Here is a 56,315-nt window from a genome sequence, read left to right on the forward strand (position 1 = left end):
ACAACCGCGGACCGGCGGAGCCGACGGTCTTGGGGGGGGGTGGTTGTGTGCACAGCGCCCCCCCACCGCCCGAAAATGGGGCTTTGACCAGGCGATTTGTAGTCACCCTGCACTCGTTTGGTACTCTTCTTCTCGGCCGGAACACGGCCTCGGAGTCACCCAGACACGAGGTCGAAGGTGCTGGTCATTGGGGTATGGTGTAATTGGCAACACAGCTGATTCTGGTTCAGCCATTCTAGGTTCGAGTCCTGGTACCCCAGCGGAGAAAGCTCCAGCTTCGACTCACGCCCATAAGGCAAGAGAAGAATCCTCCTCGCGACGGCGAGCAGGTTCGCCGGACGCTCATCCAGGCGATTTGGTCGCCGAGCCTCGGCCGGTTAAGCTTGCCGAGCCTGATCGAGAGATCAGAACGATCGAAAGATCACCCGGATACACCTCAGCCAGAGGTTGATCCAAGTCCTGGCCCCGTCGTCTAGCGGCCTAGGACGCCGCCCTCTCAAGGCGGTAGCGCGGGTTCGAATCCCGTCGGGGCTACGCAGAATGGAAGGCTCATGCTCACGAAGAGCGTGAGCCTTTTTCTGCTTCGCATTGTTTTCTGGGGGTGCAACCCCCAGACCCCGCCCGGAGGGCTTCGCCCCCGGACCCCCGCTGCCGGGCACCCGTCCCGGGGCGGGTTCTCACCGGCCCCGAACCCCGCCGGAGGGATTCGCGTCCGGATCCCCGCTGTCGGGCACCCGTTTCGGGGCGGATTCTCGCCGGCCCCAGACACTGCCGGAGGGCTTTGCCACCGGAGGGCTTCGTCCACGGACCCCTGGGGGGTGCTTCGCTTTTCGGGATGTAGTCCGCATACTCCGCCCGGGAGGCTTCGTCCCCGGACTCCCTTCGGGGCGTGCTCTCTTTGGGATGCGAACCGTACATCCCGCCCGAAGAGGCATCCCCGGACTTTCTCGCGGGTGCTTCGCGCTCTGGGTGCTTCGTGCCGGGGGAGTTGGGGGGAACGGCCATGTCCTCTGTGGAGGTCCTGCGTGAGGTGGCCGATCGAGCGACGTTGCCGGTGAGGATGCGTTGGTGGGAGAGTCGCCTGGAAGGTGGCTGCGGTGTGGGGGTTGTTGCCGGTCGGCCGCTGGAGACACGCTGAGGGCCTGCGGGGCTGGTGGCTGAAGCAGGTTCTCGGCTGTTCGCGGCGAGCGGGATCTCGAGGCTTCGCCGGCTGGGCTGCTGTTCGTTGTCGCGGCTGATCGCCGCGTTTCGTGCCTTGCGGCCGAGGTGAATCGCCTACCGGCCTGGCCGGGCTTCCCGCGCCAGGCCGGCGGCTCGGTGGCACTTATCCGCTCTTGCGGCGGAACTCGCGTTTGTGGCTGGCGTTGCCGTGCGGGCCGGTTGCCTTGGAGTGGCCGTCCAAATGATCGGCGGAGCGGGCGTGGTGCTCGTTCTTGCGTTCCAGTGCCTCCCGGAATTTGCGCTTCACTTCGTCGGCGCTGCTATGGGAACCACTCGATTCCGACATGGTGTGCTCCTTGTGGTCGGGCCGAGACCGCGCCCGGCGAGCGGGGGCGGTGCCCGGCCGAAACGTCTCGAACACCTCGACGCTAGCCCGCCGCGGCGGTCCTGTCAGGTGGATTAACCGGGGCCCGAACGCGTCAGGCGGAATTCAGTCGTCCAGCGCGTGCGCGGTGGTGCCGCCCAAAGGCATCTCGGGCAGACCGAGCTTGCGGTGATCCCAGCTCCTGATACGGTCGGCGACCACCCGCACCGCCACCCGCTTGTTGAGCATGGTCTCCACGAACGGGCGCATCTCCTCGCTGTAAGGGCCCGTATAACGCTCCCAGACGCTCACACCGACCGCGAAAAGCATCTCCGGATCATCGATGATCTCCGCGCGGCCCTCGATCGACACACCGCGCAACGTGTCGTAGGTCTGGCCGGCCTCCACCATGCACGTCACCCGCGGATCGCGGCGCATGTTCACCGCTTTCTGCGACTTGGCCTTGGTTTCGAACCACAACTCCGGCAGGCCGCCGTCCGCAGTATCGATCAGCGCGTACCACATCGCGGTCAGATGCGGTGCGCCGCTCGCACCAAGGGTGGCGAGCGTGGCGACGCGGCTGCGCGTCAAGAAATCGGTGATCTCGCTGTCGGACATGACGATCTGCGACCGTTGATTGACTCCCATGGGTCGACTGTAGTGAGGGCGGGTGCCCTCGGGTAGAGCAGCCGCTCCGGGCGGCCGGCGGCAGCGGTAGCGCAGCGGATTTCAGAGCCGCTTGTGCAGGGCGTCGGCGGCGGCCACCAGATCGGCCGCCCACCGGGCGCCGGGCCTGCGTCCCATGCGATCGATCGGGCCGGACACCGACACCGCGGCCACCACCGAACCACCGGGATCGCGCACCGGCGCCGACACGCTGGCCACCCCGCTGGCCCGCTCGGCGGCGCTCTGCGCCCAGCCACGCTTACGGACCTCGGCCAGCGCGCGTTCGCTGTAGACGGCGTCGGCGAGGATGGATCGCTGCAATTCCGGATCCGCCCACGCGACCAGAACCTTCGCCGCCGAACCCGCGGTGAGCGGCAGCCGCGCCCCGATGGGCACGGTGTCGCGCAGACCCGCAGGCGGCTCCAGCGCGGCGACGCACACGCGGGCGTTACCGTCACGGCAGTACAGCTGCACGCTCTCGCCGGTGATCTCGCGCAACCGCGGCAGAATGGCCGAGGCCGCGTCGTGCAGCGGATCGCTGGCGCCCGCCGCCAGCTCGGCCAGCGCCGGACCGGCGCGCCAGGAACCGCTGTTGTCCCTGCTCAGCAGCCGGTGCACCTCGAGGCCGACGGCCAGCCGGTGGGCGGTGGCGCGGGGCAGCCCGGTGCGTTCGCACAGTTCGTTGAGGCCGCACGGTTGCTCGGCCACCGCATACAACACGGCCACCGCTTTGTCCAGGACGCCGATACCGCTATGCTGTCTCATAGAACGATATTAGCGTCTCGCATGCTGAGATTCCTAGCCTCGGGTTCCAGGTACCGGGATTCCGGGCTCTCGGATCACTGAATGCGAATTCCCCTCATGTCGCGCATCCGGCGCCGCCAGCCCAGAGCGGCACACCGGATGCCAGCCCGAAAGGTGATCGATACATGGCACGCACGCTGGCCGAGAAGGTATGGGAACAGCACGTCGTCGCCCGTGGTGAAGGCGAAGGCGCCGCGCGTGAACCCGACCTGATCTACATCGACCTGCACCTGGTGCACGAAGTGACCAGCCCGCAGGCCTTCGACGGCCTGCGCGCCGCAGGCCGCCAGGTGCGCAGGCCCGATCTCACCATCGCGACCGAGGACCACAACGTCCCCACCATCGATATCGATAAACCGATCGCCGATCCGGTCTCGCGCACCCAGGTGGAAACGCTGCGGCGTAATTGCGCGGAATTCGGGGTACGCCTGCATCCGATGGGCGATCTCGATCAGGGCATCGTGCACGTGGTCGGTCCGCAGCTGGGATTGACCCAGCCGGGAATGACGGTGGTGTGCGGCGACAGCCATACCTCCACGCACGGCGCTTTCGGCGCGCTGGCCATGGGAATCGGCACCAGCGAGGTCGAACACGTGCTGGCCACCCAGACATTGTCGCTGCGCCCGTTCAAGACCATGGCGATCACCGTCGACGGCACGCTGGCGCCCGGCGTCACGAGCAAGGACCTGATCCTGGCCGTCATCGCGCAGATCGGCACCGGCGGTGGACAGGGCTATGTGCTGGAATATCGCGGCGAGGCCATCAGGAACATGTCGATGGAAGCGCGGATGACCATCTGCAACATGTCCATCGAGGCGGGCGCCCGGGCCGGCATGATCGCTCCGGACGAGACGACCTACGAATTCCTCAAAGGCCGCCCGCACGCGCCGCAGGGGGCCGACTGGGACGCCGCGGTGGCCGCCTGGGAGGCGCTGAAGACCGACGAGGACGCGGTTTTCGACGCCGAGGTGCACATCGATGCCGATCAGCTGACCCCGTTCGTCACCTGGGGCACCAATCCGGGGCAGGGCGCCCCGCTGGGCGACCGGGTCCCCGACCCCGCCCAGATCGCCGATGAATCGGCTCGTGAGTCCGCGGAGAAGGCACTGCGATACATGGATTTGGTGCCGGGTACCCCGCTGCGCGAGGTCGCGGTGGACACCGTATTCGTCGGATCGTGCACCAATGGCCGGATCGAGGATTTGCGGGCCGTCGCCGAGGTTTTGAAGGGCCGCAAGGTGGCCGACGGAGTCCGAATGATGGTCGTACCGGGTTCTATGCGGGTGCGAGCACAGGCGGAAAAAGAAGGACTCGGCGAGATTTTCACCGCCGCCGGCGCGGAATGGCGCCAGGCCGGTTGTTCGATGTGCCTGGGAATGAATCCCGATCAGCTCGCCCCCGGCCAGCGCTGCGCGTCCACCTCGAACCGGAACTTCGAGGGCAGGCAGGGTAAGGGCGGCCGGACCCACCTGGTGTCGCCGCTGGTCGCCGCCGCCACCGCGGTGCGCGGAACGCTGTCCTCGCCTGCGGATCTGGACTGACCCGCCAGTAAGTCGCCCCGTCGAAGCCGAATCAGACTCAGGAGAATCAGATGCAAGCCTTCACCGTGCACAAGGGGATCGGGGTTCCGCTGCGCCGATCCAATGTCGATACCGATCAGATCATCCCCGCGGTCTATCTGAAGCGGGTCAGCCGAACCGGATTCGAAGACGGTCTCTTCGCGGCCTGGCGAACGGATCCGGACTTCATTCTGAACACCGAACCCTTCAATCGGGGCAGTGTGCTGGTGGCCGGCCCGGATTTCGGTACCGGATCCTCCCGTGAGCACGCGGTATGGGCACTGTCGGACTACGGCTTTCGGGTGGTCATCTCGTCCCGTTTCGCCGACATCTTCCGGGGCAATGCGGGTAAGGGTGGTCTACTGGCCGCGCAGATGTCACAGAACGATGTCGAAATGCTCTGGAAGTTGCTCGAGGAACAGCCCGGACTGGAATTGGTTGTGGACCTCGAGGCGCGCACGGTGACGGCAGGAACCATCGTGTTGCCGTTCGATATTGATGACTACACCAGGTGGCGTCTGCTGGAAGGTTTGGACGACATCGGGCTGACCCTGCGGCGTAGCGAGCAGATCGCCGAGTTCGAAAAGGCAAGGCCAAGTTGGAAACCCACAACCCTTCCGGCGCATATTTCGCAGACGTAATCACCTGCGGCGGTTAGCTGGGCGCCGACCGGGGCGGTAGCTGTACGTGTGCTAAACCACATGAATTTTGGCGTGGCACATAGACTCTTGCCCAAAGTGGGTTTACCGTGGTACCTAGTCGGTCCGACGACGGGCCATTAGTCTGCGGAGGATTCAATGAACAAGGCGGAACTGATCGACGTTCTGACCGAAAAGTTGGGTACTGACAGGCGCACGGCCACCGCGGCAGTCGAGCATGTGGTCGACACCATCGTGCGCGCGGTGCACAAAGGTCAAAGCGTCACCATCACCGGATTCGGAGTATTCGAACAGCGCAAGCGCGCGGCCCGTGTCGCGCGGAACCCGCGCACCGGCGAAACCGTCAAGGTGAAGCCCACTTCGGTGCCCGCGTTCCGTCCCGGTGCCCAGTTCAAGGCCGTCATTGCCGGAAAGCAAAAGCTGGCGGCCACCGGGCCCGCGGTGAAACGCGGTGTGAATGCGCCGGTCGCGGCCAAGAAAACGGCCGCGAAGAAGACCGCTGCCAAGAAGACCGCGGCGAAGAAGGCGGCCACCAAGGCCCCCGCCAAGACCACGGCTCGCAAGGCAGCCACCAAGGCGCCGGCCAAGACCACCGCGCGCAAGACGACGGCCACCAAGACGGCCGCGAAGAAGGCGCCCGCCGCCAAGAAGACCACCACGGCGGCCAAGAAGGCGCCCGCCAAGAAGACGACGGTCGCGAAGAAGACCGCCGCCAAGAAGGCTCCCGCCGCCAAGAAGACGACGACGGCGGCCAAGAAGACCACCGCCAAGAAGACCGCGGCGAAGAAGGCTCCGGCCCGCCGCGCACGCTGATCCGACGTCAGGCGCGTAACTCAGCCCGTCGCGCGCGGACGCCAGTCCACCGGGTGGATACCTCCACCCGCGGTACCGAACGCGAAACGGCCCCGGGAGATCCCCGGGGCCGTTCGTCGTATTCGAGGCAGCCGCGCGGCTCACTCGGGGGCGTCGGGCCCCACGTCGATCGACAGCGACCGGTCCAGATGATCGGCGGCCACCAGCCGGCGGTCGACGAACGACAGGACCCACACGCTGCCCTTGCGGTTGCGGGCAGGCGGCAGCGTCACACCGTCGCGTTCGGCCCACCAGCTCATCAGATCCGGGATCACCGCGCCCTGGCTGCACAGCACGCGCACAGCGGTATCGGAGACCAGTTCGCGGGCCCGTTCGCGCGCCCGGTCCGGTGCGGCCGCATAACCGGATTCCGACAGCAGCGGTTCGATTCCGATCGCCACGTCCAATTCCCCGGCCAGTGGCTGCACCGTCTGCACACAGCGCAACGGATCGGCGGAATAGATCTCGCTCGCGCCGAAAGCGAGCAAATTCGGCACAAGGGCCAGCGATTGTTTGCGTCCGGCCCGTTCCAGCGGTCGTTGATCATCGGGGCCGTTGAACCGGTCGCGCCGCCCGGCTTTCGCGTGCCGGACCAGCAGCAGCGTGCTCGTCGCCGCGGGTAGCCGGGTGAATGCGCGCACGACCTGCCGATCCATCGGATACGACAGCTCATCCATCACCTGATCCAGCCGCAGCCAGACCAACTCGTCGACCTCGGCATTGGCTTCGAAGGCGCCATCGATCACCTGGGCGGCCCAGTAATAGACGCGTTTGAGCTTGCGATGGCCCGGCACCGGATAGGTGACGTGGCCGAGATAGCGGCCGAGGCGGCAGCGCAGCCCCGTCTCCTCGGCGACCTCGCGCGCCGCGGCGAGCACCGGGGTCTCGCCGGGATCGAGTTTGCCTTTCGGTAGCGACCAATCCTGATATTTCGGGCGGTGGATCACCGCGATCTCGACCGCACCTGACCCGTCGGGTGCGTGCCGCCAGACGACGGCACCGGCGGCGTGGATATTGGCCTGCATCCGGGAATCCCGGAACAACCCACCATTGGTGGCGAAACCGGTCGTCGCGCTCACTGCTGATCCGGCCGCCGCAATCGCATCAGATACGCCTGATGATCCCGGACCTGCGCGCCGTCGTCGGCACCGCTGCGTTCGGGCCAGGCCTGCCAGCTGCCATCGGGTTGCAGTACCCAGCACCTGGTCATCGGATCGAGCGCCGAATCGAATACCGAACCGAGCCGGTCGCGCAGTTTCGGATCCTTCACCTGGGCCATGACTTCCACCCGCCGGTCCAGATTGCGGTGCATCATGTCGGCGCTGCCGATCCAGTACTCGTCCTGGGCCTGGAAATGCATGATCCTGGAATGCTCGAGGAACCGGCCGAGAATCGAACGCACCTCGATGTTGTCGCTCATTCCCGGTACACCGGGGCGCAGCCCGCAGATTCCGCGCACCACGACCTGTACCGGTACCCCGGCCTGCGAGGCGCGATACAGCGCGTCGATGACCTGTTCGTCGACGATCGCATTGGCCTTCAGCCGGATTCGGCCCGGCTGCCCGTTCTGAGCGAGTTCGATCTCGCGCTGGATTCGCTCGATGATTCCGGCGCGCACACCGGTCGGGGCGACGAGAATATTGCGGTAATCGGACTTGCGCGAATAGCCGGTCAGCGAGTTGAACAGATCGGTCAGGTCGGCGCCGATTTCCGGTGCGGCGGTGAGTAATCCGACGTCCTCGTAGAGCCGCGCGGTCTTCGGGTTGTAGTTGCCGGTGCCGATATGGCAGTAGCGGCGGATGGTGGCGCCCTCGCGGCGCACCACCAGGCAGGTCTTGCAGTGGGTCTTGAGGCCGATGAGCCCGTAGACCACGTGCACGCCGGCCTGCTCCAGCGTCCGTGCCCATTTGATATTGGCCTGCTCGTCGAAGCGCGCCTTGATCTCCACCAGTGCGACGACCTGCTTGCCCGCCTCGGCGGCGTCGATGAGCGCGTTGACGATCGGCGAATCGCCGGAGGTGCGGTAAAGGGTCTGCTTGATCGCCAGCACCTGCGGGTCGGCAGCGGCCTGTTCGATGAACCGCTGCACGCTGGTGGAGAACGAATCGTAGGGGTGGTGCACCAGCACGTCCCCTTCGCGCAGCGCGGCGAACACATTGCGCGGGGTCTCCCGCTCACCGAACGCGGGTGGGGTCGCGGGCACATAGGGCGCGTCCTTGAGGCCGGGACGGTCCACCCCGTACACCTGCCACAGGCACGACAGATCCAGCAGACCAGGCACCTGGATGACGTCGCCGGGATCGACTTCCAACTCGCGCAGCAGCAGTTCGAGCATGTGCTCGGTCATATCGTCGGAGACCTCGAGCCGCACCGGCGAGCCGAACCGGCGCCGGGCCAGTTCCCGCTCCAGGGCTTGCAGCAGATCTTCGTCGCGGTCCTCGTCGACCTCGAAGTCGGCGTTGCGGGTGATGCGGAACGAATGATGTTCCACCACCCGCATGCCGGGGAACAGCTGATCCAGGTGCGCGGCGATGAGTGCCTCCATCGGCAGGAACGCTGCCACCGCACCGGAACCGGAATCGGTGCGGCGCACCCGCACGAACCGGTCCACATTGTCGGGCACCTTGACGCGGGCGAAATGCTCACCGCCGGTAGTAGCGTCCTGCACCGTCACCGCGAGGTTGAGGCTCAGGCCGCTGATATAGGGGAACGGGTGCGCCGGATCCACCGCGAGCGGGGTGAGGACGGGAAACACCTGATCCTGGAAATGCGCCGAGAGTCTGCGCCGCTCGGCCTCGTCGAGATCGGCCCAGTCGATGATCGCGATGCCCTCGGCGGTGAGCGCGGGCAGCACGTCATCGAGGAAGACGCGGGCGTGGCGATCGGCGATCTCCTGTGCCCTTGCCGCGATCAACTCCAGCTGTTCACTGGGGGAGCGGCCGTCGGCCGAACGCACCGAAAGCCCCGTCTCGGCACGGCGTTTGAGGCCGGCGACCCGGACCATATAGAACTCGTCCAGGTTGGAGGCGAAGATGGCCAGGAATTTGGCGCGCTCCAGCAACGGCAGCGACGCGTCCTCGGCGAGGGCCAGCACCCTGGCGTTGAAGTCCAGCCAGCTCAATTCCCGATTGAGGTAGCGATCGGCCGGCAACCGCTGGGCCGGGGAACCGGGCTGCAAGGGTGCCGCCGCCGGCGGTGGAGTGGGAAGCACCTGCTGCTGCTTGACGGTTTCGGTATCGCTCACGCCAACGATCATCCCTTACAAACCGGCCGGTGTGCAGCCTGACACCGTGATTGCCACGCGAATCACCCCCGCCGTGGCGACCGGCTAGCACACGTGCGGGACGGGGGCGTGAACACGGCCGCACCAGCCGATGTCGCGCAGCACCGAGCGGGTCTCGGCGCCGGCGCCGAGGGTGATCGCGCGGTCGAGATCGGCCGCGGTATCGACGTCGAGGCGCAGGCCCGGCCAGTCGCCGTCGAGCCGCACCGCACCCGCGGCGATGTGCCGTTGCGCCGACCCCGGACCGAAAGCCGGATCGAGTGCCACGGCGGCGCGGGCCAGCAGGGCCGCGGTACCGCTGCCCGCGTGATCGACCACGACCGAGCGGGCGGCGCGGGGCGCGCGGGCGAGCATGTCGGCTAGTTCGCCGGCGCGCAGCGCGGGCAGATCCGCCTGCAGGGCCAGCAGATCGACGGGGCCGTGCCTGCGGCGCAGCTCGTCGGCCGCCGCGCGCAGCGCCGAGTTGAGTCCGTCGGGATCGTCGGGACCGCCGGAGCCGGTCATGGGTTCGGGATGCACGCGCGCGCCGAGCCTGCCCGCGCGTTCGGCGACGGCCGGATCCGGGGTGACGACGGTGACCGAGGCGAGCTGCCCGACGGCCGTCGCGGCGCGCACGGTATCGGTGAACATCGCCAGCACCAGGTCCGCGCGCTCGCGCGGCGGCAGTCGATCGGCCAGGCGGGACTTGGCACGATCGAGACTCTTCACCGCGATCACGGCGTGCACGGTGTGCGAACGCATGGCCCCGATCTTTCCATGGCATATTGGGCTGATGACGAGGGCGGCAGTGCTTGGTGCGGGATCGTGGGGTACCGCATTCGCGAAGGTGTTGGCGGAAGCAGGATCGGACGTCACCATCTGGGCGCGCCGAGCGGAGGTGGCGGCGACGCTGAACGCCGAACATCGCAACCCGGACTACCTGCCCGGAATCCAGCTGCCGCCGGTGCGGGCCACCGACGATTACCATCTCGCCCTCGACGGCGCCGAACTGATCGTGCTCGCCGTGCCCTCGCAATCGCTGCGCGCCAATCTCGAGGTGTTCAAGCCCGCTATCGGCCCCGACACCACCCTGCTGAGCCTGGCCAAAGGCATCGAGACCGGAACGCTGCTGCGGATGAGCCAGGTGATCTCCGAAGTCACCGGCGCCGAGCCGAGCCGGGTCGCGGTGCTGTCCGGCCCGAATCTGGCCAGGGAGATCGCGGCCGGGCAGCCCGCGGCCACCGTGGTGGCGTGCAGCGACGCCGACCGTGCGGTCGCCGTCCAGCAGGCTTGCGCCACCGGATACTTCCGGCCCTACACCAACACCGACGTCATCGGCTGCGAAATCGGCGGGGCCTGCAAGAACGTCATCGCTCTCGCCTGCGGCATCGCCGCGGGCATGGGCCTCGGCGACAACTCCATCGCCAGCCTCATCACCAGGGGCCTCGCCGAAATCATCCGATTGGGCGTCGCGCTGGGAGCCGAACCGGTCACACTGGCCGGACTCGCCGGCGTCGGCGATCTGGTGGCAACCTGCACCTCGCCGCTGTCGCGCAATCGCTCCTTCGGTCATGTCCTCGGTGCGGGCGGATCCATGCAGGCCGCCCAGGAAGCCACTCATGGCCAGGTCGCGGAGGGTGTGAAGTCGTGCACATCGGTGCGGGCGCTGGCCGCCGCGCACGATGTGGAGATGCCGCTGACCAACGCCGTGCACCAGGTCTGTCATGAGGGAATGCCGGTGCCGGAGGCGGTCGGCAAATTGCTGGGTCGTCGGATCAAACCCGAGTAGTCCGGCGCGTGTACCCGGCCCCGCAACGGGTACGGTTCCGAGCATGACAAACCGGATCAGGGTGGCTGTGGTGTTCGGCGGGCGCAGTAACGAGCACGCCGTGTCCTGTGTGTCGGCCGGCGCCGTGCTGCGCAACCTGGACCCGGAGCGCTATGAGGCCGTCCCGATCGGTATCACCACCCAGGGCACCTGGATGCTCGGTGGCACAGATGTCGCCGCGCTCGGCTTCGGTGCGCAGAGTCTGCCCGCGGTCGACGACTCCGGCACCGAACTTTTGCTCGCCACCGATCCGAGCCGATCCGGCGATCTGATCCCGGTCGGCGATCCCGGTGCGGCTCTCGGCTCGGTGGATGTGGTCTTCCCCGTGCTGCACGGTCCGTTCGGTGAGGACGGCACGGTCCAGGGCATGCTCGAACTGGCGGGCCTTCCGTATGTCGGTCCCGGTGTGCTGGCCAGTGCGGCCGGTATGGATAAGGAATTCACCAAGAAACTGCTGGCGGCCGAAGGTCTGCCGATCGGCACGCAGGTGGTGCTGCGCTCCCGCGATGTGACGGTGAGCGAGGCCGATCGGGAACGGCTCGGATTGCCGGTGTTCGTCAAGCCCGCGCGCGGTGGATCATCCATCGGTATCACCAAGGTCACCGACTGGGCGGAGCTGGACGCGGCCATCGCGGCCGCGCGCGCCCACGACCCGAAGGTGATCGTGGAGGCGGGCATCGTCGGCCGCGAAGTCGAATGCGGTGTGCTGGAATTCCCGGACGGGCGCATCCAGGCCAGCGTGATCGCCGAGATCCGGATGCCCGAGGTGGACGCCGCGGCACCGGAGTTCTACGACTTCGAGACCAAATACCTCGACGACATCTGCGAATTCGATGTCCCGGCCAAGCTCGACGACGACATCAGCGACGAGATCCGGGCGCTGGCCGTGCGGGCTTTTCGCGCCCTGGACTGCCAGGGACTGGCGCGGGTCGACTTCTTCGTCACCGCCGACGGCCCGGTGATCAACGAGATCAACACCATGCCCGGCTTCACCGCGATCTCGATGTACCCGCGGATGTGGGAAGCCACCGGAATCGACTACCGCACCCTGGTATCCACGCTCATCGAGACGGCACTGGCGCGCGGTACCGGACTGCGCTGAGCGCGCGTACCCTCGATCCCATGCTGATGGCCATGACCATCCCTGGGCTCGCCCTGCTCATCATCGTGGTCGCCTTCGGGGACGTGATGTATCGCCGGATCACCGGTCGAACGGCGTTGCCCTGGATGCGCGGTGACGAGGACGGCCGCAGCGCGGGCGCGATCGGACTGGAACAGTTCGACGCGGTATTCGCCGCAGGCAGGCAACACCAATTCGAACAGCAGCAGATGGTGCTGATGTACCGGGAAGACGCGGGTGAGGGCGCACCCGGCGACGTCGGCGTCGATCTGCGTTCCGGAAAGGCGACGCTGCGCAAGGATTGAGCGGGCGGCTCAGTTCGGCAGCGGGCCCGGGTCCAGGGGCTGGGCGGGCAGATTCGCGGTGATGGTGTCGGACACTTCCTGCAACGGCGTCGGCCCGGAACCGCCGGGGATGGTCAGCGCGATATAGGTGGCGCGGTCCACGGCGAACCAGGTGCTGGCATCGGCATCCGGATCGGGGATCTCGAACCACTGCACCTCGTTCACCATCTGGATGGGGGAGGCGCGGTTGAACTCCATCGGCCGATCCAATCCGCACCGCAGCACGATCGGCTCGCCGCCGTCGGGGCGCTGCCAGGCGCGGGTCGCCGGAGGCGCGGGCTCGACCAGCGTCGACTTGGTGAACTCGCCCAAGTCGGCGGGCAACGCGGGCAGCAGCGTCGCACACGCCTCGCTGTCCGCGGCGGGCGCCGGCACCGGACCGAGCACCAGCGGTTCACGTTCGACGGGCATATTGCGGGCCATGATCGCCGCGACCAGCACCGCGATCACCAGGGCGACCGGGAGGGCGACGGCGGTCGCGATCAAGGCCGGCGGATAGCCGGAGCCGCGGGATTCGGTCGCCGGTTCGTCGGTGCCGGGCTCGGTGCCGTCCGAACCGGATTCGGCCGAGGTGGACTCGGCGGCCGGGGCGGACTCCTCGGCCGTCGCGGACTCGGTGGCGGGCGTGCTCGCGTCCCCCGCGGTCGCCTTATCGCCCGTGGCTTCGGCAGGCGTGGTCGATTCGCCGGCCTCTTCGGGTGATTCGGCCGAATCGTGGTCCGGCGTGCTCGCCATGCGCGCACCGATCCTTCCTGGTCTCACTGTCGATTGCGGACTGTGCGGTGGTCGTCCGGTCGTCGCGGCGCCGCCCCGGCGATACGGGCAGGCCGCGATACCGGGCGGTAACCCGATAGCCCGTGCACAGGGTACCGTCGGGGCGAATCCACCTCGGCGGCGCGCCCGCGTCGACCAGCGCGGATCCGCACACGGAAAGGGCCGACCATCAGCAGCAGCACGCAGCCGAGGACAGTGGCCGAACTCGGCGAGTTCGCCTTGATCGAGCGCATCAACACCGGACGCACCCAGGCGCCCGCGGTGCTGCTCGGCCCTGGCGACGATGCCGCGCTGCTGGCCGCACCGGGTGGCCGATTCGTGGTCACCACCGACATGCTGGTGCAAGATCGCCATTTCCGGCTGAACTGGTCGAGCCCCTACGACATCGGCCGCAAGGCCATCGCCCAGAACGCCGCCGATGTGGTCGCGATGGGCGCGGTGCCGACCGCGTTCGTCGTCGCGCTCGGCTGTCCGGGCGAGACACCGGTCGCGCTGATCGACGGCCTGGCCGATGGCCTGTGGGCCGAAGCCGCGGTCAGCGGCGGATCGATCGCGGGCGGAGACCTGGTGCGCGACTCGCATCTGGTGATATCGGTGACGGCGTTCGGTGATCCGATCGAGCCGCAACCGGTACTGCGCAGTGGCGCACAGGTCGGCGATGTCATCGCGGTGGCCGGGCGGCTCGGCTGGTCCGCGGCGGGACTCGCGGCTCTGAGTGCGGGCGTGGGGGAGCGCGCGGAGTTCGCCGAAGCCGTTGCGGCACATCGAGTTCCGCGCCCGCCGTATCGGGCTGTGCTGGACGCGATGACGAGCGGGCTGATCCCGCACGCGCTCACCGACGTCTCCGATGGCCTGCTCGCCGACCTCGGCCATATGGCCACCGCGTCGCGGGTCGCGATCGACCTCGACGGCAGTGCGCTCACCGACGTCCACCTCGAAGAATTGGCCGCCGCGCTGGATGCCGATGCGGCCCAATGGATTCTGGCCGGCGGAGAGGATCATGCCTTCGCCGCGGCCTGGCCCGCCGCGACCGAACTGCCCGCGGGCTGGACCAGAATCGGCGTGGTCGGCGCTGGTCAGGGCGTCACCGTCGACGGGGTGCGCCCAACCGGGCGGGGCGGCTGGGAATCGTTCGCCGGGGCGGACTCGGCACAGCGGCCCGGATCACGATAGGTTGTCCGGTCATGGGCGCGAAACCACTGTCGGAAGTCGTGGATCCGGGTTGGGCGAAGGCACTGGAACCGGTGTCGGATCAGATCTCCGCCATGGGCGATTTCCTGCGCGCGGAGAACGCCGCCGGACGCGGCTATCTGCCCGCGGGGGAGAACGTCCTGCGCGCTTTCCAGCGTCCGTTCGAGGCGGTGCGGGTGCTGATCGTCGGCCAGGACCCCTATCCCACCCCGGGGCATCCGATGGGACTGAGTTTCTCCGTCGCGCCGGACGTCTCGCCGATCCCGCGCAGCCTGGCCAACATCTTCGCCGAGTACAGCAAGGATCTGGGCCATCCGACACCCTCGTGCGGCGACCTGAGCCCGTGGTCGGATCAGGGGGTCCTGCTGCTGAACCGGGTGCTGACGGTGTCGCCGGGCCAGCCCGCCTCGCACCGGGGCAAGGGGTGGGAGATCGTCACCGAGCAGGCCATCCGTGCGCTCGTCGCGCGGGACGAGCCGCTGGTGGCGATCCTGTGGGGCCGCGATGCCCAGACCTTGAAGCCCGCACTGGCCGAGGCCGAGGTGCCCTATATCGAATCCGCGCACCCCTCGCCGTTGTCGGCGTCGCGCGGCTTCTTCGGTTCCCGCCCGTTCTCGCGGGTGAACGAGCTGCTCGACGAGTTGGGAGCCGAACCGGTGGATTGGCGTCTGCCCTGAACCGGGCGTCGATAGAAAACAAGTGAGGAGCTAGAGACATGCAGACCAGAACCGTCCGGAGCGTCGTACGCGGCACCACCGCCACCCTGGCCGTCGGTGCCGCGCTCGCCGCCGGTGCGGCCAGCGCGGGTGCGACGCCGCTGGCGCTGGAACCGGCCACCGAGACCAGCACCGCGCCGGTCTCCGAGCAGTACACCTCGTCCGGATCGTCCACCATTTCGGCGACGGTGCACGCCAAGTTCGCGTGCGTGATCTTCACCGGAACGTTGGGCTGCTGAAACCCGTTCCAATATTCCCGGGGGTTCGTTCCGGCGCCAGGTGGCGGCTGTGCGATCCTCAGATCGTGAGTAGTGCGAACAATCTCGTCGATCCCGTCCGGCTGCGCTTGCGCGGTTCGGGCGGGATCGAACTCGCTGCCGACCAGTACGGGCCCGCCGACGGCCCGCTCGTGGTGTTCCTGCACGGCGGCGGGCAGACCCGGCACTCGTGGAAGCAGACCGGCGCCAAGCTGGCCGCCACCGGAATGCGGGTGGTCACTCTCGACGCGCGCGGACACGGCGACAGTCAATGGTCGGCCGAGCGTGATTACCGGCGCGAGACGATGGTCGAGGATCTGATCGAGGTACTCGGCCAACTCGGCGGCCCGGCGGTGGTGGTCGGCGCCAGCATGGGCGGCATCACCGGCCTGCTGGCCACCGCGGTGCCCGGCGGAGACCAGATCAGCGCCCTCGTGCTGGTCGATATCGTCACCCGTCCGGAGCCGGAGGGTGTGCAGCGGGTGCTGGATTTCCTCGGCAAGCACCGCGACGGCTTCGACAGTCTCGACGAGGTGGCCGACGCCGTCGCCGAGTACATGCCGCACCGTCCACGTCCGGACAACACCGACGGCCTGCGCCGCAATCTGCGTGAGCGCGACGGACGCTGGTACTGGCATTGGGATCCGGACATGCTCGCCGATCGCGCCGAGGACCCGTCCGAGATCACCGGCCGGATGGAGGAAGTCGCGCGCACGCTGACCATTCCGGTGCTGCTGGTGCGCGGATTGCAGTCGGATGTGGTCAGCGCCGAAGGTGCCGCGGCCTTCCGGGAACTGGTGCCGCACGCGCGGATGGTCGAAATCGGCGGGGCTGCTCACACGGCCGCCGGCGACGACAATGACGCCTTCACCGACGCCGTCGCCGAGTTCATTCTGAGGCTGAACGATTGAATCTCAGCCCTGCGTCTCCCGGTCGGCCAATAGCCGGGTCTGTTCCCGATGGACGTCGAGCGCGGTGCGCAGGAAGTCGAGAATGACCGCGAGCGTTTCTTCGTCGTAGCGGCTCAGTGCGCGGGCGCCTGCCATGCCGACGGGCCGGAAGATCTCCGCGTCGACCGCATGGGCGGCGTCGGTCGCGGTGACCAGCACCCGCCTGCGGTTGTCCGGATCCTGTGCGCGGGTGGCGAATCCGGCGCGAACCAGCCGATCGATGACCGTCGTCGTTGCGGCCGGACTCAGTCGAAGCGCAGCGCTCAGCTCTCCTGCCGCGATGGGCCCGCGTTCGAGCACCAGGTCCAGGCAACGCATATCGGTGCGATTGAGTCCGAGACGTGCGGCAGCTGCCTCGTCGAAGGTGTCGAAGCTCTGCTGGAGCAACCGCAAATGATGTCCGATCGCGCCGATCTGTTCATCTTTCGACATTCGAAGCTTTCTGTTATCGTACGTTTCGAACATCGAAACGATAGCAGGGATGCACCGCCATGACCGACAGCCTCACCCGCACTGCCGACGACACCGCGATCCTGGCGTTGTTCGGCGACTTCAAGCAGGCCTGGACCGACAACGACGCCGCCGCGTTCGGCGCGCTGTTCACCGAGGACTCCGACTACGTCTCCTACGACGGCACCCGGGCCAGTGGCCGCGCCGAGCATCAGCGCAATCACGACAAGCTCTTCCGAGGTGTGCTGGCCGGATCGGCCCTGGTGGGCGAGGTGGAATCGATCCGCTACGTCACCGAGGACGTAGCGATCCTGCATGGCACCGGCTCGGTGCTGATGCCGTGGCGTTCCCGGTTGCCCAGGCGCAGGCTCTCCCGGCAGACGGTGGTGCTGGTGCGCACGCCTGTGGGCTGGCGGATCACCGCCATCCACAACGGGCGGGTGCGTCCGGTGACCGTGCCGGAACCGGACGCGTTCCCGTCGAGGATGGCCCAGCTGATGGGGCGCTGGGCCCGGCGGCTCGGAATCGGTCGACCTCAGGCGAGCCTGCGGTAGTCGGGTGCGCGTTTGCCGACGAAGGCGTCGACGCCCTCGCGTCCGGCCGGAGTGCCGGCGGCGGCGGCGATGGCGTCGCGCTCGTCGTCGAGCTGCTGGCTCAAGGTGGCCGTGGTGGAGCGGTTCAGCAGGGTCTTGATGCTCGCGTGGGTGCTGCGCGGGCCGTTGGCCAGCGAGACGGCAAGGGCCAGCGCTTCGTCGCGGACGGATTCGTCGGCGACCAAGCGGCTGAGGATGCCCAGCCGCACGGCTTGTTCGGCGTCCAGGATCGCGTCGGTGAGCAGGATCTCGCGAGCCCGGCCGTTGCCGACGATGCGGGGCAGCGTCCAGGACATGCCGCCGTCGGGGCTCAGGCCGACGCCCGGGTAGGCGGGCCGCAGTTTGGTCGACGGTCCGCCGAGGGCGATATCGGTGGCGCACACCAGGCTCATGCCTGCCCCGGCCGCCCAGCCCTGCACGCCCGCCACCACCGGGACGGTGGTCGCGTCCAGCGCGCGCACGAACTCGTGCAGCCGGTCGGCGAGATCGTAGAGGTGGGCCGAACGGTCCTCCGCGGCGGCGAAACCGCGGACGTTGCCGCCCGCGCAGAAGTTGGCGCCGGTGCCCGTCAGCAGGACGGCCCCCACCTGGGGATCGAGCTCGCGCAGGGCCGCGGTGCCCGCGGCGATACCGGTGAAATCCAATGAGGTGCCGTTGGCGGCGGTGGCGATGGTGATCTGCAGGACGCCGTCGACGGTGCTCACGTACTCGGCTTGTTCGGTGGTGGCCATGGCCACGACCCTATCGCGCCCTCCGGACGCACCATCCGCTGCTCGGTGACGGCGGCGAAATACTCGGTGCGGGTGGCGCCGTCGGGGGTGAATCCGTATTTGCGGTAGAAGGCGATGGCGCGCGGATTCTGTTCGAACACCCACAGCGAGCAGGGGATGTCCGGGTTCAGCGTGGACTGCACCAGGTCATCGGCGACGCCGGAGCCATACCACCGTGAGCGCACGTAGAGCGCGTTCAGTTCGAGTGGCGTCACCACCGGGCGGTACACGGACGGGCCGAGGGTGATGAAGCCGATCACGGTGTCGTCGGTGATGGCGATGGTGGTGCGGCCCGGATGCTCGTTCAGTCGGCGGATCCAGGCGTCGGTGCGCTGGCCGATGTCGAAGGCGTCCAGTACATGGTCGGGGACCAGGCCGCGGTAGGCCTCGCGCCAGCACACGATGTGGCATTCCGCCAGACCTCGGGCATGCTCGGCGGCCGCTGGCACGATGCGGTAGGGGCGCGGGGCGGGCATGGCCCTATTCTGTCCCGGATCCGGCCGAGTCCGGACATGACCGCGCCCCGGATCACCGAAAGGTGCCGGGGCGCGGGGCTGTACTTATAGGTGGTGCGTCGGGCGGATCAGCCGCGAACGACCTTGCCTGCCTTCAGGCAGGAGGTGCAGACGTTCATCCGGCGGGTGTTGCCCGGCGCGACCTGCGCACGCACGGTCTGGATGTTCGGGTTCCAGCGACGGTTGGTGCGCCGGTGCGAGTGCGAGACCGACTTCCCGAAGCCGGGGCCCTTGGCGCAGACGTCGCAGACGGCAGCCATAGTCGCGAACTCCTTCATGTCATAGGGGGACCGCTGCATCACAACACAGCATGTCCGGAAACAATGTCGTAGTGCCCTGCCGGAGGAACCGGCGAGCGCAAGCCGAAGCGGCCGCGCGAGGCAACCCTGCAAGATTAACCGCCCGCCCCGCGATCCACCAAACCGGCCGCCGTCACCGCGCCGATCGGGTGCTGTGCGCCACACCGGGGCGTGCTCGCCGGCAGCCGCGGCGATGTCGGCCGATCCGGCTAATCTGGCCAGCAGTGGTGTCGGGTCGAGGTGGCGAGAGGAGCAGCGCGGTGCCGGAATCGTGGGAGGCGAGCGGCGGGTACGCGGCCCTGCGGCCGCAGACGCTCAACGGCACGGCCCTGATGCGCTGGGGCCGGCTGTGCCTGGACGAGCTGACCAACCGGCGCGAGGAGATCAACGCCCTCAATGTCTTCCCGGTCGCCGATTCCGACACCGGAACCAACCTGCTGGCCACTATGCGCGCGGCCGTCTCGTGCGCCGAAGTGGCGGTGTTGTCCGCGCACGGCGGCGCCTTTCCCGGGGGGCGCGGGCACCTCCACGCGTGGAGCCGCGATCAGGAACCGGCGTCCGCCGCGCCCGCTGCCCAGCGTCGGTGGCGCGAGGTGGTCGACGCACAGCCACCCGCGCCGGTCGCGGAGAGTGCGCTCGAATCCGACGGCGGCGTGCCGGCCGCTCTGGTCGCGGCCGCGATGGCGCGCGGTGCGACGGCGGGCGCGCGAGGCAACTCCGGGATCATCCTGTCGCAGGTGCTGCGCGGGATAGCGGAGGCGACGCGCGGTGCACCGCTGGACGGCGACACCGCGCGCACCGCGCTGCACCGGGCCGCCGTGCTGGTGCGGGAGGCGCTGAGCGTCCCAGTGGAAGGCACCATTCTGACCGTGCTCGAGCGCGCGGCGGGAGCGGCCGCCGAATGTCGCGGTGACGAGCTGGCCGAGGTGGTGCGCGCGGCCGCCGATGGCGCCGCCGAGGCGCTCGGCGAGACCACCGCACAGCTGACCGTGCTGCAATCGGCCGGCGTGGTCGACGCGGGTGCGCGTGGGCTGGTGGTGCTACTCGACAGTCTGGTCGAGGTGGTCACGGGCGCGCGCCCCGAGCGGCCGGTGTATCGGCCCGCCGCGAGTTCACCCGGGCGGCGGGCGGAAGCGGTGCCGCCGCCGGCTCGCTACGAGGTGATGTACCGGCTGGACGACTCGGACCCGGACCGGATCTCCGCGCTGCGCTACCGGCTGACCGAGCTGGGAGATTCGGTGGTGGTGGTCGGCGACGGTGCGGACAGTTGGTCGGCCCATGTGCATTGCGTCGACGCCGGTGCCGCCATCGAGGCGGGGATCATGGCTGGAACGCTCAGCGGCGTGCGGGTCGAGTCGTTCGCGACCGCCGGCGAATGTGGTGACCGGTGTGCACCTGGATGCGCGGACCACGGGGAGCCCGCGATCGGTGCTTCTGTCGACGGCCGGGTGGTCGGCGCGGAGATCGACGTCCGGCGCCCCGAATCAGAGCTGGATGACGAGGCATCGAATACTGTTGCCGCACGCGATGATTCGCCGCGCCCGGGCGGCGCGTCCGGGTCCACCGGAGGTGCCGACCGCGCGATCGTGGCGGTGGCGGCGGGCCACGGCGCGATGACGCTGTTCCGTGACGCGGGCGCCGAAGTGGTCCCCGGTGAGCCGGCCGTCACCACCGCCGCGCTGCTCGCCGCGATCCGGCGGCTGTCGCACCGCGAGGTACTGGTGCTCCCCAACGGCGCGCTACCCGCCCAGGAATTGGTCGCGGTCGGTGTGGCCGCCCGCGACGACCACCGTGACGTGCTGCTGTTGCCGAGCGGCTCCATGGTGCAGGGACTGGCGGCGCTGGCTGTGCACGACGCCGGCCGAATCGCGGTCGACGACGCGTTCGCGATGTCCGAGGCCGCGGCCGCGACCCGGTGGGGTTCGCTACGGGCGGCCACGGAGCGCGCGCTCACCATGGTCGGCACCTGCGAACCCGGCGACGGACTCGGCCTGGTCGGCCACGATGTCATCGTCATCGACCGTGACGTGCGCGCCGCGGGGCAGACGCTGCTGGACCGGATGCTCGGGCTGGGCGGGGAACTGGTCACCCTGCTGGTCGGTGCGGCGGCGCCGGAGTGGCTGGCGCAGGAGCTCTCCGATCACATCGCCGAGGGCTTCCCGGGAGTGGAGATCATGGTGTATTCCGGGGGTCAGCATGCCGATCTGATCCAGATCGGAGTCGAATGACGATGCGCGGTGAGAAGCAGGCGACGGCGGCGGGAACGGGGTCATGGCAACACTGAGCGATCGGCTCGACCATCTACTCGGCGTGAAGGCGGCGGCATCGCTGGCCGACGCGTTCGATATGCACACCGTCGAGGATCTGCTGCGGCACTATCCGCTGCGCTACGCCACGCAGGGCCAGCCGCTCACCGAGGAAGAGCCCGAGGACGGCTCGCATATCACCGTCATCGGCCGGGTCACCAAGGCCGAGCTCAAGCCGATGCGTCAGCGCCGCGGGTCCTTGCTCAAGGTGGTGCTCGATACCGGCACCGGCAAGGGCGTCGACGTCACCTTCTTCAATGGTGACAAGGTGAAATACGTGGTCCGCGAAGGCGTGCGGGCGATGATGTCGGGCACGGTGAACTATTGGCGGCCCGGACAGTGGAATCTGAGCCATCCCGGTTATCTGATCCTGCCCGAGAGCGCCGACGACGAGACGCCCACCCTCACCACCGTGCGCGGCGGCGGCGATCTGCGCGGCATCGCCCAGAGCGCCAAAGACGCGGGCGGGGTGGACATGTCGTTCTTCGAGCGCGAATTCATCCCCGTCTACCCGGCCACCGCCAAGGTGCAGAGCTGGGAAATCCTGGCCTGTGTGCGGCAGGTGCTCGATCAGCTCGACCCGATCGACGACCCACTGCCGCAACGCATTCGCGACGAGCACCAGCTGATGGCCGTCTCGGACGCGTTGCGCCTGATCCACCTGCCCGAGCACAAACTCGATATCGAACAGGCGAAGCAGCGGCTGCGTTTCGACGAGGCGCTGGCCTTGCAGTTGGTGCTCGCCGAACGCAGGCACGAGGTGTCCGCGCGGACCGCCACACCGTGCCCGCCGCGCACAGACGGCATCGCGGCCGCGTTCGACGAGCGACTGCCGTTCGAGCTCACCGCGGGGCAGCGGCAGGTGATCGAGGAGATCGCCGCCGACCTCTCCCGCGAACAGCCGATGCATCGGCTGCTACAGGGTGAAGTCGGCTCGGGTAAGACCATCGTCGCCCTGCACGCGATGCTGCAGGTGATCGACGCAGGCCAGCAATGCGCGCTGCTCGCGCCCACCGAGGTGCTGGCCGCGCAACACTATCGATCGCTGCGCGGCATGCTCGGCGACCTCGGACAGGCCGGGGAACTCGGCGCCGCCGAGAATGCCACTCAGGTCACGTTGGTGACCGGGTCCATGTCCGCGAGTGCCAAACGCGCGGCACTGCTCGCGGCCGTCACCGGTGAGGCGGGCATCGTGATCGGCACGCACGCCCTGATCCAGGACGCCGTGGAGTTCTTCGATCTCGGCATGGTCGTGGTGGACGAACAGCACCGCTTCGGTGTGGAGCAGCGAGACGCGTTGCGCGCGAAGGCCAAGGCCGGTTCCACACCACATCTGCTGGTGATGACCGCGACGCCGATTCCACGCACCATCGCCATGACCACCCTCGGCGATCTGGAAACCTCCACCCTGACCGAACTGCCGCGCGGCCGCTCACCGATCACTTCGAAAGTGGTGCCGCGCCGGGTGCATCCGAACTGGGTCGACCGGGCCTGGGAGCGGATCACCGAGGAGGTGCGCGAGGGCAGGCAGGCGTATGTGGTGTGCTCGCGCATCGGCGACGACGAGGACGGCGGCGGCACATCGCGTAACGGCAAATCCAAGGCCGAGGGCAAAGAGGGGCCGACCACGCAGGCCGTGCTCGACGTTTTCGATCAGCTGCGCACCGGTCCGCTGTCCGAACTACGGGTCGGACTGCTGCACGGCCGCCTGCCCTCGGACGACAAAGACCAGGTGATGCGGGAGTTCAACGAAGGCAGCATCGACGTGCTGGTCTGCACCACCGTCGTCGAGGTCGGCGTGGACGTGCCCAACGCCACCGTGATGGTGATCGTCGATGCCGACCGGTTCGGCGTCAGCCAGCTACACCAATTGCGCGGGCGGATCGGCCGCGGTAAGCATCCGGGGCTGTGCCTGCTGATCACCGACGCCGCCCCGGGCGGTCCGGCGATGACCCGGCTGGAAGCGGTCGCGGCCACCACCGACGGCTTCGAGCTGGCGGTCCTGGATCTGCGCCAGCGCCGCGAAGGCGATGTGCTCGGCTCGGCGCAATCGGGCACGGCACGGTCACTGCGGTTGCTGTCGCTGCTCGACGACCTCGAAGTGATCACGGCGGCACAGCAACTCGCGCGCGAGCTGGTCGAGCAGGATCCCGGACTGACCCAGCACCCGGGTCTGGCGGCGATGATGCATGCCGCCGTCGATTCCGAACGTCTGGAGTACCTGGCCAAGTCCTGATCGGTTCAGATCCGCACCCGCGGGTACGGCAGATCCGCCGACACCTCCTCGGTGACCGCCAGCGGGCTGCCGATCTGCGGGAACGCCCGCTGCGGGCAGGCGGGCCGGTCGCAGACCTTGCACCCGGCGCCGATCGGCACCGCGTTGGCCGGATCGTCGAGCTGGATGCCCTTGGAATACACCAGCCGGTCGGCGTATTCGATATCGCAGCCGAGGCCGATGGCGAAATTCTTGGCCATCGTGCCGAACCCCTGCGGCGCCATCATCGCGGTGCGCGCGATCCAGAAGTAACGGCGGCCGTCGGGCATCTCCGAGACCTGCGTGAGGATGCGGCCGGGATGGGCGAAGGCCTCGTGCACCACCCACAGCGGGCAGCTACCGCCGACCCGTGAGAAGTGGAAGGCGGTGGCGGACTGGCGTTTCGAGATATTGCCCGCTCGATCGGTGCGCACGAAGAAGAACGGCACTCCACGCTGTCCCTGACGTTGCAGGGTGCTCAGCCGATGGCAGATGGTCTCGAAACCCACCTCGAACCGCAGTCCGAGCAGGTCGATGTCGTAGCGCAGTTCCTCCGCCGACCGCAGGAACCGCCCGTACGGCAGGACCAGCGCGCCGGCGAAGTAGTTGGCCAACCCGATCCTTGCCAGCGTGCGGGATTCACCCACCAGTGCGGGCGCCTCGCTCAGCACCGCGTCGAGTTCGTTGCCGTAGAGCAGGAAGGCCAAAGTGGTGGCGATCTGGAAGGCGCGCTGCCCCGGGCGCAACCGCCGGGCCAGGGTGAGGGTGCGACTGTCGGGATCGTAGCGGCGTTTCGGGACCGAGGAGTCGGCGCCGTCACCGCGCACCAGCACGGTCACTCCTGCCCGCTCTTCGGCCACCCTGGCCAACTGCCGATCCAGCGAGCCGATCGACAGCCCGCATTCGTCGAACAGCCGTTCCGCGGCCAGATCCAGGCGGCCGATGTGGTTGTGATGGTCGTAGAAGAAGTCGCGCACGTCCTCGTAGGGCGCGGGCACACCGGCCGCGCCCGCGGGCGCCGCGACCCGTGCCGAGAACAGATCGAGTTGATCGGTGGCCGTGCGTAACCGGCGGTGCATGGCCACCACCAGGCGCGCGATCTCGGGCTGGCGGGTGGCGAGTTCCTCGATCTCGGTCAGCGGCGCGCTCTCCCCACCCGCCGCGTCGACCAGGACCTCGTGCAGATCCGATACCAGCCTGGCATCGGAATCGGCGGCGAAGAACTGCACATCCAGGTCGAAGGTGGAGTTCAGCTTGAGCAGGACCGGGATGGTGAGCGGGCGTTGGTCGCGCTCGAGCTGGTTGAGGTAGCTGGGCGAGAGGTCCAGCGCCTTAGCGAGCGCGGCCTGGGTCATCCGCCGCTCCTCGCGCAGCCGTCGCAACCGGGCACCCGCGTACATCTTCCGCACGGCGAGCGATCGTACCCCGCGTTCTTCGCAAACATCGCAAAAATGCCGGTTGTTACCCACAAAAATCCACGCGTGCAAGGTGTTTTGCCACGGGTTCGTGCTGCGTAGCGTGCGAAGTAACGGTAGAGAGAACGTCAACAGTGCGGAGGACGCATGAAGACCCACATCGTACGTGCTCGCGGATCCGCGGAAGATTTCCCGCGGGCCGAGCATCTGGCCACCAAGATCGCCGAAGTCGCCACCGATCCGGTCGAGGTGACCGAGGCGGTGCGGGAGATGATCGTCAACCGGATCATCGACAACGCCGCGGTGGCGGCAGCCGCGCTGGTCCGCAGGCCGGTGGCGGCGGCCCGGGCGCAGGCAGGGGCCGCGGGCTATTCGCCACGGGCCGGTCGCGCGGGAGCCACGGTGTTCGGGCTGCCGGCCGATCGAGTGGTATCCCCGGAGTGGGCGGCCTGGGCCAACGGGGTCGCGGTACGCGAACTCGATTTCCACGACACCTTTCTGGCCGCCGAGTACTCCCATCCCGGCGACAACATCCCGCCGATCCTGGCCGCGGCACAGCACACCGGGCGCAGCGGCGCCGACCTGATCCGCGGGCTGGCCACCGGATACGAGATCCAGATGGATCTGGTGCGCGGTATCTGCCTGCACGAGCACAAGATCGACCACGTGGCCCACCTCGGGCCCTCGGTCGCGGCCGGACTCGGCACCCTGCTCGGCCTGGATGCGGAGACGATCTACCAGGCCATCGGCCAGGCACTGCACACCACCACCGCCACCCGGCAGTCCCGCAAGGGCGAGATCTCCAGCTGGAAGGCGTATGCGCCGGCCTTCGCCGGGAAGATGGGCGTCGAGGCGGTCGATCGGGCGATGCGCGGGGAGGGTGCGCCGTCGCCGATCTGGGAGGGCGCCGACGGCGTGATCGCCTGGCTGCTCGGCGGACCGGACGCCGAGTATCGGGTTCCGCTGCCCGGCCCTGGCGAGCCGAAACTCGCCATCCTGGACAGCTACACCAAGGAGCATTCGGCCGAGTACCAGAGTCAGGCACCGATCGACCTCGCCCGCCGGATGCGTTCGCGGATCGGCGATCTCGATCAGATCGCCTCGATCGTGCTGCACACCAGCCACCACACCCACGTCGTGATCGGCACCGGTTCGGGCGATCCGCAGAAGTTCGATCCGCACGCCAGCCGGGAAACCCTCGACCACTCGGTGCCCTATATCTTCGCGGTCGCCCTGCAGGACGGCAGCTGGCATCACGAGCTTTCCTATGCGCCGGAACGCGCGCGGCGGCCCGACACCATCGAGCTGTGGCGCAAGATCTCGACGGTCGAAGATGCCGAATGGACCAGGCGCTATCACTCGACTGATCCCGGTGAGAAGGCCTTCGGTGCGCGGGCGGTGGTCACCCTGAAGAGTGGCGAGACCATCACCGACGAGCTGGCCGTTGCCGACGCGCACCCGCTGGGAGCGCGGCCGTTCGCGCGCGAACAGTACATCGAGAAGTTCACCGCGCTGACCGACGGCGTGCTCGACGACGCCGAACAGCGCCGTTTCCTCGACGCCGCGCAGCGGACGCCCGAACTGGCCGCGGGTGAACTCGATCGGCTCACCTTCACCGTCTCCGAACAGGTGCTCGCCGGCGCACCGGCCATCCCCGAGGGCGTGTTCTGATGACCGGGCTCATCGCGGCGGCCAATAGCGCCGCCGACAAGCGGATCGCCCTGCGGGCCGGGCTGGCCGCCGATCGGATCCTGCGGCTGCCGGGTGCGTTCAACCCGCTGGTGGCCAAGCTGATCCAGGAATTGGGATTCGAAGGTGTCTACGTGTCGGGGGCGGTGGTGTCGGCCGAGTTGGGCCTGCCAGATATCGGGCTCACCACGCTGACGGAGGTCGCCGAGCGTGGACAGCAGATCGCGCGGGTCACGGAACTGCCGGTACTGATCGACGCCGACACCGGGTTCGGTGAGCCGATGAACGCCGCGCGCACCGTCACCCTGCTCGAAGACGCCGGCCTGGCCGCCTGCCATATCGAAGATCAGGTCAATCCGAAACGCTGCGGGCATCTCGACGGCAAGGCCGTGGTCGATCGCGACGAGATGGTGCGCAGGCTGCGGGCCGCGGTCACGGCCCGGCGGGACCCGAACTTCGTCATCTGCGCTCGCACCGACGCCAGGGCGATCGAGGGGCTCGACGCGGCCATCGAACGGGCCAAGGCATACGCCGACGCGGGCGCGGACCTGATTTTCACCGAGGCGCTGGCCGACGAGAGCGAGTTCGCGAAGTTCCGTGCGGCGGTGGATGTGCCGCTGCTGGCCAATATGACCGAGTTCGGTAAATCCGAGTTGATCTCGGCGGGCACGCTCGAGGCGATCGGCTTCGACGCCGTGATCTATCCGGTGTCCACGCTGCGGCTGGCCATGTTCGCCGTCGAATACGGGCTGCGTGAGATCGCTTCCACCGGAACGCAAGCCGGGTTGTTGGACGCCATGCAGCACCGGTCGCGGCTCTACGAACTGCTGGAGTATCAGCGCTACAACGACTTCGATTCCGGAATCTTCAATTTCACCGTGAGTGAGTGATCCATATGACCGAGATCAAGAAGGGCCTCGCCGGCGTGGTGGTGGATACCACCAGTATTTCGAAGGTGGTGCCCGAAACGAATTCGCTGACCTACCGCGGGTATGCCGTGCAGGATCTGGCGCGGCACTGTTGCTTCGAAGAGGTCGCGTATCTGCTGTGGTACGGCGAGCTGCCGAATGCCGGGCAGCTGGAACTGTTGTGCCAGCGTGAACGGGCGCAGCGGCGCGCCGACCGGTCGATTCTGTCGCTGGTGCAGAAGATGCCCGACAGCTGCCACCCGATGGATGTGGTGCGCACCGTCGTCAGCTATCTCGGGTCCGAGGACCCGGCCGGGGATCTGTCCGGATCGCCAGGCGACAAGGCGCTACTGGGGAAGGCACTGCGGCTGATGGCAGTGCTGCCCACCGTCATCGCCGCCGATATGCGCCGCAGGCGCGGCCTGGAACCGATTGCGCCGCATTCACATCTGGGATTCGCGGAGAACTTCCTGAACATGTGCTTCGGGAAGGTGCCCGATCGGCGGATCGTGCAAGCCTTCGAAACCTCGCTGATCCTCTACGCCGAGCACGGATTCAACGCCTCCACCTTCGCCGCGCGTGTGGTGACCTCCACCCGCTCCGATATCTACAGCGCGGTGACCGCCGCGATCGGCGCCCTGAAAGGCCCGCTGCACGGCGGCGCCAATGAAGCCGTCATGCGCGACATGCTCGCCATCGGTGAACCCGAACGCGCCCCGCACTGGTTGCGCACCAAATTGGCGAACAAAGAGAAGGTGATGGGCTTCGGCCACCGTGTCTACAAGAACGGCGATTCTCGCGTCCCCACCATGAAAGCGGCCCTCGACGACGTCACCGAAGTGACCGGCGGCCAGAAGTGGGTGCGCATGTACTCCGCACTGGAACACACCATGGCCGAGGCCACTGGCATCGAACCCAACCTCGATTTCCCCGCAGGCCCCGCCTATTACCTGATGGGCTTCGACATCGAGATGTTCACTCCCATCTTCGTCATGAGCCGCATCACCGGCTGGACCGCCCACATCATCGAACAGACCCAGTCGAACGCCTTGATCCGCCCGCTGTCGGCGTACGTCGGCGTCGAACAGCGGGAACTGGTCGTCGCCTGAGACGCGCTGCCGCCGGCGAACCGCGAACAGCTCATCGGAGCTGTTCGCGGTTTTCGCGCGTTGCGACAGACCTCGACGTGGGCCGAGTTCTGCCGTCGACGCCACGATTTCGGCGTGTCGTACGGTGCGTCGAAAATTGTTGACGCCGACGGGAACCGAATCCCCATCCGGTCCGTCCAACCTGGCGAAACGATCGAATCGACAGGTGAGGAGGGGCAGGCACATGGAGCGGAATCAGGGGTGCAGGGCGCTGTGGCGTGGGGTGGTGGCGCCGGATGCTCGGGACCGGCCGGTGTTGCGGGTCGGGCGTCGGTGTCAGGGATGTGTGATCAAGCGTGCTCGGCGTAAGGAAACGGGGGCTGCGGGGGAGACGGAGGGCTGAAGGGCGTGCGGCAGCAGGTGGCCGATGTGAGGCTGGGCCACGCCTTTCGGGGCGTGGCCCAGCTCGTTCACCCGGTCCGGCGGATCAGCGCACGGCGCGGGCGGCGGCGACCATATTGCGCAGCGACGCCTCGACCTCGGCGGTGCCGCGGGTTTTCAGGCCGCAGTCGGGATTGACCCAGAGGCGTTCGGCGGGCACGGCTTTCAGCGCGGCTCGCAGCGACGCGGTGATCTCCTCGACACTGGGTACGCGCGGGGAGTGGATGTCGTAGACGCCGGGGCCCACGCCGAGATCGAAACCGGCGGCATTCAGATCGTCGAGCACCTCCATGCGTGAACGCGCCGCCTCGATGGACGTCACGTCGGCGTCCAGACCCGCGATCGCATCGATCACCTCGCCGAATTCCGAATAGCACAGATGCGTGTGGATCTGCGTGGAGTCGGCGACGCCGGAGGTCGCCAACCGGAACGCCCGCACCGACCAGTCCAGGTAGGCAGGCTGTTCGGCGGCCCGCAGCGGCAGCAACTCCCGCAGTGCCGGCTCGTCCACCTGAATGATCCGGATGCCGGCGTGTTGCAGATCCACGGTCTCGTCCCGGATGGCCAACGCGACCTGCCTGGCCGAATCCGCCAGCGGCTGATCATCACGGACGAACGACCAGGCCAAGATGGTCACCGGCCCGGTCAGCATGCCCTTGACCGGCTTCTCGGTCAGCGATTGCGCGAAGGTGATCCAATCGACCGTCATCGGCGCGGGACGCACCACATCACCGAACAGGATCGGCGGACGGACGCAGCGGGTGCCGTAGGACTGCACCCAACCCAGCTCTGTCGCCGCGAATCCGTCGAGCTGCTCGGCGAAATACTGCACCATGTCATTGCGTTCCGGCTCGCCGTGCACCAGCACATCGAGCTCCAGCTTCTCCTGCAGGGCGATGACGTCGGCGATCTCGTCGCGCATCCGCTGCTCGTAAGCGGCGCGGTCGATCTCGCCCGAACGCACCGCGGCGCGGGCCGACCGGATCGCCGAAGTCTGCGGATACGAGCCGATGGTGGTGGTGGGCAGCAGCGGCAGCTCGAGCCGTTCGCGTTGCAGCTGCCTGCGCTGTTCGGCCGGCGCACGCCGCACCGCGTCGGGACCGAGGGCCGCCAGCCTGGCCCGCACCTGGCCGTTGCTGATCCGTGGATCGGCCGCACGGCTCGCCGAAGCCGCGCGCGCAGCGGACAATTCATCGGCGATCGTCGCGGTGCCCGCGCTCAGGCCGGTGGCCAGCACCCGCACCTCGCCGACCTTTTCCGCACCGAAGGCCAGCCACGAACGCAACGCGTCGTCGAGCCCGGTCTCGACCGCCAGCGAGTACGGCACATGCAGCAGCGAGCACGAGGTCGATACCGCCACCGACTTCGCGCAGCCGAGCAGTGTGCCGAGGGTGCTCAGTGCGGCATCGAGGTCGGTGCGCCACACATTGCGTCCGTCGACCACACCGGCCACCAGCAGCGTGTTCGCCAGTGCGGGCACCGCCGCCACCTCGCCCACTTCGGTGCCGGAGACCAGATCGACCGCGAGGCCTTCGACGTCGGTGCCCGCCAGTGCCGCGAGCGCGGGGCCCGGGGTGCCGAAGTAGGTGGCCACCAGCATCGCCGGGCGATCACCGGACGCGGTGAGCTCGGTGTAGACCCGCCGAACCACGGCCAGCTCGTCCTCGGTCAGATCGGTGACCAGCACCGGTTCATCGATCTGCACCCAGTGCGCGCCCGCCCCGGCCAGCAGGCTCAGCAGTTCGCGATACAGCGGCACCAGCTCGTCGATGCGCTCCAGTGCGGCCGCCCCGGCCGTCTTGGCCAGCTTCAAGAAGGTGACCGGTCCGATGATGACCGGCCGCGCGGGCACGCCGAGCTCGATCGCCTCGCGCAGCTGGTCGAGCACGGTCTCCGGATGCAGGGTGAACGCGGTCTGCGGTCCGAGCTCCGGAACAAGGTAGTGATAGTTCGTGTCGAACCACTTCGTCATCTCCAGTGGTTCGACCGCGTCGGTACCGCGCGCGGCGGCGAAATAGCGGTCCAGCGGGTCCTCGATACCGGCCACGCGCGGCGGTAGCGCGCCGAGCAGCACGGCGGTGTCGAGCATCTGGTCGTAATAGGAGAAGGTGCCGACCGGGATCGAATCCATTCCGGCATCGAGTAATTCGGTGTACTGGGCACGACGCAGCTCGCGAGCCACCTCGTGCAGTCGAGCAGCGTCGATGCGCCCGGCCCAATAGGACTCGGTGGCGCGCTTGAGTTCCCGGCGTGGCCCCACCCGAGGAAGCCCGAGAACCGTTGCGGTGAACGGGTTGTGCGTAAGAACAGTCACGGTGTTTCTCCAGTGCTGAGTTGCGGCGGGCGATCGCCGATTCGGGTACGCACGGCACCGATGAGCCCCGGACGACCCGGCAGACGGGTCGGGTATTGGCAACACAGGTGGCGAGCGCCCGGTCCACGAGGCGATGGCCGCCGGATACGGCGTATCCGGCACAACGGGCAGGTCTTCGGACTCGCGGGCACCGGCCGATTCGGCCGACCTACTGGCCGTCGCTTCCCAGGCGGTGTGCCCAGTGCTGATGACGGCGGTCGTTCCCACTCACCGCTGCGGGACAGTCCCGGATTTCCACCGGGTTCCCTCTCACCCGCCAGGGGCGGGCTTCGACGCCGGGGCGGACGTTCGGGGCTCCTTGTCGTCCGGCCGGCGAACCAGCTGCGGTGCCCACGATAGTCGGGGCAGCGCTCCGGTGGTGAGCCGCCCATCCCTGACTTAACCTAAACACCTGTCTTTCACAACGGCGAGGAGGAGGAGCCGTGCAGGCACCGAAACCACCGATGACCTCGGTCGTCATTCCCGCGCACATCGCCGGCGATACCGATCGCGGGCATCTCGACGAGCAGCTCGCGGCACTCGCCGAACAGGACTACGACGGCGAGTTCGAGGTCGTCGTCGCGGACAATCGCAGCGCACCCGGCCTCGAAGCTCATCTGGCCGGGCACCCGCTGCGGGAACGGCTGCACCTGCGCTGGGTCGCCGCGTCGGAGAGGGCCGGCGCGGCGTACGCCCGCAATGTCGGCGCCGAGCACGCCACCGGTGACGTGCTGCTGTTCTGCGATCACGACGACCGCGTGCAGCCGGACTGGATGCGTCGCATGCTCGCGTTCCTCGACGAAGGCTACGACCTGATCAGCTGTGCGGTCGAAGGCCGCTCGCTCAATGCCGACAACCGGCGGGGCATCGCCGAGGTGCCCGAACCGGATCGATTCCAGCCGCCCGGAGTGTTCGCCCCGGTGATCGTCGGCTGCGCGATGGCGTGCCGAGCGAACGTGTATCGCAAACTCGGCGGGATCGACGTCACCTATGCAGCCAATGAGGATCTCGCCTTCGGCTGGCATGCGCACCGGGAAGGTTTCCGTACCGGGTTCCTGCCCCAGGCCTTGGTCGCCTATCGCTATCGCCGTGGGTTCCGGCCGGGCTATCGCCAGGGACGTGCGCGCGGTATCGGCCTGGCCCGGCTGAATGCCGAATTCCCCGGTAACGGTCTGCCGGAGATCCATCTGCCGGAGGTGCTGATCCGCCTGCTCCGGCTCGCGTTCTCGCGTGGGCTGACCGGCGAAGAGCGTGGTCTGCTGATCGGCGTCGGGGTGGGCCAGCTACGTGGTGGCCTGCGGTACCGCACTCTGCACTGGTGGTGACCGGCCAGTAGGTAACTCACCAGTAGCTATGACCCGGCGTTCATCGCACGTTCCGCCGGGCGGTGCGGTGAGATATGACGGCCGGGTGAACGCAACTTCGCAACCATGCAAGGACCGGTTGTGAAGATTGCTGCGAAGGGGACTTCCCTGTCGGCCCACGGTGCGAGGGCGGGTACCTTAGGTCAATGTTCTCGAAAGTCTTGGTTGCCAACCGCGGCGAAATCGCCATCCGCGCCTTCCGTGCGGCCTATGAACTCGGCATCGGGACCGTGGCCGTCTTCCCGCATGAGGACCGCAACTCGGTGCACCGCCTGAAGGCGGACGAGGCCTATCAGATCGGCGAGGAAGGCCACCCGGTCCGGGCATACCTGTCCATCGACGCCATCATCGAGGCGGCCAAGACAGCCGGGGCCGACGCCATCTACCCCGGGTACGGCTTCCTGTCCGAGAACCCCGACCTCGCGGCCGCCTGCGCGCGGGAGGGCATCACCTTCATCGGCCCCTCCAGCGAGGTGCTCGAGCTCGCCGGTAACAAAGCGCGCGCGATCGCCGCGGCCAAGGCGGCCGGGCTTCCGGTACTGAAATCGAGCGAACCGTCGGCAAATGTCGAAGAGCTGCTCGCCGCGGCGGAATCGATGGAATTCCCGATCTTCGTCAAGGCCGTCGCCGGTGGCGGTGGTCGCGGTATGCGCCGGGTCGCCGCGCCCGCGCAATTGCGCGAATCCATCGAAGCCGCCTCCCGCGAAGCCGAATCGGCCTTCGGTGACCCGACCGTCTTCCTCGAACAGGCGGTGGTGAATCCGCGCCATATCGAGGTGCAGATCCTGGCCGACACGCAGGGCAATGTCATGCACCTGTTCGAACGCGACTGTTCGGTACAGCGGAGGCACCAGAAGGTGATCGAGCTCGCCCCCGCGCCGAACCTCGATCCCGAACTGCGCGAACGCATCTGCGCCGATGCGGTGGCCTTCGCCCGCGAGATCGGCTACAGCTGCGCTGGCACCGTGGAGTTCCTGCTCGACGAGCGTGGCAACCACGTCTTCATCGAGATGAACCCGCGCATCCAGGTCGAGCACACGGTGACCGAGGAGATCACCGATGTGGATCTGGTGCAGTCGCAGCTGCGCATCGCCGCCGGTGAATCGCTCGCCGATCTGGGTCTGAGCCAGGACACCGTCGCCATTCGCGGCGCGGCCATGCAGTGCCGGATCACCACCGAGGATCCGGCCAACGGCTTCCGCCCCGACACCGGCCGCATCACCGCCTACCGCACCCCGGGCGGCGCGGGCATCCGGCTGGACGGCGGCGCCAACCTCGGCGCCGAGATCGGCGCCTACTTCGACTCCATGCTGGTCAAGCTGACCTGTCGGGGCCGCGATTTCTCCACCGCGGTCGCGCGGTCCCGGCGTGCGCTGGCCGAGTTCCGCATCCGCGGCGTCACGACCAACATTCCGTTCCTGCTGGCCGTGCTCGACGACCCGGATTTCCGGGCGGGCAAGGTCACCACGTCGTTCATCGACGAACGGCCGCAGCTGCTCGACCTGCGCCGGTCCGCCGACCGCGGCACCAAGATCCTCGAATACCTGGCCGACGTCACCGTCAACAAGCCGCACGGTGAACGCCCGACCGCGGTGTACCCGCACGACAAGCTGCCCGCCATCGACCTGTCGGTGCCGCCGCCGGACGGCTCGCGCCAACGACTGCTGACGCTGGGCCCCGAAGGTTTCGCGCGGGCACTGCGCGAACAGGACGCGGTCGCTGTCACCGACACCACCTTCCGCGATGCGCACCAGTCCCTGCTCGCCACCCGGGTACGCACCGGCGGACTGCTCGCTGTCGCCGGCCACGTCGCCCGGCTGACCCCGGAGCTGCTGTCCATCGAAGCCTGGGGCGGCGCCACCTACGACGTCGCGCTGCGGTTCCTCTACGAGGACCCGTGGGAGCGACTGGCCGCCCTGCGCGAGGCGATTCCCAACATCTGCTTGCAGATGCTGCTGCGCGGCCGCAACACCGTCGGCTACACGCCGTACCCGGAGAAGGTGACCAGGGCCTTCGTCTCCGAGGCGACCGCCACCGGTATCGATATCTTCCGCATCTTCGACGCCCTGAACAACGTCGACCAGATGCGTCCGGCCATCGACGCGGTGCGCGAAACCGGCACGGCGATCGCCGAAGTCGCGATGAGCTACACCGGCGATCTGTCCAACCCGGACGAGAACATCTACACCCTCGACTACTACCTCAAGCTGGCCGAACAGATCGTCGACGCGGGCGCCCACGTCCTCGCGATCAAGGACATGGCAGGCCTGCTGCGTGCCCCCGCGGCCGCGACCCTGGTCTCGGCGCTGCGCAGCAATTTCGATCTGCCGGTGCACGTGCACACCCACGACACTCCCGGCGGTCAGCTGGCCACCTATCTGGCGGCCTGGCAGGCCGGCGCCGACGCCGTCGACGGCGCCAGTGCCGCGATGGCGGGCACCACCAGCCAGCCCGCGCTGTCCGCGATCGTGGCGGCGGCGGCCAACAGCTCGCACGACACCGGCCTGAGCCTGCAGAACGTCTGTGATCTGGAGCCGTACTGGGAGGCGCTGCGCAAGGTGTACGCGCCGTTCGAATCCGGTCTGCCCGCGCCGACCGGCCGCGTCTACACCCACGAGATCCCGGGTGGCCAGCTGTCGAATCTGCGTCAGCAGGCGATCGCGCTCGGCCTCGGTGATCGTTTCGAAGAGGTCGAGGCGAAATACGCTGCCGCCGACCGGCTGCTCGGCCGGCTGGTGAAGGTGACGCCGTCGTCGAAGGTCGTCGGTGATCTGGCGCTGGCGCTGGTCGGTACCGGCGTCGACATCGAGGACTTCGCCGCCGACCCCGGCCGCTACGACATCCCGGATTCGGTAATCGGGTTCCTGCGCGGCGAGCTCGGCACGCCCGCCGGCGGCTGGCCCGAACCGTTCCGCACCAAGGCGCTGGCCGGGCGCGGCACCGCCAAGCCGGAAACACCGCTCACCCCCGAGGACGAGGCCGGGCTGGCGGGTACCTCCGAGCAGCGGCGCGCCACGCTCAACCGGCTGCTGTTCCCAGGGCCCACCGCTGAATTCCTCGCCCACCGCGACAAATACGGCGACACCACCGGCCTGTCCGCCAACCAGTTCTTCTACGGCCTGCGGCGCGGCGAAGAACACCGCGTGCAGCTGGAGAAGGGCGTCACCCTGCTCATCGGCCTGGAGGCGATCTCCGAGCCCGACGAACGCGGCATGCGCACGGTGATGTGCATCCTCAACGGCCAGCTGCGGCCGGTGTCGGTGCGCGACCGCTCGGTGGCCAGCGAGATCCCGGCCGCGGAGAAGGCCGACAAGAACAACGCGGGCCACATCGCCGCGCCGTTCGCCGGTGTGGTGACCCTCGCCGTCTCCGAGGGCGACACGGTGGCGGCCGGCGACACCATCGGCACCATCGAAGCCATGAAGATGGAAGCCGCCATCACCGCGCCGCGCGCGGGCCTGGTCGGCCGCGTCGCCATCGGCAAGGTGCAGCAGGTCGAGGGTGGTGACCTGCTGGTCGAGCTGGCCGTGCGCGAATCCGAATGACCCGCATCGTCGCCGGGACCGCGGGCGGGCGCCGTCTGCGCGTCCCGCCCGCGGGCACCCGGCCCACCTCGGATCGGGTGCGCGAGGCGTTGTTCAGCGCGATCGATGCCCGGCTGGATCTGGAGGGTGCCCGGGTGCTGGACCTGTACGCCGGGTCCGGTGCGCTCGGGCTGGAAGCGCTCTCGCGCGGCGCGGCGCGGGCGATGCTGATCGAATCCGATCGCAAGGCCGCCGCTGTGGTGCGCGGCAATATCGCCGATCTCGGACTGCCCGGCGCCGAGCTGCGTGTCGGGTCCGTGGCGAGCGTGCTGGCGCAGCCGGCGCCGGTCGAGTTCGACCTGGTGTTCTCCGATCCGCCCTACGATCTCGACACCGCCACCGTGGTCGCCGATCTCACCGCGCTCGCCGGCAACGGCTGGCTCGCCCCCGATGCGCTGGTGGTGGTCGAACGGTCCAGCCGTTCACCCGAGATCGACTGGCCCGCCGGATATTCGGCGCGGAAGCCGCGCCGCTACGGCGAGACCAGGATCGAGCTCGCCGAGTTCGATGGCGCCCCCGCCGAACCCGGCCCCCGGCCTGCTAGCGTCTGACTCATGGCAGGAGCGCTGTGCCCGGGCTCGTTCGACCCGGTGACCAATGGACATATCGACGTGTTCAATCGGGTGGCGGCCCAGTTCGACGAGGTCGTCGTCACGGTGATGATCAACAAGAACAAGAAGGGCATGTTCAGCGTCGACGAGCGCATCGACATGCTGCGGGAGGCGACCGCGCATCTGCCCAACGTGCGGGTGGAATCCTGGGCCGGTCTGCTGGTGGATTTCGCCCGCGAACAGGGCATCACCGCGATCGTCAAGGGGCTGCGCGACGCAGGCGACTTCGGCTACGAACTGCAGATGGCGCAGATGAACAAGAAGCTGTCCGGTGTCGACACCTTCTTCATCGCCACCAACCCGGCGCTCAGCTACCTGTCCAGCTCACTGGTCAAGGAAGTGGCGACCTACGGCGGCGACGTCAGCGACATGCTGCCGCCCGCGGTGCACAAGCGGCTGCTGGATCGAATCGCCGAGCGCGCGAACTGACCGTACTCACGACGTCGCCCCGGACACCACCTCGGTGGGCCGGGGCGACGTCGTCTGGCAGGTGAACTCAGAAGACCAATCCGCGCAGCGCCAGGAAACGCAACCCGCCGACGGCGGCGGTGATGCCGAGGACTGCGGCGGCCTGGAAGGTGCTGTCGAGGCCGGGCGCCCAGAAATCGAGTGCGGCCAGACCTGCGGTGGAGATGCCGAGGCCGGCCAGCGCGAGCCCGCCGCCTTCCCACTGGGCGGTGAACCAGCCGACACGACCGGCGGCGTGGAAGGTGAGCTGGCGATGCAGCTCGTTGGCGATGATCGTGCTGACGACGGAACCGACCACATTGGCCACCAGCGGCCCGATGCCGAGCATGCCGAAGAACAGCAGCACATAGGCGATATTGCTGCAGCCGCCGACCAGGGCGAACCGGATCAGCTGAGGGAATGCCCGATCGCCGCGCAGATACCCGAGCACGCGACCGAGCCGCCGGCTCGACGCTTCCCGCATATCCGGGTACGGCCCGGCCAGCGGCGTGAGAACGCGCGCGGTGGGCAGTGCCGGTCGCGGTAGTTCCAGGACGGTCATGGTCATTCCGATCGAACGTGAGCCAACAGGTAAGACAACTGCGAGGGTCTTCGCATTCCTTCCCGTCGGCGTGAACGCCAGGCTTCGTGTGTCGTGTGTTCAGTGTGTACTGAACACACGAAACCTGTCAACGTCGATGTCGAGGTGTCCTGCTCGTCGGCCTGCTTCACTGCACGGTCGCAGGGTGTGCCTGTGGTCCGCTTATGAAGATCTTGTGGCTTCCGAACGAATTTAGCACGAAGCGGAGGCCCTTACTCCACTTGATTTCTGTGGTCTGCGAGACACTGGCACGACACACCGGAAAGGGACTCGGCACAGGCCGTGGCGAAGGGCACACTGGGCGGCGACGGAAGTTCGCCGTCGATCCGGAGAGCGGGGTAAGTGAGCATGTATCGCGTATTCGAAGCACTCGACGAGTTGGTCGCCATCGTCGAAGAGGCGCGCGGGATCCCTCCGACGCGCAATTGCATCGTGCCGCGCGGTGATGTGCTTGAGCTGCTCGACGACGTCAGAGACGCCCTGCCGGGCGAACTCGACGACGCCCAGGACGTCCTCGACCATCGCGACAAGATCGTCACCGATGCCCGCAACGCCGCCGAAACGGCGGTGACCGGCGCCAACGAACAGGCCGCCGAAACCATCGAGAACGCACGAGCCGAGGCCGACCGCATCCTCGCCGACGCCAAGGCGCACGCCGACCGCATGGTCGCCGAGGCCACCGCGCACGCCGACCATCTGGTGGACACCGCCGAAGCCGAGGCCGCTCGCGTGGTCGCCGACGGCAATGCCGAATACGAGGCCCTCACCGGACGGGCGCGCGCGGAGTCCGAGCGGATGATCGAGGCGGGCAAGGCCGCCTACGAGCGCTCGGTCGCCGACGGTCAGGCCGAGCGGGACCGGCTGGTCGCGCAGACCGAGGTGGTGCGGGCCGCGCACGCGGAATCGGCGCGGCTCATCGACGCCGCGCAGGCCGATTCGGACCGGATGCGCGAGGAGTGCGATCACTACGTCGACTCCAAGCTCGCCGAATTCGAGGAGACGCTCAACGGCACGCTGCGCATCGTGGGCCGCGGCCGTCAGCAGCTGCGTACCGGGATGGGCATGCCCGACTACGCCTCCGACTACCGCCGCTAGGGGCGGAAACCGTCGATCGGGGCGCGGGCCCGGCCGACCGGCTCGACTTGGGTTCGGCGCGCGCTGTCGCGTATTGTGGAGTGGTTGCCCATTCCCCCGTGATGATGAAGGTGAGTTCGTGATGCCCGCCGGTTCCGGTTCCGCCTCGCGTTCGCGTACCGGTTCGCACCCGGTGCCCGACGCGGGTTTCGTGCTGGACGTCCGCAACCTCGGCCGGGGCGCCGGGTCGATGCGTGAGCTGCATCGCACGGTCACCACCACCGATCGCCTCGGACTCGACCTGATCGCCGTCCCCGCCGGCAGCGACGTGGAGCTCGACCTGCGTTTGCAGTCGGTCTCCGAGGGTGTGCTGATCACGGGAACGGTGTCGGCGCCGCTCACCGGCGAATGCTCGCGGTGCCTCGAATCGTTCGACGACGAGATCGAGCTGTCGCTGACCGAGCTGTTCGCCTATCCCGACAGCGCCACCGAGCAGACCACCTCCGAGGACGAGGTGTACCGGATGGCCGACGATCTCATCGACCTCGAACCCGTCATCGTCGACGCCCTGGGCGTCGAGCTTCCGCTGCAACCGTTGTGCACGCCCGACTGCGCCGGACTGTGCCCGGAATGCGGCGTGCGGATGGCGATTGCGGGTTCTGATCATGGGCATGAGATACTTGACCCTCGCTGGGCCGGGCTGGCGAAGTTCGCCGCCGATTCACCCAGCACCGGCAGCCCCGATGAGGGTGCCGCCACCCCAGACCGTTCCGCCGAACAGGCAAACACTGCCGACCGGGCAGAGACACAGACAGAGGAGAAGTAGTCGTGGCCGTTCCCAAGCGCCGGATGTCCCGTTCCAACACCAGGTCGCGGCGCAGCCAGTGGAAGGCTGTCGCGCCCACCCTCGTCACCTGCCCGAACCGGGCCTGCGGTGAGAAGACCCTGCCGCACATCGCCTGCCCGTCCTGCGGCACCTACAAGGGCCGCCAGGTCACCTCTGCGGTCTGAGCACCAGATCAGCCGTGACCGCCGGTAAGGACGAACTCGGCCCCTCCGGTGACCACGCGAGCCTGCTCGCCGCACTCGGTGTGGAGATACGGCCGGAGCTGCTGACGCTCGCGCTCACCCACCGCTCGTACGCGTACGAGAACGGTGGACTCCCGACCAACGAGCGCCTGGAATTCTTGGGCGACTCGGTGCTCGGGCTGAGCATCACCGAACGGCTCTACCACGAGCACCCGGACAAATCCGAGGGCGAGCTCGCCAAGCTGCGCGCCAGCGTGGTGAATATGCACGCGCTCGCCGAGGTCGCCCGCGGTCTCGGCGAGGGCGGGCTCGGCGCGCACCTGCTGCTCGGCAAGGGTGAGGAACTCACCGGTGGCCGGGACAAGCCGAGCATCCTCGCCGACGGCATGGAGTCGCTGCTGGGTGCCGTGCATCTCGAGCACGGCATCGAGGTCGCCCGCGGTGTGGTGCTGCGGCTGTTCGCCGATCTGCTCGAGCGTGGCCCCCGCATGGGTGCCGGACTCGACTGGAAGACGAGTCTGCAGGAGCTCACCGCCGAACGCGGCCTCGGTGTGCCCAGCTACGAGATCACCTCGACCGGGCCCGACCACGACAAGGAATTCACCGCGACCACGGTGATCGGCGGGCAGGCCTACGGTCAGGGCATCGGCCGATCCAAGAAGGAAGCCGAGCAGAAGGCCGCGGGGGCCGCCTACCAGGCGCTCACCGCGGAATCCTGACGTGCCCGAACTTCCCGAAGTCGAGGTCGTGCGGCGTGGGCTGGCCGGTCATGTGGTCGGCCACGTCATCGACGCGGTGGCCGTCAGCCATCCGCGCTCGGTCCGCCGTCACCTCGAAGGCGCCGCCGATCTCGCCGTTCGGCTGTCCGGGCTGCGCGTCACCGCCGCCGAACGCCGCGGCAAGTACCTGTGGCTCACCTTCGACGACCCCGATCTCGCCCTGGTGGTGCATCTGGGGATGAGTGGTCAGATGCTCATCCGCCCGGCCGACGCGCCGGTGGAAAAGCACGCCCACATTCGCGCCACCCTCGACAACGGCTCGGAACTGCGCTTCGTCGACCAGCGCACCTTCGGCGGTTGGGCCTTGGCCGATCTGGTCGAGGTGGACGGCACCCGCGTCCCCGAACCTGTCGCCCATATCGCCCGTGACCCGCTGGACCCGCGATTCGACGCCGAGGCGGTGGTGTCCGCGATCCGGACCAAGCGCACCGAGATCAAGCGGGTCCTGCTCGACCAGACAGTGATCTCCGGCGTCGGCAACATCTACGCCGACGAGGCGCTGTGGCGAGCCAAAATCCACGGTTGCCGCCTTGCCTCCGGGCTCACCAGACCGGTGCTGCGCACCCTGCTCACCGAGGCCGCGGCCGTCATGCGGGATGCTCTCGCGGCCGGCGGTACCTCGTTCGACGCGCTGTATGTCGACGTCAACGGCGATTCCGGCTATTTCGAGCGCTCCCTGGCCGTCTACGGCCGCGCCGACCTGCCGTGCCCGCGCTGCGGGGCGGCGATCGTGCGGGAGAAGTTCATGAACCGCTCCTCGTATTCGTGTCCGCGATGCCAGCGGAAGCCTCGCCCCGGCACCCGTTAGCGAGCTACCGTTTCTGCATACGGCTCTACTGTGACACCGGCCGTGCAGGAAGGACACATGCGCAAGCTCACCTACTACGTCGCATCCACCATCGACGGGTTCATCGCCACCGAGGAAGGGTCGGTCGACTTCTTCCCGGTGGGCGGCGACCACGGCCCGGCGATCACGGCGCAGTACCCGGAAACGCTGCCGACCAAAGTGCGCGAGGCGCTCGGGATCGATAAGCGCAACGCCAACTTCGATACGGTGCTGATGGGCCGTAAGACCCACGATTTCGGGGTCCGTACCGGTACTTCCAGCCCGTACGCGCATCTGCGTCAGTTCGTGGTTTCCACGACCATGACCGAAAGCCCTGACCCGGCGGTCGAGCTGATCTCCGCCGACCCGCTGGCCACGGTGCGCGAGCTCAAACGCGACAAGGGGCTCGGCATCTGGCTGTGCGGCGGCGGCGAACTGGCCCAGGTGCTGCTGCCGGAGATCGACCAGATCTTCCTCAAGCTGTATCCGATCGTGCTCGGCCGGGGCCGTTCGCTGTTCGGCGACGGACCCAAGCTGCCCGAGCCGACCCGGTTCCGGGTCATCACCAGCCAGGTCTTCGAGGACGGCGTGGCCTTCGTGAAATACGCCAGGATCCGATAGGCCGAGGTGGGCGGCGATCCGACCGGAACACCGGACCCGGCCGAGGTGCCGGGGCCGGTGGCCGCGTTGCGCGAGATCGGCTTCTGGCTCGAGCGCGAGCGCGCGAAACGCATCGGGTGCAGGCCTATCGGCGGGCCGCCGATATCGTCGCCGGGCTCAGCGAGGACGAACGCGCCGCCAGGCAGGCCGCGGGCAGCTGGCAGGAGCTGGCGGGCATCGGACCGAAGACGGCGGCCGTCATCGAGCAGGCGTACTCCGGTGTGGTGCCGCGGTACCTGACCGAGCTGCGGGCCGCCGCCGAACCGATCGGCATCGAGGGCAGGCCGCTGCGCCGGCTGCTGCGCGGTGACCTGCACACCCACTCCGACTGGTCCGACGGCGGCAGCCCGATCGCGGAGATGATGCGCACCGCCGCCGCGCTCGGCCACGAATACTGTGCGCTGACCGATCATTCGCCGCGACTGACCGTGGCCAACGGACTCTCGGCGCAACGACTGCGGCGTCAGCTCGACGTGATCGCCGAACTCAATGCCGAACTCGCGCCGTTTCGCATCCTCACCGGCATCGAGGTCGACATCCTCGACGACGGCAGCCTCGATCAGGACCCCGCCCTGCTCGATGAGCTGGATATCGTTGTGGCCAGCGTGCATTCGCGGCTGCGCGACGACCGCGAGACCATGACCAAACGCATGGTCTACGCCGTCGCCAATCCACTGGTCGATGTGCTCGGCCACTGCACCGGCCGGCTGGTGCTCGGCGGGCGCGGCACCCGGCCGGAATCGGATTTCGACGCCGAACTGGTCTTCGAGGCGTGCCGGCGATTCGGCACCGCGGTCGAGATCAACAGCAGGCCGGAACGGCAGGATCCGCCGAGCCGGTTGATGCGGCTCGCGGTCGAGATCGGTTGTGAATTCGCCATCGACACCGATGCGCACGCGCCCGGCCAATTGGATTGGCAAGGCTACGGTTGTGCCCGTGCCGTCGCCAACGAGGTGCCACCCGAACGTGTCATCAATACCCGGCCGGTGGACGAATTGCTGGCCTGGACGCGGCAAACCGGGGCCTGATCGCGCGCGGAGTTTGATTAACTGTTGGCGAACATTTCGGCCGACGCTGGTGAATTGCGCCGGGCGCGGCCGAAAATGATTGCCATGCATTCTCGTTGGGGAGGGACAGTTCAGTGGGCGGTTTTCCGCTAGAGATCGTGCTCGCGCTCATCGGTATCGCGGTGCCGGTCGGGGCCTTCCTCTGGGAGTTCGTCTTCGTCGGGCGCAAACAGCTCGGCTATCGAGTGCAGATGGATACGCCGGTCACCGGTGAGATCGAATCGGTGTTTCCCGGTGTACTGCCCCAGTTGCGCCCGCAGGCCGACGGGGCGAGTCCCGATCTGAAAGACCTGTCGGTGGTCCTGATGCGGATCGAGAACAGCGGTGCCACCTCGCTCGACAGTGCCGACTACGGCGTTCCCGACAACGGTCGCGCCGGGCTGCACCTGCGGTTCCCGCAGCGGCGGGTGATCGGTATGGCCGTCACCGAACTCAGCGATCCCGCGCTCGGCGATCTGCTCGAACCGGATTCGGGTATCGCGGTGCGGGAGACTTCCGACAATGTCGGGATCATCGACCTGCCCCGGGTGCCGCTGAACCGGGCCGATCACTACAAGATCCTGGCCATCCTGCAGCGGTCGGCAGGCACGGGGGAGTATCCGCCGCCGCGGTTGCAGGGCATGATCAAGGGCGGCCGGGTCACCGAAACCCGCAGCCAGACCGGCATTCCGTTGTTCATGATCGCGCTCATCGCGTTTCTGGTGGTGGTGATCGTCGCGCAATTCATCGTCGCGGCGGTCGAACGGGGGAAGGCGCCGCTCGGATGCGCCGACGGAAAGCTGACGGTGGTCGGGTCGACCGCGTTCGAACAGGTGATTCGCCAGGCGGCCGACGTCTATAAACACAGCTGCCGTGGCGCCACCTTCGAATTCGCCTTCGAGGGCAGCGAACCGGGCATGAACCGGCTGGAATCGGAGGGCAACGACAATCCGGGGCTGCTCGCGATCGCGGACGGCCCGATGGGGCTGGATTATCCGGAGCTGGTGGAGCGGCCGCTGGCCCTCTCGCTGTTCAGCGTGATCGTGCACCCCGGAACGAAGGTCCGGCATCTGACCGTCGAGCAGATCCGCGATCTGTACGCCGGGCGGGTGCGGAACTGGAGCGAGCTGGGTGGGGCGGATCTGCCGGTGCGGCTGATCAACCGGCATCCGGGCTCGGGGACGCGGCGAACCTTCGAGACCCGGCTGCTCGACGGCGAGCAGCCGCCCGCCCGCGATGCCACCTGCCGGGAGATCCGCCGCGAGCCCGGCCCCGGCCGCTGCGATGTGGCCGTCACCAAGGACATGCTCGCCGCGGTGGCGGAGACGCCCGGCGCCGTCGGCTACGCCGAGCACGCCGACGCCGCCGAATCCACGCAGGTCGCGACGGTGACCATCAACGGCCAGCAGGCCACCCGGGAGGCGGCCGCCAACCGCGTCTACCCGTTCTGGGGTATCGAGTACGCCTACAGCTACGGCGATTTCGCGCCCGGCTCGCTGGGTGCGAGCTTCCTGCGGTTCCTCACCGAAGCCGGCGGGGAAGACGTGATCCGGGCCGCCGGGAACATGCCGTGCCGGGATCTGGCCTACCCGTCGATGTGCCGCCCGTTCCCGTGAGTTCGATGGCCGGACCTGTCGGTGGGGACGGCCATAATCGTCGACCATGCGGGAGTTGTCGTTACGTGAGTTGAACCGGACGTTGCTGGTGCGGCAGCGGCTGGCCGAACGCGTCGACGACGCGCCGCTCGAGGTGATCCGGCATCTGGTGGCGGTGCAGGGGCAGGAACCGAACTGGCCCTATGTAGGGCTGTGGGCGCGGGTCGACGGATTCCGGCACGCCGATCTCGAAGGGCTGCTGCGGGGCCAGGAAGTGGTGCGTTCCACCATGATCCGGCGCACCATGCACCTGGCCACCACCGAGGACTACCGCTGGCTGCGCCCCACGATGCAGCCGTGGGTCGAGTCGTTGCTGAAAGCGGCCTACTACCGCGACGAGATCGAAGGGATCGACCTCACCGCCCTGGCCGCGCACGGCAGACGCCTGCTCACCGGGCGCATGCTCGCGCGCGGTGAACTCGGCGCGCTGCTCGCCGAACACTTCCCCGACCGGCACACCCGCCGCCTCGCCGACACCGTCGAGGTGCTGGTTCCGCTGGCACACAGCGCGGAGACGGGGGCGTGGGGCCGCTGGCGCAATCGCTACGTCACCGTCGGTCTTGCCGACGAATGGATCGGCGCACCGCTCGCCGAGGCCGACCTCGACACCCTCGTGCTGCGCTACCTTGCCGCCTTCGGTCCTGCGACGGTCGCCGATATCCAGGCGTGGTCCGGCACCACCCGGCTCGCCGCGGTGATCGCCCGCCTGCGTCCGCGGTTGCGGGTCTTGCGGGACGAGGAGGGCCGCGAGCTCTTCGACGTCCCGGATGCCCCCATTGCCGCCGGCGACCTCCCCGCCCCGGTCCGCTTCCTGCCCGCGTTCGACAACGCGCTGCTCGGACACAAGGACCGGCGGCGCGTGATCGCCGAAGCGGACCGCCGCCGCACCGCCAAGGAAGCATCCGCCGGGATCCCGGCCTACCTGGTCGACGGTTTCGTGCACGGACGATGGCTGCTGGACGGTGCCACGATCCGGATCGTGCCGTGGCATCCGTTCACCGCCGCCACCGAGCAGTCAGTGCTCGATGAAGCCGCCGCGCTGATCGCGTTCATCCTGCCGGGAGGAACCGGCGAGATCGTCATCGACCGGTCGGAGCTGAACGGCTCGTGAGTGCGGCGAGCGAGCACCGCCCGCCCGGACGACCCGGACGGGCGGGCGGCGGAACCGCTCGGGGGTGGACGGCCCCCGAGCGTCTGCCGGTCAGCTCGGGAACGGGTAGGTGCGGTCCAGGTCGAGATTGAGTTCCACGACGTCGACCCGTGGTTCGCCGAGGAAGCCGAGGGTCCGGCTGTCGGTGTTGGCGTCGACCAGGGCGCGTACCTGGGCCTCGGTGATATGCCTGGCGCCGGCGATCCGGGCGATCTGGATCTCGGCGTAGGCGGGGGAGATGTGCGGGTCGAGGCCGCTGCCGCTCGCGGTGACCGCGTCGGCGGGGACGGCGGGGGTATCGGGTGCGTCACCGCGGATGGGGACGATGCGGCCGATGGCGTAGTCGGCGCCCGGTTCGGCACATTCGACCGGGACACCCAGGTAACTGCTGACGAACGGCTCGGCAGGGCACAGTTCGTTGACGCTGACCACCCGGACCGGCGCGCTCACCTCGCCGGTGCCATCCCGCGGCCCGATCACCGACAGCACCGCGCCCACCCCGTCTTTCGTGCAGAACGGGCGGGAACCGTCGACCCCCTCACGGTCGGCGATCTCCTTGCTGCGGGCGCATACGGTGGTGAGCAGGCTGGTGCGGTCGGCGGTGTCCACGACGTCCTCGGGGCCGAGGTTGCTCGCGGAGCTGGACATGGGGTCGTAGCCGTCGCCCGCGGCGGACGGGCGGGACTGGAAGTACTGCGGCAGCGCGTTGCCGTCGGCGTCGGTGAACGATTGGCCGATCAGGCTGGAGCCGACCAGTTTTCCGTCCGCGTACAGCAGCGAACCGTCGGCCTTGCCGTTCAATCCGGGCAGCTGGCCTGCCGCGAACACGGCGAGCGGATAGGCGATCCCGGTGATGGCGGTCAGTACGAGCAGCGCCCGCACCGCGGCCAGATGCTGGCGGATCCAGGTGGCTTTCCGCATCGAGAACACAGACATATCAGGACATCCCGGGGAAGAGGTGGACCACGAGGTCGATGAGTTTGATGCCGGCGAACGGCGCGATGATGCCGCCGAGGCCATAGACCAGCAGGTTGCGGCTCAACAGTGCGGAAGCATTGCTCGGCCGGTACTTCACCCCGCGCAACGCCAGTGGAATCAACGCGACGATCACCAGGGCGTTGAAGATGACCGCCGACAGGATCGCCGACTGCGGACTCGCCAGCCGCATGATGTTGAGCGCGTCCAAGCCGGGGAACAGCGAGACGAACAGCGCCGGAATGATCGCGAAGTACTTGGCGATGTCGTTGGAGATGGAGAAGGTCGTCAGCGCGCCGCGGGTGATGAGCAGCTGCTTGCCGATCTCCACGATCTCGATCAGTTTGGTCGGATCCGAATCCAGATCGACCATATTGCCGGCTTCCTTGGCGGCCGAGGTGCCGGTGTTCATCGCCAGTCCCACATCGGCTTGGGCCAGCGCAGGGGCGTCGTTGGTGCCGTCACCGGTCATGGCCACCAGCCTGCCGCCGTCCTGCTCCTTCTTGATCAGCGCGAGTTTGTCCTCCGGGGTGGCCTCGGCGAGGAAATCGTCCACGCCTGCCTCGTCGGCGATGACCTTGGCGGTGAGCGGATTGTCGCCGGTGATCATCACCGTGCGGATGCCCATCCGGCGCATCTCGTCGAAACGTTCCCGCATGCCATGCTTGACCACGTCCTTGAGATGGATCACGCCGAGCAGGCGGGCCTGGCCGCCGGCGAGCTCGCCCACCACCAGCGGTGTGCCACCGGAGGCGGAAATGCCGTCGACGATCGCGCCGACCTCGTCGGGAACCGAACCACCATGGCCCCGAACCCATTCGGTCACCGCCGACGCCGCACCCTTGCGCAGGCTGCGCCCGTCGGCGAGATCCACGCCCGACATGCGGGTCTGCGCGGTGAACTCCACCCAGCTCGCCCCGGTCAGCTCACCGGGCGTGCGTTCGCGTTTACCGTAGGCCTGCTTGGTGAACACGACGATCGAGCGGCCCTCCGGCGTCTCGTCGGCGAGGCTGGACAGCTGCGCGGCATCGGCGAGCGCGTCGGCGGAGACGCCTGGCATCGCGACGAAATCCGCGGCCTGCCGATTACCGAGAGTGATGGTGCCGGTCTTGTCCAGCAGCAGTGTGTTCACATCGCCTGCCGCCTCCACCGCGCGTCCGGACATGGCCAGCACATTGCGCTGTACCAGCCGGTCCATGCCCGCGATCCCGATGGCCGACAGCAGTGCACCGATGGTGGTGGGAATCAGGCAGACCAGCAGCGACACCAGCACGATCCCGGTGATCCCGTGCGCGTCCAGCGCCGCGCTGTCGGGAACGCCCGGATTGTTCGACTTGGCGAAGATCGCCATCGGCTGCAAGGTCGCCACCGCGAACACGAAGATGATCGTCAACGCGGCGAGCAGGATGTTCAGCGCGATCTCGTTCGGCGTCTTCTGCCTGCTCGCGCCCTCGACCAGCGCGATCATCTTGTCGATGAAGCTCGCGCCCGGTTCCTGGGTGATCTCGACGACAATGCGATCCGACAGCACCGTGGTGCCGCCGGTGACCGCCGAACGGTCGCCGCCGGATTCCCGGATGACGGGCGCGGATTCGCCGGTGATGGCCGATTCGTCCACCGAGGCGATGCCTTCGACGACGTCGCCGTCGCCGGGAATCACCTCACCCGCCTCGACCACCACGTAATCGCCGCGGCGCAGCTGCGGTGCGGCGACCCGCTCCTCGGTGACCCGGGCACCGGGCGTCCAGCCCGGCAACCGGCGGGCGACGGTATCGGTTTTGGCCTTGCGCAGCGTATCGGCCTGCGCCTTGCCGCGCCCTTCGGCGACGGCTTCGGCGAGATTGGCGAACAGCACGGTCAGCCACAACCACGCCACGATGGCCCAGCCGAAGAAACTCGGGTCCGCGAGCGCGAGCACGGTCGACCAGACCGCGCCCACCTCGACGATCAGCATGACCGGATTGCGCCACATCGTCCGTGGATCGAGTTTGCGCAGTGCTTCGGGCAGCGAGGACAGCAGCAGCCCCGGGTCGAGCACACCGCGCGGCACCGCGCGTTTCGCGGTCGGGGCCGGAGCGGGGCCGGGGGTTTCGGTGACAGAGGTGGTCATCAGTGGATTCCTTCGGCGAGCGGCCCGAGCGCGAGGGCGGGCAGGAAGGTGAGCGCGACCAGGATCAGCGTCACCCCGGCGACCATTCCGACGAATTGCGGACGGTGGGTCGGCAGCGTGCCGATCGAGGCGGGGGTGCTGCCCTGGCGGGCCAGTGCACCGGCGAGCGCGAGCACGAGAATGATCGGCAGGAACCGGCCGAACAGCATGGCGAGACCGAGTGCGGTGTTGTACCACTCGGTGTTGCCGGTGAGGCCGGCGAAGGCCGAGCCGTTGTTGTTGGCGGCGGAGGTGAACGCGTAGAGCACTTCCGAGAATCCGTGCGGCCCCGCGTTGAGCATGCTCGCGCGTTGTCCCGGCATCGCCATCGCGAGCGCCGTGCCCACCAGCACGATCAGCGGGCTCACCAGGAAATACGCTGCGGCCAGCTTGATTTCGCGCGGCGTGATCTTCTTGCCGAGGTATTCCGGTGTGCGCCCGACCATCAGCCCGGCCACGAACACCGTGATCACCGCAAGGATGAGCATGCCGTACAGGCCTGCGCCCACTCCGCCCGGCGCGACCTCGCCGAGCTGCATGTTGAACATGGTCATCAGGCCGCCGAGGCTGGTGTAGGAATCGTGGAAGGAGTTCACCGCACCGGTCGAGGTCAACGTGGTCGACGCCGCGAAGGTGGCCGAATTCGCTACGCCGAAGCGCTGTTCCACACCCTCCATCGACGCCCCGATCGCCGTCGGAACGGTGCCGTGGTGCTGGAGCTGGAACAGATTGGTCAGCGTCACGCTCGCGAGCGCGATCGTGCCCATCACCGCCACGATCGCATAACCCTGCTTGCGGCTGCCGACCATGCGCCCGAAGGTGCGCGGCAGCGAGAAGCTGATCACCAGGATCAGGAAGATCTCCAGCCAGTTGGTCCAGGTGGCCGGATTCTCGAACGGATGCGAGGAATTGGCGTTGTAGAAGCCGCCGCCGTTGGTGCCGAGTTCCTTGATGACCTCCTGGCCGGCCACCGGACCGCCGGGAATGGTCTGCTCGCCGCCCGCGATCGTCTGCGCGAGCTGATCGTGCACGTGGAAATTCTGGATCGCGCCGCCGGCGATCAGCACGATCGCCGAGACGAACGCGATCGGCAGCAGGATGCGCAGCGTGCCGCGCACCAGATCGACCCAGAAATTGCCCAGATCACCGGTGTGCCTGCGGGCGAATCCGCGCACCAGCGCCACCGCTACCGCCATACCGACGGCCGCGGAGACGAAGTTCTGCACCGCAAGACCCGCCACCTGCACCAGATGGCCCTGCGTCGATTCACCGGAGTAGTTCTGCCAGTTGGTATTGGTGACGAAGCTGACCGCGGTGTTCCAGGCCAGCGCCGGGGTCATCTCGGTGCCCGGATCGTTCAGATGCCATGGCAGCACGCCCTGGACCAGCTGGAATCCGAACAGCAGCAGCACACCGACCGCGGAGAACGCGAGCACGCTGCGCGCGTACACCGGCCAGGTCTGCTCGACCTCCGGCTGCACCCCGATCAGGCGATACACTCCGCGCTCGAAGCGCGAATGCCTGGTGCCGTTGTAGACGCGATACATGTAATCGCCGAGCGGCACGTGCACCAGCGCCAGCGCGACGATCAGGGACACGACGAACACGATCCCCGCGGTAGTGGTATTCACTAGAACCTCTCCGGGAACAGCAGCGCGGCCACCATGAACCCGGCCACCGCGACAGCGAGCACCAGGCCGACGAGATTGGCGATCACAGCCGCTCCACCCCTCGCTGGATCAGGCCGAGAATCGCGAAGAGCGCGATCGTCAGCACGGCGTACACCACCACAGACATCAGTTGCAGACCTCCTTCGCGCTTCGTTGGTGAAGCGCGCCGGAGATCGAGTCAAGCGCCCAGCAGGGTCCTCGAGGCCTTTCCTTACGACTTCTTGGCGCCGATAGGCTGGGCTTTTGCGCTCTGTTGACACCACCTCATCCGGTCACCCGGAAGGAAGCTGTCAAAGACGACGGCCAGGCCGTAAGGAGACCGTAAAGACGCGGCTCGCGCCCGAAACGCGCGGTAGAAGTGGGACACCGGCCAGTCGGAATCCCGCACGCGACCGGTGCACAGGTTGTGGAAGGAGTCCTCGTGTCGGCTGTGACCGTTGCGGTCGTTTTCGGCTTCCTCTGTTGTGCGCTGATCCTTCGCATGATCAGCCTGCGACAGGAAGGCCGCCACCTGCGGGTGCTGCGTGTGCGCCCCGCCCGAGCAGCGCGGGCGCCACGCGCGATGATGGACGAGTGAAGCGCGGGCATCTGCGGATCTACCTGGGCGCCGCGCCGGGAGTCGGCAAGACCTACGCCATGCTCGGCGAAGCGCACCGGCGGCTGGAACGCGGCCGCGATGTGGTGGCCGCCGTCGTCGAAACCCATGGCCGCGCCAAGACCGCCGCGTTGCTGGACGGCATCGAGCGGATTCCGCCGAAGATCATCGAATACCGTGGCACCGCATTCCAGGAACTCGACGTCGCGGCGGTGCTGCGCCGCGCGCCCGCGGTGGTGCTGGTCGACGAGCTCGCCCACACCAACGCACCGGGCAGCACGAACGAGAAACGCTGGCAGGACATCGAGGAACTGCTCGATGCCGGCATCGACGTGATCTCCACGGTCAATGTGCAGCATTTGGAAAGCCTCAATGACGTCGTCGAGCAGATCACCGGCATCCAGCAGCGCGAAACCGTGCCGGACGCGGTGGTGCGCGGCGCCGAACAGGTCGAACTGGTCGATATCACCCCGGAGGCGCTGCGCCGCAGGATGTCGCACGGCAACGTCTACGCCGCCGAGAAGGTCGACGCCGCGCTGCGCAACTACTTCCGGCCGGGCAACCTCACCGCGCTGCGGGAACTGGCACTGCTGTGGCTGGCCGATCAGGTCGACGCCGCGCTGGCCAAATACCGGGCCGATCACCGGATCACCGAACTGTGGGAGGCCCGCGAGCGGGTGGTGGTCGCGGTGACCGGCGGTCCGGAATCGGAGACCATCGTGCGGCGGGCCGGCCGGATCGCAACCAAGTCCAGCGCCGATCTGGTCGTGGTGCATGTGGTGCGCGGTGACGGCCTGGCCGGGGTATCGACCGCGCGGCTGGCCAGGTTGCGCGAACTCGCGGCCAGCCTCGACGCGTCGCTGCACACCGTGACCGGCGAGGACGTGCCCGCGGCGCTGCTGGAATTCGCCCGCGAGGTCAATGCCACCCAGCTCGTGCTCGGCACCTCACGTCGTTCCCGCTGGGCGCGCATCTTCGACGAGGGCATCGGCTCCGCGGTGGTGCAGCAGTCCGGCAAGATCGACGTCCACATGGTGACCCATGAGGAAGCCAACCGGGGCTTGCGCAGGTCCAGGGCCATGCTGCGGCGCCCGGTCTGGGCCTGGCTGGCAGCGCTGGTCGTGCCGGTGCTGGTGTGTGCGATCGGTGCCTGGTTCCTCGACGGCGCGCTCGAATTGGGTGGGCTCAGCGCGATGTTCTTCGTCGCGGTGGTGCTGGTGTCGCTGCTGGGCGGTGTGTTGCCCGCCGCGATGTCGGCGTTGCTGTCGGGTGTGCTGCTGAACTGGTTTTTCGCTGAACCGCGCTACAGCCTCACCGTCAACGAACCCGACAGTATTTTCACCATCGCGGTACTGCTCATCGTCGCGGTGGCGATGGCCGCGCTGGTGGACCGGGCGGCCGCACGAAGCAGGCAGGCACGCAAGGCTTCCCGGCAGGCCGAGCTGCTGACCGTCTTCGCCGGTGCGGTGCTGCACGGCGCGGATCTGCCGAAGCTGCTGGAACAGGTCAGGGAGACCTACGGCATGCGGGCGGTGGCGCTGGTCGCGGGGGAGCAGGTGCTGGCCGCCGTAGGCGCCGAGCCACCCGCCCACCCGGATCAGGCCGACACCACCATCGAAGCCGGCGATACGGTGCACCGGTTGTTGCTGGCCGGGCACCCACTGGCCGCCGGGGACCGCCCGGTGCTGACCGCGGTGGCCAATCAGGCCGTCGGACTGGTACGGCAGGCGCGGCTGGCCGAGGAAGCGGGCGCGGCGGCGGCACTGCTGGAAGCCGACCGGCTGCGGCGAGCGCTGTTGTCGGCGGTCAGCCACGACCTGCGCACCCCGCTGGCGGGAGCGAAGGCGGCGGTGTCGAGCCTGCGCTCCGATGACGTCGAGTTCTCGCCCGAGGACACCGCGGAACTGCTGGAGACCGTGGAGGAATCGGTGGACCAGCTCACCGCGCTGGTCGGCAACCTGCTGGATTCCTCGCGGCTGGCGGTCGGGGTGGTCTCGCCGCAGCTGCGGCAGGTGTATCTGGACGAGGTGGTGCATCGCGCGCTCGTCGGCGTCGGCATGGGTGCGCGCGGGCTGCGACGGGCGGCGATGGACCGGGTCGAGGTCGAGGTGGACGCCCTGTCGGTGCGCGCCGACGGCGGCCTGCTCGAACGGGTCCTGGCCAACCTCATCGACAACGCACTGCGCCACTCCACCCCTGGTACACCGATCCGGATCACCGCCGAACGCGACGGCGGCAAGGTCGCCATCGCCGTGGTCGATATCGGGCCTGGCATACCGGCCGGCGCCGAAGAGCAGCTGTTCGAACCGTTCCAGCGGCTCGGCGACCGGGACAACACCACCGGCGTCGGGCTCGGGCTGTCGGTGGTGCGTGGATTCGTCGAAGCGATGGGTGGCACGGTGCATGCCGAACCGACGCCCGGTGGTGGGCTGACCATGCTCGTCGAACTGCCGGCCGGCGAGGACGCGGCCCCGGCGCAGCACGCGGTGCGCGACAGCGACGCTCCCGGTGCGCGCCCGGCGACAATGGACGCGGCGGGCCGATCGCGCGGCGACGATCCGGCCCAGGGCAGCGACCGCGCCGAGGTGACGTGAGCAGCACCGCCGCCGTCCGCACGCACCGGGGCTCCCGGTGCCTCCGACTCGACCAGGAAGCGCGATGACCGACAAGTTGCCCGACGCGATCGCCACCAAGGTTCTGGTGGTCGACGACGAACCGCAGATCGTGCGTGCCCTGCGCATCAACCTGTCCGTGCGCGGATACGAGGTCTTCACCGCGGGCACCGGGACGGCCGCGCTGCGGGTGGCCGCGGACCGGCATCCGGATGTGGTGATCCTCGACCTCGGGCTGCCGGATATGGACGGCATCGATGTGCTGGCCGGCCTGCGCGGCTGGACCTCGGCGCCGGTGATCGTGCTGTCGGCGCGCACCGACTCCTCCGACAAGGTCGAGGCGCTCGACGCCGGCGCCGACGACTACGTCACCAAGCCGTTCGGCATGGACGAACTGCTGGCACGGCTGCGCGCGGCCGTGCGGCGCGGCGCCACCGACGGCGACTCCGGCGACCCGGTGGTGGTGACCGCCTCCTTCACCGTCGACCTCGCGGCGAAGAAGGTCACCAAGAACGGCGCCGACGTGCATCTGACGCCCACCGAATGGGGCATGCTGGAGATGCTGGTGCGCCATCGCGGCAAGCTGGTGGGGCGGCGTGAACTGCTGCGCGAGGTGTGGGGTCCGTCCTATGCCACCGAGACCCACTATCTACGCGTCTACCTCGCTCAGCTGCGGCGCAAGCTCGAAGACGATCCCTCGCGGCCCAAGCATCTGCTCACCGAAGCGGGTATGGGCTACCGCTTCCAGGAATGAGCGCGCGGGCCCCGATGTTGGCAGGCGTGCATCGCCCCCGAACCGAGATGGCAGGATCGTGCCCATGGCTGAACACACCGCCGCACCCGTGACCGACACCGCCGCACCCGTGGGCACCACCGCGTCCACGAACAACGCCGCACCCGGATCGACCACCCTGTGGGTCGAGCGCACCGGCACCCGGCGCTACACCGGCCGCAGCTCGCGCGGGGCCGAGGTGCTGATCGGATCGGAGAACGTGCCGGGCGTGTTCACCCCGGGTGAGCTGCTGAAGATCGCGCTCGCCGCCTGCTCCGGGCTCAGCTCGGACTTCCCGCTCTCGCGCCGGCTCGGCGACAACTACGACGCCACCATCCGCGTCTCGGGTGCCGCCGATCGCGAGAACGAGGTCTACCCGCAGCTCGACGAGGTCTTCGAACTCGACCTCAGCGAACTCGACCCCGAAGCTCGTGAGCGGCTGCTGGTCACCGTGCAGCGCGCCATCGACAAGGTGTGCACCGTCGGGCGCACCCTGAAGGCGGGCACCAACGTCACCCTGTCGTTCGATATCGACACCGCCGACTGATGCCGGACGATCCGCAGGTTCGCCTCAGCGCGTGGGTGCACGGCCTGGTGCAGGGCGTGGGCTTTCGCTGGTGGACCCGTTCGCGCGCATTGGAACTCGGCCTCACCGGGCACGCAACCAATGCCCGCGACGGGCGGGTGCACGTCGTCGCGGAGGGTCCGAAAGCCGCCTGCGAACGACTGCTGGCGCTGCTTCGCGGCGGCGAAACACCCGGCCGTGTCACCCTGGTGGTGGAGAACTGGGAGCCCGCGCGCGGCGATCTGAACGGATTCGAGGAGCGCTAGATCGACCGGGCGGGGAGGAGAGCATAGATGAGCGACACTCCGAATACTGCGGGCGGACCCGAGGACGGGCGTGCGGGCGGTGACGCCGAGCAGGGCCCGTCCGGGATGCCGGAACCGTCGCAGCCGCCCGCTCAGCCGGAACCCGGCCGCCCGGGGCCGGAGCAGCACTCCGACCACCCGGAGTCCGGGCGGCCTTCGCTGTCCAAGCCGTCGGGACCGCAGCCGTCGCCCGGCCCGGCTCCCCGTCCCGGCAGCATCAGCCGCCAGGAACCCGGCGTGACCCAGCCGCGCCCTCCC

The 56,315-nt window shown here is 68.3% G+C and carries 51 protein-coding genes, 2 tRNA genes, 1 pseudogene and 1 riboswitch (1 of these 55 running past the window's edge); of the genes and pseudogenes, 37 read left to right on the forward strand and 17 right to left on the reverse strand.

Annotated elements, in window-relative coordinates:
* Positions 1 to 188: 188 nt before the first annotated feature.
* Both AC5W7N_RS09355 and AC5W7N_RS09360 read left to right on the forward strand, forming a co-directional pair.
* Positions 189 to 260, forward strand: a tRNA-Gln gene (locus tag AC5W7N_RS09355).
* Positions 261 to 461: 201 nt separating this feature from the next.
* A tRNA-Glu gene (locus AC5W7N_RS09360) sits at positions 462 to 534 on the forward strand.
* A 790-nt stretch (positions 535 to 1,324) separates the two neighbouring features.
* On the opposite strand, the gene AC5W7N_RS09365 is transcribed toward AC5W7N_RS09360, so the two are convergent.
* From AC5W7N_RS09365 to AC5W7N_RS09375, 3 genes are all read right to left on the reverse strand, one after another.
* A complete protein-coding gene (locus AC5W7N_RS09365; protein WP_163811558.1) occupies positions 1,325 to 1,507 on the reverse strand; it encodes a DUF5302 domain-containing protein in 183 nt (60 codons plus the stop codon).
* A 144-nt stretch (positions 1,508 to 1,651) separates the two neighbouring features.
* Complete coding sequence (locus tag AC5W7N_RS09370; RefSeq protein WP_495923536.1) at positions 1,652 to 2,173, reverse strand: pyridoxamine 5'-phosphate oxidase family protein; 522 nt, start codon at positions 2,171 to 2,173, stop codon at positions 1,652 to 1,654.
* An 81-nt stretch (positions 2,174 to 2,254) separates the two neighbouring features.
* On the reverse strand, positions 2,255 to 2,956 hold the full coding sequence (locus tag AC5W7N_RS09375) for an IclR family transcriptional regulator (RefSeq protein WP_138447146.1): 702 nt from the start codon (positions 2,954 to 2,956) through the stop codon (positions 2,255 to 2,257).
* Between the two features lie 164 nt (positions 2,957 to 3,120).
* Between AC5W7N_RS09375 and leuC the strand changes: the two genes are divergently transcribed.
* The 3 genes from leuC to AC5W7N_RS09390 all read left to right on the forward strand — a co-directional run bounded on the left by leuC (position 3,121) and on the right by AC5W7N_RS09390 (position 6,026).
* A complete protein-coding gene (gene leuC / locus AC5W7N_RS09380) occupies positions 3,121 to 4,536 on the forward strand; it encodes a 3-isopropylmalate dehydratase large subunit (protein WP_163811562.1) in 1,416 nt (471 codons plus the stop codon).
* 50 nt (positions 4,537 to 4,586) lie between these two features.
* The gene (gene leuD, locus AC5W7N_RS09385) at positions 4,587 to 5,195 is read left to right on the forward strand and encodes a 3-isopropylmalate dehydratase small subunit (RefSeq protein WP_036538454.1); all 609 of its coding nucleotides are present in this window, start codon (positions 4,587 to 4,589) and stop codon (positions 5,193 to 5,195) included.
* 156 nt (positions 5,196 to 5,351) lie between these two features.
* Complete coding sequence (locus AC5W7N_RS09390) at positions 5,352 to 6,026, forward strand: HU family DNA-binding protein (RefSeq protein WP_036538453.1); 675 nt, start codon at positions 5,352 to 5,354, stop codon at positions 6,024 to 6,026.
* Positions 6,027 to 6,166: 140 nt separating this feature from the next.
* On the opposite strand, the gene AC5W7N_RS09395 is transcribed toward AC5W7N_RS09390, so the two are convergent.
* The 3 genes from AC5W7N_RS09395 to cofC all read right to left on the reverse strand — a co-directional run bounded on the left by AC5W7N_RS09395 (position 6,167) and on the right by cofC (position 10,089).
* Positions 6,167 to 7,090, reverse strand: coding sequence for an NUDIX hydrolase (locus AC5W7N_RS09395; protein ID WP_163811955.1), 924 nt, complete (start codon positions 7,088 to 7,090; stop codon positions 6,167 to 6,169).
* Positions 7,091 to 7,140: 50 nt separating this feature from the next.
* Positions 7,141 to 9,321 (reverse strand): RNA degradosome polyphosphate kinase, encoded by a 2,181-nt coding sequence (locus AC5W7N_RS09400; protein ID WP_163811565.1) that lies wholly within the window; start codon positions 9,319 to 9,321, stop codon positions 7,141 to 7,143.
* Between the two features lie 72 nt (positions 9,322 to 9,393).
* Entirely contained in the window at positions 9,394 to 10,089 is a 696-nt protein-coding gene (gene cofC / locus AC5W7N_RS09405; protein WP_495923537.1) for a 2-phospho-L-lactate guanylyltransferase, read from the reverse strand.
* A gap of 31 nt (positions 10,090 to 10,120) precedes the next feature.
* Here cofC and AC5W7N_RS09410 point away from each other — a divergent pair, with 31 nt between their 5' ends.
* The 3 genes from AC5W7N_RS09410 to AC5W7N_RS09420 are packed head-to-tail and all read left to right on the forward strand — an operon-like array spanning position 10,121 to position 12,580.
* On the forward strand, positions 10,121 to 11,116 hold the full coding sequence (locus tag AC5W7N_RS09410; RefSeq protein ID WP_163811569.1) for an NAD(P)H-dependent glycerol-3-phosphate dehydrogenase: 996 nt from the start codon (positions 10,121 to 10,123) through the stop codon (positions 11,114 to 11,116).
* Positions 11,117 to 11,159: 43 nt separating this feature from the next.
* Complete coding sequence (locus AC5W7N_RS09415; protein WP_195019740.1) at positions 11,160 to 12,257, forward strand: D-alanine--D-alanine ligase family protein; 1,098 nt, start codon at positions 11,160 to 11,162, stop codon at positions 12,255 to 12,257.
* Positions 12,258 to 12,277: 20 nt separating this feature from the next.
* Positions 12,278 to 12,580: a DUF6191 domain-containing protein gene (locus AC5W7N_RS09420; protein ID WP_194992006.1), complete on the forward strand. Its 303-nt coding sequence runs from the start codon at positions 12,278 to 12,280 to the stop codon at positions 12,578 to 12,580.
* A gap of 9 nt (positions 12,581 to 12,589) precedes the next feature.
* On the opposite strand, the gene AC5W7N_RS09425 is transcribed toward AC5W7N_RS09420, so the two are convergent.
* The gene (locus tag AC5W7N_RS09425) at positions 12,590 to 13,354 is read right to left on the reverse strand and encodes a DUF3515 domain-containing protein (RefSeq protein ID WP_495923538.1); all 765 of its coding nucleotides are present in this window, start codon (positions 13,352 to 13,354) and stop codon (positions 12,590 to 12,592) included.
* A 234-nt stretch (positions 13,355 to 13,588) separates the two neighbouring features.
* On the opposite strand from AC5W7N_RS09425, the gene AC5W7N_RS09430 reads away from it, so the two are divergent.
* The 4 genes from AC5W7N_RS09430 (at position 13,589) to AC5W7N_RS09445 (ending at position 16,468) form a co-directional block, all read left to right on the forward strand.
* Positions 13,589 to 14,566 carry a thiamine-phosphate kinase gene (locus AC5W7N_RS09430; RefSeq protein WP_495923539.1) on the forward strand — a complete coding sequence of 326 codons (978 nt, stop codon included), beginning with the start codon at positions 13,589 to 13,591 and terminating at the stop codon, positions 14,564 to 14,566.
* Positions 14,567 to 14,577: 11 nt separating this feature from the next.
* Positions 14,578 to 15,261: a uracil-DNA glycosylase gene (locus tag AC5W7N_RS09435; protein ID WP_163811575.1), complete on the forward strand. Its 684-nt coding sequence runs from the start codon at positions 14,578 to 14,580 to the stop codon at positions 15,259 to 15,261.
* 38 nt (positions 15,262 to 15,299) lie between these two features.
* The gene (locus tag AC5W7N_RS09440; RefSeq protein ID WP_495923540.1) at positions 15,300 to 15,539 is read left to right on the forward strand and encodes a hypothetical protein; all 240 of its coding nucleotides are present in this window, start codon (positions 15,300 to 15,302) and stop codon (positions 15,537 to 15,539) included.
* Between the two features lie 65 nt (positions 15,540 to 15,604).
* Entirely contained in the window at positions 15,605 to 16,468 is an 864-nt protein-coding gene (locus AC5W7N_RS09445; protein ID WP_195019739.1) for an alpha/beta fold hydrolase, read from the forward strand.
* A gap of 3 nt (positions 16,469 to 16,471) precedes the next feature.
* Here AC5W7N_RS09445 and AC5W7N_RS09450 read toward each other — a convergent pair whose 3' ends face one another.
* Positions 16,472 to 16,939, reverse strand: a complete 468-nt coding sequence (locus tag AC5W7N_RS09450; RefSeq protein WP_495923541.1) for a MarR family winged helix-turn-helix transcriptional regulator — start codon at positions 16,937 to 16,939, stop codon at positions 16,472 to 16,474.
* A 59-nt stretch (positions 16,940 to 16,998) separates the two neighbouring features.
* Here AC5W7N_RS09450 and AC5W7N_RS09455 point away from each other — a divergent pair, with 59 nt between their 5' ends.
* Entirely contained in the window at positions 16,999 to 17,511 is a 513-nt protein-coding gene (locus AC5W7N_RS09455) for an SgcJ/EcaC family oxidoreductase (RefSeq protein ID WP_495923542.1), read from the forward strand.
* On the opposite strand, the gene AC5W7N_RS09460 is transcribed toward AC5W7N_RS09455, so the two are convergent.
* From AC5W7N_RS09460 to rpmB, 3 genes are all read right to left on the reverse strand, one after another.
* Entirely contained in the window at positions 17,493 to 18,281 is a 789-nt protein-coding gene (locus AC5W7N_RS09460; protein ID WP_495923543.1) for an enoyl-CoA hydratase/isomerase family protein, read from the reverse strand. The two genes, AC5W7N_RS09455 and AC5W7N_RS09460, sit on opposite strands and share 19 nt — an antisense overlap.
* Complete coding sequence (locus AC5W7N_RS09465; RefSeq protein ID WP_490724197.1) at positions 18,251 to 18,796, reverse strand: GNAT family N-acetyltransferase; 546 nt, start codon at positions 18,794 to 18,796, stop codon at positions 18,251 to 18,253. The genes AC5W7N_RS09460 and AC5W7N_RS09465 overlap by 31 nt, the downstream gene beginning before the upstream one ends.
* Before the next feature lie 107 nt (positions 18,797 to 18,903).
* A complete protein-coding gene (rpmB, locus tag AC5W7N_RS09470; protein ID WP_011210730.1) occupies positions 18,904 to 19,095 on the reverse strand; it encodes a 50S ribosomal protein L28 in 192 nt (63 codons plus the stop codon).
* Positions 19,096 to 19,466: 371 nt separating this feature from the next.
* On the opposite strand from rpmB, the gene AC5W7N_RS09475 reads away from it, so the two are divergent.
* Complete coding sequence (locus AC5W7N_RS09475) at positions 19,467 to 21,362, forward strand: DAK2 domain-containing protein (protein WP_195007180.1); 1,896 nt, start codon at positions 19,467 to 19,469, stop codon at positions 21,360 to 21,362.
* A 43-nt stretch (positions 21,363 to 21,405) separates the two neighbouring features.
* Positions 21,406 to 23,676: an ATP-dependent DNA helicase RecG gene (gene recG, locus AC5W7N_RS09480; RefSeq protein WP_194990649.1), complete on the forward strand. Its 2,271-nt coding sequence runs from the start codon at positions 21,406 to 21,408 to the stop codon at positions 23,674 to 23,676.
* Between the two features lie 5 nt (positions 23,677 to 23,681).
* On the opposite strand, the gene AC5W7N_RS09485 is transcribed toward recG, so the two are convergent.
* Entirely contained in the window at positions 23,682 to 25,103 is a 1,422-nt protein-coding gene (locus tag AC5W7N_RS09485) for a short-chain fatty acyl-CoA regulator family protein (RefSeq protein ID WP_175585814.1), read from the reverse strand.
* Between the two features lie 153 nt (positions 25,104 to 25,256).
* Between AC5W7N_RS09485 and AC5W7N_RS09490 the strand changes: the two genes are divergently transcribed.
* The 3 genes from AC5W7N_RS09490 to AC5W7N_RS09500 are packed head-to-tail and all read left to right on the forward strand — an operon-like array spanning position 25,257 to position 28,815.
* Positions 25,257 to 26,780, forward strand: a complete 1,524-nt coding sequence (locus AC5W7N_RS09490) for an MmgE/PrpD family protein (protein WP_194990648.1) — start codon at positions 25,257 to 25,259, stop codon at positions 26,778 to 26,780.
* Positions 26,780 to 27,688: a methylisocitrate lyase gene (gene prpB, locus AC5W7N_RS09495; protein WP_495923544.1), complete on the forward strand. Its 909-nt coding sequence runs from the start codon at positions 26,780 to 26,782 to the stop codon at positions 27,686 to 27,688. The genes AC5W7N_RS09490 and prpB overlap by 1 nt, the downstream gene beginning before the upstream one ends.
* 5 nt (positions 27,689 to 27,693) lie before the next feature.
* A complete protein-coding gene (locus AC5W7N_RS09500) occupies positions 27,694 to 28,815 on the forward strand; it encodes a bifunctional 2-methylcitrate synthase/citrate synthase (protein ID WP_495923545.1) in 1,122 nt (373 codons plus the stop codon).
* A 466-nt stretch (positions 28,816 to 29,281) separates the two neighbouring features.
* Here the strand turns inward: AC5W7N_RS09500 and metE are convergent, their stop codons facing one another.
* Positions 29,282 to 31,549 carry a 5-methyltetrahydropteroyltriglutamate--homocysteine S-methyltransferase gene (metE, locus tag AC5W7N_RS09505; protein WP_495923546.1) on the reverse strand — a complete coding sequence of 756 codons (2,268 nt, stop codon included), beginning with the start codon at positions 31,547 to 31,549 and terminating at the stop codon, positions 29,282 to 29,284.
* Positions 31,550 to 31,698: 149 nt separating this feature from the next.
* Positions 31,699 to 31,882, reverse strand: a riboswitch (cobalamin riboswitch).
* Between the two features lie 149 nt (positions 31,883 to 32,031).
* On the opposite strand from metE, the gene AC5W7N_RS09510 reads away from it, so the two are divergent.
* The 4 genes from AC5W7N_RS09510 to coaD all read left to right on the forward strand — a co-directional run bounded on the left by AC5W7N_RS09510 (position 32,032) and on the right by coaD (position 37,576).
* Positions 32,032 to 32,913 carry a glycosyltransferase family 2 protein gene (locus AC5W7N_RS09510; protein ID WP_195019733.1) on the forward strand — a complete coding sequence of 294 codons (882 nt, stop codon included), beginning with the start codon at positions 32,032 to 32,034 and terminating at the stop codon, positions 32,911 to 32,913.
* 185 nt (positions 32,914 to 33,098) lie between these two features.
* On the forward strand, positions 33,099 to 36,497 hold the full coding sequence (locus tag AC5W7N_RS09515; RefSeq protein WP_195019732.1) for a pyruvate carboxylase: 3,399 nt from the start codon (positions 33,099 to 33,101) through the stop codon (positions 36,495 to 36,497).
* A complete protein-coding gene (gene rsmD / locus AC5W7N_RS09520) occupies positions 36,494 to 37,087 on the forward strand; it encodes a 16S rRNA (guanine(966)-N(2))-methyltransferase RsmD (protein ID WP_163811601.1) in 594 nt (197 codons plus the stop codon). Before AC5W7N_RS09515 ends, rsmD begins: the two co-directional genes overlap by 4 nt.
* A 3-nt stretch (positions 37,088 to 37,090) precedes the next feature.
* Positions 37,091 to 37,576, forward strand: coding sequence for a pantetheine-phosphate adenylyltransferase (gene coaD / locus AC5W7N_RS09525; protein WP_163811603.1), 486 nt, complete (start codon positions 37,091 to 37,093; stop codon positions 37,574 to 37,576).
* A gap of 67 nt (positions 37,577 to 37,643) precedes the next feature.
* Here coaD and AC5W7N_RS09530 read toward each other — a convergent pair whose 3' ends face one another.
* Positions 37,644 to 38,156, reverse strand: coding sequence for a GtrA family protein (locus tag AC5W7N_RS09530; RefSeq protein WP_194992649.1), 513 nt, complete (start codon positions 38,154 to 38,156; stop codon positions 37,644 to 37,646).
* A gap of 387 nt (positions 38,157 to 38,543) precedes the next feature.
* Here AC5W7N_RS09530 and AC5W7N_RS09535 point away from each other — a divergent pair, with 387 nt between their 5' ends.
* The 9 genes and pseudogenes from AC5W7N_RS09535 (at position 38,544) to AC5W7N_RS09575 (ending at position 46,375) form a co-directional block, all read left to right on the forward strand.
* Positions 38,544 to 39,290, forward strand: coding sequence for a DivIVA domain-containing protein (locus AC5W7N_RS09535; RefSeq protein ID WP_163811967.1), 747 nt, complete (start codon positions 38,544 to 38,546; stop codon positions 39,288 to 39,290).
* Between the two features lie 121 nt (positions 39,291 to 39,411).
* Positions 39,412 to 40,095, forward strand: a complete 684-nt coding sequence (locus tag AC5W7N_RS09540; protein ID WP_195007016.1) for a YceD family protein — start codon at positions 39,412 to 39,414, stop codon at positions 40,093 to 40,095.
* A 2-nt stretch (positions 40,096 to 40,097) separates the two neighbouring features.
* Entirely contained in the window at positions 40,098 to 40,280 is a 183-nt protein-coding gene (gene rpmF / locus AC5W7N_RS09545; RefSeq protein WP_138447171.1) for a 50S ribosomal protein L32, read from the forward strand.
* A 14-nt stretch (positions 40,281 to 40,294) separates the two neighbouring features.
* Positions 40,295 to 41,017 (forward strand): ribonuclease III, encoded by a 723-nt coding sequence (rnc, locus tag AC5W7N_RS09550; RefSeq protein ID WP_195019730.1) that lies wholly within the window; start codon positions 40,295 to 40,297, stop codon positions 41,015 to 41,017.
* 1 nt (position 41,018) lies between these two features.
* Complete coding sequence (mutM, locus tag AC5W7N_RS09555) at positions 41,019 to 41,885, forward strand: bifunctional DNA-formamidopyrimidine glycosylase/DNA-(apurinic or apyrimidinic site) lyase (RefSeq protein ID WP_195019729.1); 867 nt, start codon at positions 41,019 to 41,021, stop codon at positions 41,883 to 41,885.
* A gap of 57 nt (positions 41,886 to 41,942) precedes the next feature.
* Positions 41,943 to 42,524, forward strand: a complete 582-nt coding sequence (locus tag AC5W7N_RS09560) for a dihydrofolate reductase family protein (protein WP_163811612.1) — start codon at positions 41,943 to 41,945, stop codon at positions 42,522 to 42,524.
* Positions 42,525 to 42,569: 45 nt separating this feature from the next.
* Positions 42,570 to 43,591 (forward strand): annotated as a pseudogene (locus tag AC5W7N_RS09565) (PHP domain-containing protein).
* Positions 43,592 to 43,704: 113 nt separating this feature from the next.
* Positions 43,705 to 45,225 (forward strand): PstS family phosphate ABC transporter substrate-binding protein, encoded by a 1,521-nt coding sequence (locus AC5W7N_RS09570; protein ID WP_163811614.1) that lies wholly within the window; start codon positions 43,705 to 43,707, stop codon positions 45,223 to 45,225.
* A 46-nt stretch (positions 45,226 to 45,271) separates the two neighbouring features.
* Positions 45,272 to 46,375 carry a winged helix DNA-binding domain-containing protein gene (locus tag AC5W7N_RS09575; protein ID WP_495923547.1) on the forward strand — a complete coding sequence of 368 codons (1,104 nt, stop codon included), beginning with the start codon at positions 45,272 to 45,274 and terminating at the stop codon, positions 46,373 to 46,375.
* 90 nt (positions 46,376 to 46,465) lie between these two features.
* Here AC5W7N_RS09575 and AC5W7N_RS09580 read toward each other — a convergent pair whose 3' ends face one another.
* Genes AC5W7N_RS09580 through kdpA form a run of 3 tightly spaced genes read right to left on the reverse strand, consistent with a single transcriptional unit; the run spans position 46,466 to position 51,169 of the window.
* Entirely contained in the window at positions 46,466 to 47,335 is an 870-nt protein-coding gene (locus AC5W7N_RS09580) for a potassium-transporting ATPase subunit C (protein ID WP_495924068.1), read from the reverse strand.
* Between the two features lie 16 nt (positions 47,336 to 47,351).
* Positions 47,352 to 49,499 (reverse strand): potassium-transporting ATPase subunit KdpB, encoded by a 2,148-nt coding sequence (kdpB, locus tag AC5W7N_RS09585; protein ID WP_495923548.1) that lies wholly within the window; start codon positions 49,497 to 49,499, stop codon positions 47,352 to 47,354.
* Positions 49,499 to 51,169 carry a potassium-transporting ATPase subunit KdpA gene (kdpA, locus tag AC5W7N_RS09590; protein ID WP_495923549.1) on the reverse strand — a complete coding sequence of 557 codons (1,671 nt, stop codon included), beginning with the start codon at positions 51,167 to 51,169 and terminating at the stop codon, positions 49,499 to 49,501. Before kdpA ends, kdpB begins: the two co-directional genes overlap by 1 nt.
* Positions 51,170 to 51,629: 460 nt before the next feature.
* On the opposite strand from kdpA, the gene AC5W7N_RS09595 reads away from it, so the two are divergent.
* The 6 genes from AC5W7N_RS09595 to AC5W7N_RS09620 all read left to right on the forward strand — a co-directional run.
* A complete protein-coding gene (locus tag AC5W7N_RS09595) occupies positions 51,630 to 51,785 on the forward strand; it encodes a hypothetical protein (RefSeq protein ID WP_194991478.1) in 156 nt (51 codons plus the stop codon).
* The gene (locus tag AC5W7N_RS09600) at positions 51,782 to 54,397 is read left to right on the forward strand and encodes an ATP-binding protein (protein WP_195007018.1); all 2,616 of its coding nucleotides are present in this window, start codon (positions 51,782 to 51,784) and stop codon (positions 54,395 to 54,397) included. Before AC5W7N_RS09595 ends, AC5W7N_RS09600 begins: the two co-directional genes overlap by 4 nt.
* A 64-nt stretch (positions 54,398 to 54,461) precedes the next feature.
* Entirely contained in the window at positions 54,462 to 55,169 is a 708-nt protein-coding gene (locus AC5W7N_RS09605) for a response regulator (RefSeq protein ID WP_163811627.1), read from the forward strand.
* Positions 55,170 to 55,233: 64 nt separating this feature from the next.
* Positions 55,234 to 55,734: an OsmC family protein gene (locus AC5W7N_RS09610; RefSeq protein WP_495923550.1), complete on the forward strand. Its 501-nt coding sequence runs from the start codon at positions 55,234 to 55,236 to the stop codon at positions 55,732 to 55,734.
* Positions 55,734 to 56,018: an acylphosphatase gene (locus AC5W7N_RS09615; protein ID WP_163811631.1), complete on the forward strand. Its 285-nt coding sequence runs from the start codon at positions 55,734 to 55,736 to the stop codon at positions 56,016 to 56,018. Before AC5W7N_RS09610 ends, AC5W7N_RS09615 begins: the two co-directional genes overlap by 1 nt.
* A gap of 27 nt (positions 56,019 to 56,045) precedes the next feature.
* Positions 56,046 to 56,315: the 5' portion of a hypothetical protein gene (locus tag AC5W7N_RS09620; protein WP_228815117.1), read on the forward strand. 474 nt of this gene lie beyond the right edge of the window; only the first 270 of its 744 coding nucleotides appear in the window; it begins with the start codon at positions 56,046 to 56,048; its stop codon lies off the right edge, out of view.

This window comes from Nocardia sp. CDC519 (genome assembly GCF_059509835.1).

Coding starts and splice junctions, on each gene's coding strand:
- AC5W7N_RS09605 (WP_163811627.1), top strand. CDS start 54,462: ATGACCGACAAGTTGCCCGACGCGATCGCCACCAAGGTTCTGGTGGTC.
- AC5W7N_RS09365 (WP_163811558.1), bottom strand. CDS start 1,507: ATGTCGGAATCGAGTGGTTCCCATAGCAGCGCCGACGAAGTGAAGCGC.
- AC5W7N_RS09450 (WP_495923541.1), bottom strand. CDS start 16,939: ATGTCGAAAGATGAACAGATCGGCGCGATCGGACATCATTTGCGGTTG.
- AC5W7N_RS09455 (WP_495923542.1), top strand. CDS start 16,999: ATGACCGACAGCCTCACCCGCACTGCCGACGACACCGCGATCCTGGCG.
- rsmD (WP_163811601.1), top strand. CDS start 36,494: ATGACCCGCATCGTCGCCGGGACCGCGGGCGGGCGCCGTCTGCGCGTC.
- AC5W7N_RS09415 (WP_195019740.1), top strand. CDS start 11,160: ATGACAAACCGGATCAGGGTGGCTGTGGTGTTCGGCGGGCGCAGTAAC.
- AC5W7N_RS09580 (WP_495924068.1), bottom strand. CDS start 47,335: ATGCGGAAAGCCACCTGGATCCGCCAGCATCTGGCCGCGGTGCGGGCG.
- AC5W7N_RS09390 (WP_036538453.1), top strand. CDS start 5,352: ATGAACAAGGCGGAACTGATCGACGTTCTGACCGAAAAGTTGGGTACT.
- AC5W7N_RS09610 (WP_495923550.1), top strand. CDS start 55,234: ATGGCTGAACACACCGCCGCACCCGTGACCGACACCGCCGCACCCGTG.
- coaD (WP_163811603.1), top strand. CDS start 37,091: ATGGCAGGAGCGCTGTGCCCGGGCTCGTTCGACCCGGTGACCAATGGA.
- AC5W7N_RS09375 (WP_138447146.1), bottom strand. CDS start 2,956: ATGAGACAGCATAGCGGTATCGGCGTCCTGGACAAAGCGGTGGCCGTG.
- leuC (WP_163811562.1), top strand. CDS start 3,121: ATGGCACGCACGCTGGCCGAGAAGGTATGGGAACAGCACGTCGTCGCC.
- AC5W7N_RS09490 (WP_194990648.1), top strand. CDS start 25,257: ATGAAGACCCACATCGTACGTGCTCGCGGATCCGCGGAAGATTTCCCG.
- AC5W7N_RS09540 (WP_195007016.1), top strand. CDS start 39,412: ATGCCCGCCGGTTCCGGTTCCGCCTCGCGTTCGCGTACCGGTTCGCAC.
- AC5W7N_RS09400 (WP_163811565.1), bottom strand. CDS start 9,321: ATGATCGTTGGCGTGAGCGATACCGAAACCGTCAAGCAGCAGCAGGTG.
- rpmB (WP_011210730.1), bottom strand. CDS start 19,095: ATGGCTGCCGTCTGCGACGTCTGCGCCAAGGGCCCCGGCTTCGGGAAG.
- AC5W7N_RS09500 (WP_495923545.1), top strand. CDS start 27,694: ATGACCGAGATCAAGAAGGGCCTCGCCGGCGTGGTGGTGGATACCACC.
- AC5W7N_RS09515 (WP_195019732.1), top strand. CDS start 33,099: ATGTTCTCGAAAGTCTTGGTTGCCAACCGCGGCGAAATCGCCATCCGC.
- prpB (WP_495923544.1), top strand. CDS start 26,780: ATGACCGGGCTCATCGCGGCGGCCAATAGCGCCGCCGACAAGCGGATC.
- AC5W7N_RS09530 (WP_194992649.1), bottom strand. CDS start 38,156: ATGACCGTCCTGGAACTACCGCGACCGGCACTGCCCACCGCGCGCGTT.
- recG (WP_194990649.1), top strand. CDS start 21,406: ATGGCAACACTGAGCGATCGGCTCGACCATCTACTCGGCGTGAAGGCG.
- AC5W7N_RS09440 (WP_495923540.1), top strand. CDS start 15,300: ATGCAGACCAGAACCGTCCGGAGCGTCGTACGCGGCACCACCGCCACC.
- AC5W7N_RS09420 (WP_194992006.1), top strand. CDS start 12,278: ATGCTGATGGCCATGACCATCCCTGGGCTCGCCCTGCTCATCATCGTG.
- AC5W7N_RS09475 (WP_195007180.1), top strand. CDS start 19,467: ATGCGCTGGGGCCGGCTGTGCCTGGACGAGCTGACCAACCGGCGCGAG.
- AC5W7N_RS09435 (WP_163811575.1), top strand. CDS start 14,578: ATGGGCGCGAAACCACTGTCGGAAGTCGTGGATCCGGGTTGGGCGAAG.
- AC5W7N_RS09615 (WP_163811631.1), top strand. CDS start 55,734: ATGCCGGACGATCCGCAGGTTCGCCTCAGCGCGTGGGTGCACGGCCTG.
- AC5W7N_RS09395 (WP_163811955.1), bottom strand. CDS start 7,090: ATGCAGGCCAATATCCACGCCGCCGGTGCCGTCGTCTGGCGGCACGCA.
- cofC (WP_495923537.1), bottom strand. CDS start 10,089: ATGCGTTCGCACACCGTGCACGCCGTGATCGCGGTGAAGAGTCTCGAT.
- AC5W7N_RS09575 (WP_495923547.1), top strand. CDS start 45,272: ATGCGGGAGTTGTCGTTACGTGAGTTGAACCGGACGTTGCTGGTGCGG.
- AC5W7N_RS09535 (WP_163811967.1), top strand. CDS start 38,544: ATGTATCGCGTATTCGAAGCACTCGACGAGTTGGTCGCCATCGTCGAA.
- AC5W7N_RS09425 (WP_495923538.1), bottom strand. CDS start 13,354: ATGGCGAGCACGCCGGACCACGATTCGGCCGAATCACCCGAAGAGGCC.
- AC5W7N_RS09370 (WP_495923536.1), bottom strand. CDS start 2,173: ATGGGAGTCAATCAACGGTCGCAGATCGTCATGTCCGACAGCGAGATC.
- AC5W7N_RS09460 (WP_495923543.1), bottom strand. CDS start 18,281: ATGGCCACCACCGAACAAGCCGAGTACGTGAGCACCGTCGACGGCGTC.
- leuD (WP_036538454.1), top strand. CDS start 4,587: ATGCAAGCCTTCACCGTGCACAAGGGGATCGGGGTTCCGCTGCGCCGA.
- AC5W7N_RS09410 (WP_163811569.1), top strand. CDS start 10,121: ATGACGAGGGCGGCAGTGCTTGGTGCGGGATCGTGGGGTACCGCATTC.
- kdpB (WP_495923548.1), bottom strand. CDS start 49,499: ATGACCACCTCTGTCACCGAAACCCCCGGCCCCGCTCCGGCCCCGACC.
- AC5W7N_RS09560 (WP_163811612.1), top strand. CDS start 41,943: ATGCGCAAGCTCACCTACTACGTCGCATCCACCATCGACGGGTTCATC.
- AC5W7N_RS09465 (WP_490724197.1), bottom strand. CDS start 18,796: ATGCCCGCCCCGCGCCCCTACCGCATCGTGCCAGCGGCCGCCGAGCAT.